A 46,826-nucleotide genomic window follows, 5' to 3' on the forward strand; every position below is an offset into this window, starting at 1 on the left:
GTAAGGTATCTGGGGGCTCCCGGTCAATGTCTCGGTTTGAACAAACTGCTGATTTGTTATCTGTGATTCAGACTTGTCGGTTTCAGGGTAAAAGCGCAATAGCTTTTTTCCGTGATGCTATATCTGCCCATTCTTGTGGCTTTTTCATGCCTTCTCTTGTTCCTCAATCAAAGACCTGAATCCTTACAAAACGACTAAATCGCATGGAATCTCGCAACCATTTTTCAACTTTACTGCTTCTGACGAAAAACCAGATAATTCTGCACGGTGGGGGGAGATTTTTCCTTCTGCAATAAACGGATAGTAATCCTTAGGCGCAAGCGCTGTGGCTGAACGTAAATCAGGCAATAGTTTGTGGTCTGGTTGTACAGCTTTGATGCGACCCTGGGCGGCTTGGCTTTTTCCAGAAACATTTCGCTGAACTTGAAAGCGGAAGATGGATGCAATCAAATCCCAAAAACCTGAAACAATGAAGCCAAGGCGATTGTGCAGGAAACGTTCAATGGCGGTTGGATGTGCCCAACTTGTCATCATCACTGTCCCAAAGCGGCTGAATAATGCGTAGGTAAAATGTACGCCCAAAATCCATTCCGGGATAAGCCAGCGCGGTGTACGAAATACATGATTTACTTGCGCGCCTTGTTTTGCTGCGAAAGTCGTCATGTCTAAGGCGCTTTTTCCGAAGCCAACGATTACAACTCGTTGATTATCGAATATATCCAGCGTGCGGACATCCCGTTCAGTGATGATTTTCCCGCCGAAATCTTCGATACCTGGAAATTCAGGTTGATACTTTCCTTCTGTATATTGCCCAACTGAGATAATGACGTATCCAAATAATTCTTCGTGAACGCCATCCTGGTTTTTATATCTTAATAGCCAGCCATCTTCTGTTTCTTTTAGTTCGATAACTTCGTGATTTAACCGCACATCAAGTTTTAGATGCTTGACCGCTTGCCCCCAATAATTCAGGATTTGTTCTCCGGTAGGATGTAAATCTGAGGTGAATGGCCAGGGAAAATCAGATAAATGATACTGTTCCCTGATATTTTGCAGGTGTACGTTTGGGTAGGCAAGTGCCCATACTCCGCCAAGCTTTTCGGATTTCTCGAAAACAACTGCTTGGAAGCCATTTTTCTTCAGAATTTGGGCTGTCGTAATTCCTGATATTCCCGCGCCAATAATGGCAATTGGCATACCGTTTTTGTATTGCATATATTTGAGTCTCCTGATTGGGTATGGTTATTAGAGTAATTTTGCTGAGGCAGTGACAAAAAACCGGAAAGCCTTGCACTCCGAAGAGTTTAAATCGATCGCTCTCAAAAAAGACAGAGGCGTTGTCACCCCGTCAGATTCGTGACCTTAACCCCAACTGCTGATAGTAGCTTAGTTGGTTATAAGCTGTTGTGCATTTAAATAGAATGTCAACAAACAATTCGGTGTCTTGTGGGGTGTCTCGCCCGCCCTGAATATGCAATTTAAATGCGTGACAGCTTAGACGCTTGGAGGAGATGAATCCTTGCAGTCTGGCTGCTACAACCTTAGTTTAGGCGATCGGCACAGTCCGATCGCGCCAAGGATGTAACTAATAACTAATAACTAATAACTGCTTAATTAACCAAGCGATCGCCCCTTCCACATCAGCAACCTGCTCAACATCGGGAATCTGCGGCCGCTGCACCATCACAACCGGAATTCCCAGTTCCCTAGCCGCAGCAATTTTCGCATAAGTAGCACCGCCCCCGCTGTTTTTGCTAACAATTGTATCAATCTGATATTCTAATAGAAGTTGGCGCTCGTCTTCCCAGGTAAAAGGCCCCCTTGCTAATAACAATTTACCGTTAGGAACAGGAGTATTTAGTGCCGGAGGATCGATCGCCCGCATCAAAAACCAAATAGCATCCAAACCCGCAAACTCCGCCAATTCCTGCCTGCCAATGGTGAGAAACACCCGCTGAGACTGCCCTAATAAAGCTGTTGCAGCCTCCGAGTGGCTGGCAACCTCAATCCAGCGATCGCCCTCCACCCTCTCCCAAGCTGGACGCACCAGCATCAAATAGGGCACATTACATTCAGCAGCAGCAACAGCAGCATTGGCAGAAATCTGAGCCGCAAACGGATGAGTAGCATCAATTAACAAATCGATCGGGCGATCGAGCAAAAACGCAGCCAGCCCAGCCGCCCCACCAAACCCCCCAATTCGCACTCCTCCCGTTTTTGGGGTCAAAGGCTGTTGAGTGCGTCCTGCTAGCGAAGATATCACCTCGATTTCAGCGATTTGAGACGCTCTTGCCGCCAATTCAGCAGCATCCCCCGTCCCCCCCAAAATTAGCAACCGTTTTTTCACCCAATTACACCTAACTTATGCCATTTTAGATTAAAGATTTTAGATGAAAGATTAAAGAATTGTAAATTACCGATGAAATAAGCGTTTAGAGGTTGCCTACCGTCACATCCTTTTTTGAAACTGGTACTATCCAAGCAACGCCCGCAAATTCGGTTAATAATATGTTTAGTAAAGTTTAAACTGCCAACAACGATGATTCGCTCATTTTTCACATTTTTTACAGTATTAATTGTAACCGGGTTAGTTTGGTTGGGAAATATCGCGCCCGCTACCGCACAAGTACAACCAACAGATATCGCCGATCCCCAACAGGAATTGGGAGAACTCGTTCAAAAAGCTTTTGAAGCTACAAATGAAGGCAAATTTCCCGCCGCTGAAACTTTTTGGACTCAAATCATTGACAAATTTCCCTCACAAGCCCCCGCTTGGAGCAACCGAGGCAATTCTAGAGTCAGCCAAAACAAGCTACAAGCAGCAATTTCCGACTACGAAAGAGCGATCGAACTAGCTCCCGACGCCCCCGATCCCTACCTAAACCGCGGCACCGCCTTAGAAGGTTTAGGACGCTGGGAAGAAGCGCTCGCCGATTACAATCACGTGCTAGAATTAGACCCCAAAGATCCAGCAGCCTACAACAACCGAGGCAACGCCGAAGCCGGTTTAGGAAAATGGGAACAAGCAATTGCCGACTACAGCAAAGCCTTTGAATTAGCCCCCGAATACGCCTTTGCCCGCGCCAACCACGCCCTCGCACTTTATCAAAACGGGCAAACCAAAGAAGCAATTCGCAACATGAAAAACATCGTCCGCAGATACCCCCAATTTGCCGACATGAGAGCCGCCCTCAGCGCCTGTCTTTGGGAAGCAGGAAAGCGCGGCGAAGCTGAGAGCAATTGGGTAGCAGCAGTCGGCCTAGATTCCCGCTACAAAGACCTCGATTGGGTTGCCCATACCCGCCGCTGGCCGCCAGTTGCAGTCAGTGCATTAGACAAATTCTTGCACTTGCAATAATCTCAAAATGCCAATGGAAAATTGCGAGCATCCCGATGATTGTAGGGTATTTTTACAAAAAGGGATGCTCCCAAGAATTGCCAAATGTCATCGGAAGTATAGCAGAAGGAAGAAGGCAGAAGGCAGAAGGCAGAAGGCAGAGGCCATAATAGCGGCGTTGCTTAATACAGGGATGAATTCAATAGTTCGGAATTGCCATAAGCCCGCTTGAGAGTGAGTTTTGCAACTTCAGAAAAAGTTGTTCATACTCACATCTTGCACCCTTCTCAAGAACAGGCAAGATGCCTGTTCCTAAAATTCACTCTTTGTGGAACAGGCATCTTGCCTGTTCATAAAAAGCTTATTGAGAAAGGTCCAACATCTCAGTTCATACCGTTAATCCGCAACGCCACTAAACTAAGAATCGCTCTAATCACCCAGCCATTAGAAATATTCTGCCACTATGGTGATACTTGGGCTGTTATCCAACACCTTTATTAAACTCATACGAATGGAATCGTTGTAAGACCACCCATTCTCCGAAGATGCCTTTAGATAATCACTCACTTGAACCTGTGGAACCTCTTGTCCTGCTATCTTGACACTCTTCAAGTAACCAGAAGGCCCTGCGGTTTCAGAGGGATCGTGCAATACCGCTACAAAGAAATAGGTTTCAAACTGCGGTGTGTATCCATCATGAACGCGCTCTACTTTAATCTCGCGAGTCTTTTCACCAGTGTAGGAGTGGGTGATCTTGGTCTTGCGATATTCGTCGTTAGCGTCGTCATCCCATCCGCATCCTTCTTCCATCTTAGGAGCAGAAGAACGGCTCACCCCATCATCAAGAAACATGGTGTATTCACCACTCTTGCCCGGATAGACATTCAGAGCGATCGGATTCGGCTTACCTTCCTTATTCAGTTGTCCCACATATTGTTCCAGTTCAATCGTAGGAATGATTGCGCCCGATCGCACATACATCGGAACAATGAAGTTAATGTGATGGCCTTCTAGATGAAGACTAGCATCAAAATCTCGGATAGTTGTACCACCCTCAACAGCATCACCAAGGGGCAGAGCATTGTCCATAAAACAGTACCAATCACTGCCCCATGGGAGATAAACATCCCGCAAGCCGGCGTTTTTCACAAGTGAGTGGGCGTCCTCGGGGTCTAAAATCGGAGCAATCAAGAGATCCTTACCCACAAAGAACTCATTGTCTAGGAAAGCTTCTTTGTCATTGTAGAGCGATTGGTCCTGGGGATCGTTAAGAAACAAGGGTCGAGATATCGGCATTCCATTGAGCGAGTTCTCAAACATCGCGTCATAGAACAATTGTAAGAGCCGATAGCGCAATTCAATGTAGTGCTTGCAAATCGGCAATACCATGCGGTACAACTCTTGAGGCTCTGGCAGATTGCCACCATGATATTCGTTAAACCATTCTACATACATGAATGGCTCTTGAAACTCTTTACGCCCTTTGCGGACATAATGATTCCGGAACCAGGGCAGGAAGGCACCTGCCGCTGTCCACCGAATCAGCAGTTCTGGACTAGCCCATTTGCCTTCATCCACCGCTGAAGCTTCAAAACCGCCAATATCCTGACCGTTGATTGCTAATCCGCACAAACCAAGGGATAGCACTTGCGAGACATTCATCTTCAGAAAATCCCAGTCCGAAGAGTTGTCACCATTCCACAATCCCGCAAATCGATGCACGCCGCTGAAGCTGCCGCGTCCGATAATGAAGTTCCGCTTGTTCTTTCTCTCAATTAAGTTAGGGTATTTGGGATCGTTGAGTTCGTGCAGACGGTTGAGTCCCTGATATGTGGCTTTGTGAAGATTGTAAGAGTACAAATTCCACACCTTAATCGCCGGGGTGAATTTAGGCTGCGCTGCAGATAGGGAATCATCCGTCACCAACAAACGAAATGGAAAGCCCTTCATATCTCCACGATTCTCGCGGATCGCAGGTGTCGTCATATCCTGCCAAACCATTTCTAGCCCCATAGAGTAGAGGTATTTATATTGGGTTCCCCACCACTCACGTACCTCTTGCCGACCCAGATCCGCGTAATGACCAGGAGTTCCTAGCTCATTATTGTAAGAATCGTTGCCGTAGTACACTCCACCAAGATAGGGTTCGCCACTATTGAAACCTTCAACCCACCCATTATTGGGAGAGTATTCATTACCGCTACCATAAAGCTGGTAAACCTTGCTAGCAGGATTCTCGGGATCGTGACGCTTGTCGAGTACGAAATAACCTTTTTCCTTGGCTTCGGCGTAAGTTGAATAGTTCGGATCTAAGGAACTAATAACTGGGGTAATGTTGGTGCTACATTTCACGCCCCGATCTTTTAAGCGCTGAAACATTCCAGAGGGGTCGGGGAATTTATCGAGATCGATTGTGAAGGTTTGGTAGTTTTTCTGGATATCTACATCAATGTGCATCCCATCAAGAGGAATTTGGTATTCCCGATGCTTGCGGACTGCCCATTCCACAATTTCCTGACGTTCGTACCCATAACAACCTTGCTGATATCCCAAGCAATAGCGGGGTTTCAAGCGCGGTCTGCCCACAATTTCTGTATAACTATCTAGAATGTTGGCAGGGTCATCTCCGATAAAGAAAAAGAAGTCAAGGTCGCCAAAGCGAGTCCCAAACTTATAGCGACTGGAGTTGGTATAACCGATGTCCACCAGGACTTGACCGGTATTTTCAATAAAAAGGCCATTGACGCTATTGTATTCCGGAACCCCATAAAATTCATAAAAGAAGGGTTCTGAGTGGTAAAGAGGTTCCCGTGGGTCTAACGGGCCACGATTGTAAACCTGCCGGTACCGCATATTATCAAAGTTGAAATAGTTGACTTGTGCGGTATTTTTGCTCAGAGACTGCCCGCCTTGTTCGCCAAAGCCAACATATTTGGCATTGGGTGGCTTCTTCACCGCCTGGATAATGGCGTAATCCTCATTTCCGTTAGGAGTAAAATAAATCGCAGTACCTGCAGTTTGCCAAACAATATATTCTTCATGTGGGGCAAACTTATAGACGGTAATTGAAAATGGCTTATAGTTGACAACCACTTTCATTTCACGGCGATCGTTCGTATCATCATCCTGAGGCTTCGTCACCAGTTGGATACTGTTGCTGGTATCTGTGACATCGATGTCAAAGGGTTCCCTCTGGTCGAGCAGTCTGGTCAAATCTGTAAAGGTCTTCAAAATTACTGAAGGACTATTTTCTTCTGGATAGTCCTCGGCAGTTTTTCCGGGATTGAAGCGCAACCGGAAGGTATCCTTCTGGGGGAACTGTATGAGCATACTGCATGGATTACCATCACTCTTGCTAAAATTAAGCGTCAAAGTTTTTGAGTCTGGATTGAACGCCTGACTTTTTACTTCTCCCAGCCTCTCCCACTCTTTATACCTGTCAAAATACTGTTCTACTGTGAGAAATTTGTAGGCATCGTTTTCCGAAAAAAATTGATTCGACATGACTCTCCTGGGGTAATAAAAAACACTATCCGTCGTTCAGTCAGTGATTAAATTCATTCGCCATCCGAGCGCTCTTATCTAATTGATCGGATGAAATTCATTAGCCATCCAAATGCAGTCAGTATCAGAATAATACTGATGCCACGGATAAACAAAGTGACCATCTTCTGCCACATTAGCAAAGGGAATATGAGTCTCACCTGGACTCATAATTACATCTTGGTAGATGGTATCGAAGTTATTGGCATGAAACTTTTGCATCCTTCCCGTACCGTAAATTTGAGTATGAACCTCTAGGAAATCCGGCACCATGTGTTTGTTGTGGATCGCGCAATTGCTCTTAGCTGGGGCAAACCACAAATTTACCTTAAGTTGGTATTCTTTGATGTTGCTGTCTTTAGGTTTATCGGATTGTCCCGTTACAAAGTAGGGATCGAATTTGACCCTTCCCAAGTCATATTGGGGAGATTTCCACAAGGGCACATCTTTGGGAAAATCGATTAGTTCTCCCAGTTGATTCCATAGAGAATCTAATACTATACCGCCGATATTGGTTTCATCCAAGATTTCGATGAGCAGCAAAGAGTCACCATCTTTAATGCTAACTTCTTTGAGAATTGTGGAAGTCCGAGGAAGCAAATATTTTTCTGGCGTAACTGAAATATGCGCCTTTTTATTGCCAAGATTCACGACGATTGTCCGGTTTTCAATATAATAGTTCCGAACATTCGTCAGCCATGTAGTTTTCAGATATTTTTCCGAAAACCCGATCGGTTTTTCAGTATTATCCGGCATTGAAATCACCTTGGGTTTTTTTTGTTGCTGAATTTAGGTAAGCATCAGAAAGGAATGGGGACATCCCAAAACTTAAGAGAATGAATTAATAGATGGATTGAGTGTCCTAACATTCACTTCGAGCTAGGGCAAGCCGCTAAACGCGGCCCAAACACCTAGCTCAACGATTTATGGGAAAATATCCTACATCGTTAATTCCAGAAGTGTTGAAAATGCTTACAAAACTTTACATTTAGTAGAAACATACTAATCCTGTAAGTGTTTTACTTCTGCCAAATAATTATATTGTATAAAGTTATACAAATAATTTTTCCGGTATTATTAGTTGTAAATATCTTAATTTATCTAGTAGTTTATTGATCAATATAAGATACATATAAGATAACTCGTCAAGCCTCTCAGGCTGCTCAAGCTTTGATTGATAATAAAATGAAACCAGGTTTCCACCCATAATCTTGTCTTTAAAACTGAACAATCATTTCTCGGCAAGTCTTTGACTAAATATTTGACAAATATTTGACAATTTTTCTCTGACTATTTATCATAATATTTGATAATTAACTTAATTTTGTGGCGGTCTTTATACCATAATATAGTTCAATTTTTGATTTTTTTAGCAACACGCAACACTTCTGCGTTAAGTCAGTAGGTTTACAGCGCTTAATTTCCACCATACCCCTAAGTCCCTCTTCTTTATTCCAAATCTTGCAGATAGCCATCCTGAGCTTCTTCGGCTTCCTTGGCAGTCAGAAAAAGTCTAAAGTAGTAGGTACATCGAGGACTCGCGGTGATGATTTCCACTCACGATGTCAATCTTCCAGCCTTATCGGCACGATTTCAACTTTTTTGCGCCCGGTTTTCTTGGCCAACACTGATAATTTGCGGTGCATGGGTTCGGACATAAGCTGTTCTGCATCTAAATTGGGCGTTGCTTAATATAGGGATGAATTGAATAGTTCGGAATTGCGATCGGCCCTCGGAGGGTGAGTTTTGTAACTTCCGAAAAAAGTTGCTTCATACTGATATCTTGCATTATTGTCAGCAACAGGCTTTCCGGCCTGTTCCACAAAAGATAAATTTTCTCGCTTCACAGGCCGGAAAGCGTGTTCATAAAAGGTTAATTGACAATGGTGCAACATATGAGTTCAGACTGTTAATGAGCAACGCCCAATTTATCTGTTGTGGAACAGGTATCTTGCCTGTTATTGAGAAGGGTGTAACATATGAGTTTTAACCGCCGACTTTCTTTGATTTAACTAATTCCCAAATCCGTGCAGCGGTCAACTCCTCTACATTCCTGAAAACTGCTGCTGCACCGGCATTTTTCAGCCCAGCAGCATAAACCTCACAGCGCACAGCATCATCCAAAACATGAGGCGGCAAAATTCCCATCCCCAACCAAACGCGCGACGGTTGCAATTGCGCCGCTTTGACAACCGTATAAATATCGGCAACCGTATCTCCAGCGTAAATCACGGGCAAATTTTTTTCTAAACCGTGCAGGTTTTCCAACTGTTCAATTGCGGAGAAAAGTCCAGCCGGAGCGGGTTTTCCCGGTGCATCTTCCATAGCGACCAACACAGGGGAATTTAAACTCAGTTTTCCTGACAAAACGTAAGCAGCCTCATCTCGCATCGCTCCGCTAAAAAAGCCCCAAACAACTCCCCCGAAAGTTAAACTTTCCAGGTAAGCGGGACTTAACAGCAGCGGTTCGCCGCAAATGTAACCAGTCCAATTTTTATCGTCAGGCCCGCGATAGCGACTTTGGAAGAAAGCTACTAATTCGTCATAGTTGAGAGCGAGTTCGCTGCGCTTGAGCCCAATCCCCTCAAAATAACGGCAAACTAACTCGAAAGATGCCTGCCAGTCATTATTCCACACTCCCTCAGACTTCAGAGAGTCGATATCGAGAGAATTTGGGCGAAAAGCACCCGCCGTGAAATGCTCCACCGCATCGGCGATCGCCCGCCGGTAGGAACCGGACACATCCCGCACCACACCGTCAATGTCGAAGACTACAATAACTCTGTTCACCACTTAACCATCCTTGTACCTAGGGCGCGTGAGAACCCAAATTTTATCGGTTTCAAGCCCCAGAGCGGCGCTAAAACCAGCCGCCCCACAAAACTTTTAATCACTGATGACCCATTATCGAACACAGTGTGCTACGCTTAGCGATTGTAGAAATTTTTAACAAGTTCGATCGGAACCCTGGAGGTTTGCTTGTCCAAGTTCATCTTAAAAGTTCTCTGGCTAGAAGAGAATGTTGCCCTCGCCGTTGACCAAGTGGTCGGCAAAGGAACTAGCCCGCTGACATCCTACTTTTTCTGGCCTCGCAAAGATGCGTGGGAAGACCTCAAAAACGAACTCGAAGCCAAACACTGGATTGCTGAGAACGATCGGGTCGAAATCCTCAACCAAGCCACAGAAGTAATCAACTACTGGCAAGAGGAAGGCAGACGGCGCCCGATGACTGAAGCTCAGTCAAAGTTCCCTCAAGTGACTTTTACCGGCAGCAACTAAGCGCAGCTTTAATTTGCTACCCATATAAATTGCCTGTTATGGCTGACGGGGGAAGGAGAGAGGGGAGAAGGCGAGAGGATTTGACGCTTTTTCCACCTCGCCGTAAAACATACAATTTAAATGCGCTACAGCTGATCTTGATACTAACTCCGATTTTGGGATCTACTCTGGTTTTGGGCTTGGTCGATTTGAGATTTGAGATTTGAGATTTATCTAAAATAAAGCTCTCAAATCGGATTTTCTACAATCTAAAAAGACTAAGCAACCAAACCAAATAAATCTAAAATCGGCTTTTTTCTACTCTTAAATTGTACAGTCAGCTCTCAAAAGACTTCCCTATGACTAATGACTAATAACTAATGACTAATGACTAATAGACATCTCCAGAAAAGCCAGTCTTGAACAGGCAAGATGCCTGTTCCACAATAATTATTGGAGAGGTCTAATGACTAATGACTAATGACTAATGACTAATGACTAATAACTAATAATTAATGACTTCTTCGCGGATTTTATGGGCGCCGAAAGTACAATCAACCAGACCGAACAGCTACCGCTGGTAGTAAATCCCGATATCCTCCAGCAAGCTATCCTCTACAAAATTAATACTCGCATAATCGCTCGCGGAGAATTAGTTTTCCCCTGCGTCCCGGGAATGCTAAGCCACTATCTCAAGTCGATCGAACAGCTATTTCGCACTCTCGACAGACCCCTGCCAGAAGACCGCAGAGAGGAACTCAGCAAGCTTTTAGTCAACAAGTTAGAACAAGGCTACCGCACTTCCACAGCATCGATGCTGATCCTGCAATACGAATCAGTACAGCCGCCGCAAACCGGTTTAGCCTGCAAAGTGATTGTTACTACCTCAACAGTTGGAGAACAGTACAAAAGCTGGGTAGACACCAGAGAACCTCCGCTTTTCGGCTCTCATCCAGATGCAAAATTGATGGCAACGGCTGCTAAATTGGGTACGCCCGATCGAGTGCGGATTTTGGATGTGGGGGCTGGTACCGGCCGCAATACCTTGCCGCTGGCGAGATTGGGCTATTCTGTGGATGCGATCGAACTAACTCCAGCTTTTGCAGAACAATTGAAAGCTGCAGTAACAGCCGAAAACCTTCCCGTGACTGTGACTGAAGGCGATGTGCTCGACCCCTTAATGCGGATGAAACCGGCCCGCTACCAGTTGGCAGTGGCCGCCGAAGTCATTTCACATTTTCGAGACAGCGATCAAGTACGGCTTTTCCTGGCTAAAATGTGCGATTCCCTGTGTCCCGGAGGTCTGTTGCTGTTCAGCACGTTTTTAACTGTCGGCGACTACCAGCCTGATGCCCTGGTGCGACAAGTTGCCCAACTCTCCTGGTCTACTTTATTTACGCCCCAAGAACTCGCCACCGCAATGGAAGGGTTGCCCTTAGTCCAAATATCCGACGAATTGGTGTTTGAGTACGAACGCCACCACCTGCCGGAAGGAGCCTGGCCGCCGACGCCCTGGTTTCCCAGTTGGGCCACCGGTCGAGATGTATTCCCGATGGCAAACGCACGCCCGCCCATGGAATTGCGCTGGATTTTGTGCCGCCGAAGTTAAAAAAAAATCGGTCAATCGATTTTAGATTTTAGATTTTAGATTAAAGAATTGAAGCTTTGGCCCCACGGATAAATTCGGGGGGCAAGTTTCATCGGATACAGGTTTTTTATTTCTGGACGGATGAATCCGGGGGCTTGTATCCTGGATGCTTTCGGTCATTTCTAGACGGACACAGCAATCAAAACCTTTTAGCGGCGGTAACTGTTTCCTCATATATTTTTCTTTCAACAGCTTAAAGCCTGCTCGCTGTTAATATTGTGCTGCCGGCACAGAAAAATTTACAAAAATATATATTAAAATGTAAAGACAGCGAAGTTCGATCGCGCCTGGGTGAGAAACCCAGTGCCTGATTAGATCCTTCGCTTGCCAACCTTTTATTTCTTGCGAAAAATTGGGTTGCTAAGGGCAATCGGGCTTAAATAAAAAAATTCGATCGCCATCTCAATCGGTGCAACTAGAGTTAAGATGAATTAAACAAACCTATTCCTTCTGATAGATGACATTTTAGGGAATAGAACAAACCAATAGATTAGCTCGCTAGTCAGCGATGCTCCTGAGAAACAAATATGCTTTTAACACGTCCACTACAAACGTTTGGAGCAATCTTCAGGCACCAACCTTCTACTAATAGATCGTCGATCGAACAAAAAAGCAGTAATATTTTTTTGGAGGCAAATATTCCTCCCGCTGTAAACGACCAAATTGACTGGTATATCCAAATGGAAAGGCTAATGAGTAACGTTAAATCTTCCTGCACCAATGAAGAGATTACTGCTTGGCTGCGCGGATTGCTGACTATTGCTTGGGCAGACGGCAACTTTGACGAATACGAGCAAAAAATGATTGCGAATCTAACTGAGGATGAACTACAGCCGGTATCTTTTGAGGGGAATTTTGAACCGATTACCGCAGAGGAACTAGCCGCTGCGTTTGGGCAAGACACCGCCAAAGGCGAGGATTTTTTGAGGACAGCAGTAATGGTAGCCTTGGCAGACGGTACATATTCGAGCAGCGAAGACGAGGTAATCTACAGTTTTTGCACAGCTTTGGGTCAGAACGTGGAGGCTATAGAAGCTCTGCGACAGACAATCGAAGACAGCAAGTGCGATCCGCAGGGGCCCACCAGCCAAATAGTCTTTGATGCGAATGTCCTCCCCGCCGTCGGAACACCGCTTTCATCTCGGCTACCTCAACCTCACCAAAAAAATGTCCTGCAACCGGTAAAAGACTGGCTCGACGGCTGGGAAATTCACGACCCCAGATTGGCACACTTTGTCTGTAAAGTTATTCCGCCGCAGTGTCCGTTTGAGCGAGATATCGTATTATTTGGTCGCAAAATCGTCCACATTCCGGCGATGTGCCAGATTAACCCGCTTTACGAACAGTTAGTGGGGATGCGCTTTCGAGCTCTCTGCTATTTGGCGGATGAATGTAAGGAAGATGTATCGTCATATTGTTAGTAGGAGAGGGTAATTGCGAGTTGCTATTTCATTCCTGGGCGCAGAACCTCTATTTGTAGAATGCGCCCACAAGCACGTTATAGAAGAAGGAAGAAGGAAGAAGGAAGAAGGAAGAAGGAAGAAGGAAGAAGGAAGAAGGAAGAAGGAAGAAGGAGTAATAGCAATGGTTTCAGCAATTAAGAATGTCCTAACCGTCTTGGCGGTTGCTGGTTGCTATAAATCAGTATTTGCAGAATTACTGTAATTAGCAATTGCTAATTTGCAGTAGAGGATTTGCGAGGATTTAAAAACCTAAGAGGATTTAAAATCCTAATTTTTCCATAAAAAAACATTTTTACAGCTATCCGCCTCATTATTATAAAAACCCGGCTTATTCAGTTTTTGTGCGTGAGTCCTGCTAATATCAATTCTGCTTTGATAATACTAATTAAACAAAACTCTTAGTACAATCTTCAATCTTATACAAATTATTAAAAGTCGCAGATTTAGGAGCCAGAAACGGCAGTGCGCTTTCCCTACAGATGCTCGCTTACAATCTCTCGCTATGCACTACTTTTCAGAATAGCTATAATTATATAGCAATCCTTGCAGGAGTCGTAAATTTTTTACCCCACCCCAACCCTCCCCGCGAGTTCGGGGAGGGAGTAAGAATTAACAAATGATTTAGGATTGCTATAGCAATCCTTGCAGGAGTCGTAAATTTTTTACCCCACCCCAACCCTCCCCACGAGTTCGGGGAGGGAGTAAGAATTAACAAATGATTTAGGATTGCTATATTTTTGTGGTAACTGTAAATCGCAAGTAAACTTGGCTGTCGTCCGCAGAGCCGGACTAAAGGAAGAAGGGAAGACGGTACTTGTATCTGGTATAATAATAACTAATGACTATTGACTGCTGACTATTGACTACTGACTAAATTATGCAATTTATCGATCGAGCAGATATTCAAGTCGCAGCCGGCAAAGGCGGCGACGGTATGGTAGCTTTTCGCAGAGAAAAGTATGTTCCGGCGGGCGGGCCCAGCGGCGGCACGGGCGGGCGGGGCGGTTCTGTGTTTATGGTGGCGGTGGAAAGCCTGCAAACGCTGCTAGATTTTCAGTACAACCGGATTTTTAAAGCGGAAGACGGGAAGCGCGGCGCGCCGAAGAATATGACGGGGGCTTCGGGGGACGATCGCACAATTGAAGTTCCCTGCGGTACAGTTGTTTACGACGCGGAAACTCAGGCAATCTTAGCAGATTTAGTAAGGCCGGGACAGACTTTTTGCGTTGCCCAAGGCGGCAAAGGCGGTTTGGGGAATAAGTGTTTTCTGACTAATTCTAACCGCGCTCCTGATTATGCGATGCCGGGAAAAGAAGGCGAACACAAATTTTTGCGTTTGGAATTGAAGCTATTAGCTGAAGTGGGTATTCTCGGGCTGCCGAATGCTGGCAAATCCACTTTAATTTCTGCTTTGTCTGCGGCTCGCCCCAAGATAGCAGATTATCCGTTTACTACTTTGGTCCCGAATTTGGGCGTAGTCAGAAAACCGACTGGCGACGGTACGGTGTTTGCAGATATTCCGGGATTGATTGAGGGGGCTCACGAAGGTGCGGGTTTGGGTTACGAGTTTTTGCGGCACATCGAACGAACTCGGTTGTTGCTGCATTTGATCGATATTACGGATGAAGATCCGATCGCCAATTACGTCACAATTCAGGAAGAGTTGAAAGCTTACGGGCGGGGTTTGGCCCAGAAACCGCATATTTTGGCTTTTAATAAGGTAGATGCGATCGACCTCGAAAGCGAAGAAATCGCTAATTTAACCAGCCGACTTAAAGAAATTAGCGGTGGTTCGATTTTGTTTATTTCGGCTGTGAGTCGAGTTGGGTTGGATGAATTGATGCAGCAAGTTTGGCAGAAACTCGACGAGATGAACGAGAAAGAGGCGGCGCAACTCGAAGTCGTGGCGAGTGTTTAATCGCTTTCTGGTTCGTGGAATTTCCGTGAATGGGTAGGTGTTTTTTTGAGAAGTTCAAATCTTTCGGCTGTATGGCTTGTGTGGCAAGGGTTTGAGCCTCTATGCTGAAAAAAACGATTCACGGAAACGCTGAAATTATTGCTGTGTATAGCTTTGATGGTTGTTGAAAATTTTGTCTCTTGACAGGGCGGTGGCTGAAATGATATTTTGTAGATGCTTCACGGAACTGTACCTTGAAAACTAAATACTGTAAGGCTTCTGGCACGGGCGGCCGGAATCAACCTAAATCCCTATCAGGGATTGAAACCCCCCATTACACTAAGTACCTGCCATCGCGCTAAAGGCCGGAATCAACCTAAATCCCTATCAGGGATTGAAACGTTTTGTGCTGCTGGAACTTTGTCCACCAATTCTGGCCGGAATCAACCTAAATCCCTATCAGGGATTGAAACAGCGGGGCAAGCAGATATTAACCCGGAGATAATTGCCGGAATCAACCTAAATCCCTATCAGGGATTGAAACTGGGCTAACCGAGTGATCCGACTGGTACTCGCCGACCAATGCCGGAATCAACCTAAATCCCTATCAGGGATTGAAACCCGTATCAGCAAGTTGCACCGGGTGTGAAAATCGCAAGCCGGAATCAACCTAAATCCCTATCAGGGATTGAAACAATTGCAGCTCGCTCACGAGTAGGCTCCAGGACTTGCAAATGCCGGAATCAACCTAAATCCCTATCAGGGATTGAAACATTTCTGATGTTCCTCATCAAGGATTTTGGATTATTTGCCGGAATCAACCTAAATCCCTATCAGGGATTGAAACAGTTAGAATTCTACATTAATGCAGCGGATGAGGTTGAATTAAAGCCGGAATCAACCTAAATCCCTATCAGGGATTGAAACGTTTTGTCGATTCCAGCGAAACCGAGTAGGTTCTCGATCGCCAGCCGGAATCAACCTAAATCCCTATCAGGGATTGAAACTTGACTTGACACCTACAGGTTTAGAGCCAGCCGCGCCGGAATCAACCTAAATCCCTATCAGGGATTGAAACATTTTATTCAAAAAGTTATTAGGAGACTTTTGAGCCGGAATCAACCTAAATCCCTATCAGGGATTGAAACATGTTTGACATAGCTATTACAACCCAAGCACCTACGCCGGAATCAACCTAAATCCCTATCAGGGATTGAAACCTGGGCGATCGCCTCAGCTACCACCAGCTCCGGCGCCGGAATCAACCTAAATCCCTATCAGGGATTGAAACCTAAAAATAATAACACAGAGCTTGAAGTGCTAGAGCCGGAATCAACCTAAATCCCTATCAGGGATTGAAACTAAAGAGAAAACTCTAACTGAATGTGCGTACTTTTGCCGGAATCAACCTAAATCCCTATCAGGGATTGAAACCTAACGCGATACAATGCGTACATCCATCTAAAACAAAAGCCGGAATCAACCTAAATCCCTATCAGGGATTGAAACGTGCCGACTTTACGGCAAATCATAGGGGCACTGACGCCGGAATCAACCTAAATCCCTATCAGGGATTGAAACTCTAGACCCAAATCTCTAAAGTGACAAAACTCAATTGCCGGAATCAACCTAAATCCCTATCAGGGATTGAAACTGCATCGTCCAGGGTCGATTATTGGATTTTTTGGACGCCGGAATCAACCTAAATCCCTATCAGGGATTGAAACTATATTGATCCAGTCAAAGAGCCGTTTATAGAAACGGTTGAGGCCGGAATCAACCTAAATCCCTATCAGGGATTGAAACTGGTCGCGGGCAGTACACAGATTACGAGTGGTATGCGCCGGAATCAACCTAAATCCCTATCAGGGATTGAAACCTGACAATCCTCTAATAATTTGAGCAAAACTATTGGCCGGAATCAACCTAAATCCCTATCAGGGATTGAAACAAAATTCCATATTCGCTGAGTAAAACCAACCCCCCGCCGGAATCAACCTAAATCCCTATCAGGGATTGAAACTGTTTGCTTCTGGCGAATAACCGACAAAAGTCCCAGCCGGAATCAACCTAAATCCCTATCAGGGATTGAAACCAGTTTTCCATCGACCATCGCGATACATCAATCGCCGGAATCAACCTAAATCCCTATCAGGGATTGAAACCTAACCAGCTCACTTGCCCTCTCTCGAGTGAGGGCCGGAATCAACCTAAATCCCTATCAGGGATTGAAACGTGCCGATAAACCTTAAGCAATTCTTCCATCAAGCCGGAATCAACCTAAATCCCTATCAGGGATTGAAACTTTAAAAACCGCTCGGATTTTTGCGCCAATCCGACTAGCCGGAATCAACCTAAATCCCTATCAGGGATTGAAACTGATTCATCAGACCGATCGCGCCAATATTCAATGCCGGAATCAACCTAAATCCCTATCAGGGATTGAAACGATCGTTACGGCAGAACAGTTGCTCAACTTTGGAATAATCACGCCGGAATCAACCTAAATCCCTATCAGGGATTGAAACCTGGTGCTTGCATGGGGTACCGTCTTTGGAGTAAGTGCTGGGCCGGAATCAACCTAAATCCCTATCAGGGATTGAAACTGATTTTGTTCGTTGAACAAACTCGCATAATTAAAATGCCGGAATCAACCTAAATCCCTATCAGGGATTGAAACACTTTTTGCTGAATAAAAAACTAAAACCTGAAAAACTAAGCCGGAATCAACCTAAATCCCTATCAGGGATTGAAACTTTACTGAGCTTAGCGGTAATGCAATCTCTAGGGCCGGAATCAACCTAAATCCGTATCAGGGATTGAAACCAATGAGCAAGATCCCTACACCCTCGCTTTTCCCGCCGGAATCAACTTAAATCCCTATCAGGGATTGAAACATTTTATGGAAGTTTCGCAAAAACCCTTGACGTGCGATTATGATTGCCGGAATCAACCTAAATCCCTATCAGGGATTGAAACGCTACATATTCAAAGTAGCTTTTTGGCTGTCCACTTGGTGAGCCGGAATCAACCTAAATCCCTATCAGGGATTGAAACTTCCAAGTGCGATCGCCAATTTCTGCTTTTAGCAAAGATTGGGCAAGCCGGAATCAACCTAAATCCCTATCAGGGATTGAAACAGTATAGGAGTCTCCCAAGGGTCATCTATTTTACCGCCGGAATCAACCTAAATCCCTATCAGGGATTGAAACAATGCCTCGCAGGCTTCCTCGGGTGTGGTTCTCCTGAAGCCGGAATCAACCTAAATCCCTATCAGGGATTGAAACGGATCTAAATAAATCTCCTGATTTTTGGAAAGACGAATTCCGCCGGAATCAACCTAAATCCCTATCAGGGATTGAAACGTCCAAATTCCCTCTACGATATCTTGCGATACTTCTCGTGCCGGAATCAACCTAAATCCCTATCAGGGATTGAAACAGCCAAGTCCCGCTTCCTTCTGCTTTGGGATTAGCCGGAATCAACCTAAATCCCTATCAGGGATTGAAACAAGATATCCCGCCCGGGGTTCGCCACTGCAAAGCAACAAAGCCGGAATCAACCTAAATCCCTATCAGGGATTGATATCATGTCCGATCGATTAACCATAATATCCCGGTCGGGGCGGGTTTTTGAGATGGTCAATTATTGGCAGGTATTGTTGGTGAACCCGCCCCTACAAAAATCGCCGTCGCTCGACCGGACATGATATGAAATTGCATTCAGTGCCAAAAAACTTGGGAAATTACACTCATCGCACAAAAAAATCACCAAATTTTATTGAGGCTTGGTATGCGTAGTTTGGCAATTCAAAGCGAGGACAGACTTAAGCAACTCCATTTTACCAAAGACAGAATTAGCCTCGATTGGATGGATGGGCCAACCATTACCCTACCTCTAGTTTCCTATCCCCGATCGCCGAATGCGACACCCGCACAGCCCCAGAAGTGGCAAGTACGCTTAATTAATGATTTCTCTAATATCATGTCCGGTCGATTACCCTGATTCCTGTAGGGGCGGGTTCACCAATAATATTTGCCCCTAACGGACAATCTCACAAACGGGCCCCGGCAATTGTATTATGGGTGATCGATCGGACATGATACTCCCTTCCCGGTAGAAGACTATCTACTTCTTCCTTCTTCCTTCTTCCTTCGTGTCCTTCGCGCCTTCGCGGTTCAATAATACTAATTCTTCCGGCCCGAAACGAGTATAATATCAATTCCGGTTGCATTGGAATGATTAAACCGCAGAGAACGCTCTTAACGCAGAGTCAGAGAACAGAGAGATGAATACAGGACGATGCTAACGGATTTGATATAATCGGGCGATCGCTATTTAACAACTTCAGTCCTCGACGCATCAACACCAAGAAACCGGGTTTTTTACCGTTTCTGGGGCTGTAACAAAGTATTTCGTGAAAAACCCGGTTTCTGAGTACCTGCGAGTAAGTCCGAAGTATTGTTAAATTCCGCTTGACTCGCGGATTCGCCCATTATAATCAACTCTGATTCGGGCATCTTGAAAAACAGTAACAACCGATTCTACAGTATAGACAGACGTACCGGGTTTGTAGCCCTTAAAAGTAAAAGTCCAACTTCCATCGCCATTGTCAACAAACGGCGATTCCTTAGAAGTACCGTGCATAGAAGCTTCAGCTCGATAGTTGCCTAAACCCCCATTCGCAGCTTCTGCTGCTTGACGGGCCAAGTTTTTTGCCCGATTCAGTTCGATATTGTTGTTAATCACTCTCACGCCGTCCGTCTGATATTCAGGAACAGGATTAGCATTACTCAAGGTGGGGAAGACTCCGACGGCTAAAGTAGAGAGCGCTACCAGACAAGCAACCCGGATGTTTAGTTTCATAATACAAACTGATTTATAGTTGGATAAAGTCTACAACACTTGCCGAAAAAACCCGGTAGAATTTTCAATCTTTAATTTTCACTTGTGAATCGGCTGGCATTTCCCCACCGTTCAAATAGCGGTAACTCATCCGAGAAATATCCCGAATTAATGTTTGAGCTGGCTTCTCAGTTTCCGGCGGATGCTTCACCATCACCGCCACCAAATAACGCTTACCGTTCGGCAAATCCACCATCCCCGCATCCGCAAGCATTGTATTAATATTTCCAGTTTTGTGAGCAATAACTGAACCCTCGCCCAAACCTTTCGGCAGCAAAGAATCGTTTTTAGTTTGGCGCATGATTTGCAAAATGCGATCGCGCGATTTCACCGATACCAAACTCCCCCGATCGATCTGGGCTATGATATTAATCAAATCCTGGGGACTGGTAGTATTAGTTCCCTCCAAATCCGGCAAGTTATTGCGGATAACCGTCGCCCTCAAACCCCAATTTGCAAACTGCTGATTCAACACCTCAGCACCTCCCAACAACTCAATCATCATATTTGTCGCCGTATTGTCGCTGACAACAATCATATTTTTAGCAACTTCCAAAGCCGAATACTTCTTACCCGGTGCGTCGTCTTGCATCTCCCCAGAACCGCCGACAATGTGTTCCGACTTCAGCGTCAGCATCTGATCTAACTGCACTTTGCCATCTTCTACTGCTTGGAAAAAAGCTACTAAAATTGGTACTTTAATCGTGCTAGCTGAAGCAAAAGCAGTATCGCCGTTAAAATTTAGGTAGCTTCCAGTATCTAAATCGACTAGAAATATTCCCGCTGTCAAAGTAGGATTTTCTGTTGCTAAAACCTGAACTTGCGTTTTCAAAGCCCCTAATTCTTGATTCAGTTGCAGCGCTTCTGGGGCGGCCGCTGCTGCAGATGCGCTATCGGCTGGGTTTTTCTGCCCTGCGGTGGTTTCTTCTTCTGCCGCTACAGTCGATGCTCGAGTCACACCATTCACCACAGACAGCACGGTCCCGCAAATCACCGCAATCCCAACTCCCAAAATCAGCAAGCGAGTAGCGTACACCAACGGCGGCACGGTGCGAGGTGCAGAGCGTTTGCCGGGTCTCTGGCTCGCTTGGGGACGCGGTTGCGACACAAGGGGTTTTTTGGTATTTGGGCGCGATCGCGTGTCTGGAATGCGCGCAGAAGGCTCCAGGGGAGTTGCAGTCGAAAGCTCGCTGTTGGGATTGCTGGCGATCGAACTCACATTTTCCCGATTCGGGTTGGGAAAATCGAACAAATCCACAGCAGCGAGGCTTTTTTTGCCTGGTTGGCGACTGTTTGACGGGGGAATTTTGCTGATTCTGGGTTTTCTGGGGTTAATGGCAGATCTAGGATCGGATAAAAAGTCTTGTGCAGTCAATTCTTCCGAAGGTTCCGGAGAATTGGCTCTAATTCTGCTGCTGCGGCCCTGTTGCGGTGCCAAAGTCGGAGGTTGTGGCGATCGAATTTCTGAATTGCCGTTTTGCGGCCGGGCCCGGCGGCGGCCCGAGTTGCCAGACTGACTTGCTTTGCCGGACTTAGGCTGCTTTGAGCCGGAGTTGGGAGAGGATATCGAGGATATCACCGATAATATCGATCCTTTGGGAAACCGCTCTGCCACGTCTTACTCCTTCATCACTACTGTAAAGTTCAAGTTTAAGATTTTTGTGCTTGCCAGCCAATCGATTTTAGATTTTAGATTTTAGATTTTAGATTTGCCGCAGACGCTGAATGGTATCAGCAACCGGGTTTATCGATTTTAGATTTTAGATTTTAGATTTTAGATTTGCCCCAGACGCTGCATGGTACGAGCAACCGGGTTTATCGATTTTAGATTTTAGATTTTAGATTTGCCCCAGACGCTGCATGGTATCAGCAACCGGGTTTATTGCTCACAAATTATCGCAAAGCTTAGGTTTTTAGTCAAGAAACCCGGTTATGAAGGTCACAAGTCGGTGCAAGACTTTTCTTTGTGAAAAAAATCCTCAATCTCACATCCCCAATTATCAGCATTTCTCCTAGCTATCCGTTGGATTTTCTGGCAACGCCCCATCCAGAGTATCAGAAACTGTCTCTCGCAGCTCAGTTTTCATTGCCCATTCTGTTTGGCGGAGGACGCCCCGCAGCATGGCGACTTCCTCAATTGTCGGATAGGCCCTATTGTACAAACGCCGAAATTTTTCCATCCGACTGGCTGCTGTGTGCGGCTGCAAATATCCTATTTTGAGTAGCAGCGTTTCTAGTTGCTGGTAATATCCCTCTAAATTTTCCAAGGGTGCACTGGTGACGGGAGGGGAGGGATTTTCTGTCTGGCTGGTTGCAAGTTGTTCTTGGTAACAAGTTGATAAATTATCTGTTGCATCTATTGAAGAGGCAGAGCCTCTGGATATGCGTTCCCTGGCTGAGCCTGGGAACGAGGCTTCTTCTTCTTCCTGCTTCTGTCTTCCTTCTTTCGTCTTCCCTCTTCCTTTTTCCGTTTTCCTGACATCCGTTACATCCGTTACAGAATCCGTTGCCGAACTTCCTTCTTCCCGATACAGTTCGTAGCAGCAGATAGCGACTGCTTGGGCGAGATTTAGGGAAGTGTAGGCATCGCTGCTGGGAATGCGGATCAGGCGCTGAGCGCGGTTTAATTGGGCATTGGTCAAGCCGCAGTCTTCTGGGCCGAAAATTAGGGCGCTGGGGGCTTCTAGGAGCCAAGGCAAGGCGTCTGCGGGATCTTCTAGTTTTGTTGGCAACGATCGACTATCGTCTCCTGTAGTCGCGATCGCTCTGACACACCCAATCAAAGCAGCCGGCAAACTCTCGACTACTTTGGCAGTTTCCAATATGTCGGCGGCCCGAACTGCCATCAGTCGGGCTTCTTCCCCTAAATGATCGCAGTGGGGATTTACCAAAACTAATTGGTGCAAACCCATATTTTTCATGACGCGGGCCACAGAACCGACATTCAATGGGCCTGCGGGTTCTACTAAGACTATTCGGATGTTGGCGTCGGCCGTTGAGAGCATTTTTATTTGGGGAGGTGTTACGCAGAAATTGGTTGTTTTGTTTGTTTTGATTAAAATTTAATCAGTAATATAATGTTCAAATTAGCATGGCCAAGCAGCGATCGAAATCAGATTTACCGATAAAAATGTGCCCGGTGTGCGATCGACCTTTTACTTGGCGCAAAAAATGGGCCGACTGCTGGGATGAGGTCAAATACTGCTCCGAACGGTGTCGTCGCCGCCGTTTGGCGGCTCAAGATTAAGAATGTAGGGTAAGTTGCTCGATCGAGGCTAAGATTGCAAAGGAAAAATTTTACTTACTTTCTTTATTAGGTTATAAATTATGGCATCGCAACAAGTGCAACCAAAGCTAGTTATTCACGGCGGTGCGGGCAGTTCTCTACACAGTAAAGGCGGCATTGAGGCGGTGCGGAAATCGCTTTACGATGTTTTGGACGAAGTTTATCCGCTGCTGAAAGACGGTGCAAGTGCCGTAGATGCAGTGGTGCGGGGCTGCCAATTGCTGGAAGATGACCCGCGATTCAATGCCGGTACTGGTTCTGTGGTGCAGTCGGACGGTCAAATTCGGATGAGTGCTTCGCTGATGGACGGTTTGATGCAGCGTTTCAGCGGGGCGATTAATGTTTCTCGCGTTCAAAATCCGATCGAACTTGCTAAATTTTTGCAGACTTCGGACGATCGCGTTCTCTCTGATTTGGGTTCGGCGGAATTGCTGCGAGAACTTCACTTGCCGATTTACGATCCGATGACGGATTTGCGTTTGCACGAGTGGATGGAGGAACGCCAAGGCAATTTTAGCAAAGCAATGGCTGACGTGGTGGCCGAACCGGCCGGTATGGGTACGATCGGAGTCGTAGCTTTGGATGTTCATGGACGCTTGGCTGCTGGGACTTCGACTGGCGGCAAGGGTTTTGAGCGGATTGGTCGGGTTAGCGACTCGGCGATGCCGGCGGGAAATTACGCCGCTGGAAGTGCCGCGGTAAGCTGTACGGGGATTGGCGAGCACATTATGGACGAGTGTTTGGCGGCGCGAATTGTGATTCGGGTAACGGACGGTTTGAGTTTGAAAGCTGCTTTTGAGCGTTCTTTTACTGAAGCTGACGAACGTCAACGGGATTTTGGCGCAATTGGAATTGATGCTAGCGGTGCTATCGCTTTCGGCAAAACTAGCGAGGTGATTTTGGGTGCTTTTCACAACGGTATGCAAATGGGCGATACTTTGGAAATGAGCCAGGGAACGTTGATTTTTGTTGCTTAAAAAGGATCTCGAGATTGTCAGTCTGCGATCGAGATACCCGACTTTTTGAACAAGTCGGGTATCTCGATCATTAGTCAACAGTCATTAGTCAACAGTCATTAGTCAACAGTCATTAGTCATCAGTCATTAGTCAACAGTCATTAGTCAACAGTCATTAGTTATTAGTCAACAGTCATTAGTTATTAATCATTAGTCATTAGTTATTAATCATTAGTCATTAGTCATTAGTCAACAGTCATTAGTCATTAGTCATCAGTCATTAGTCAACAGTCAACAAGCACGGACGGTGGAACCGGAATTGATATTCTTAAATCCGCAGTTGCCAAATTTTAACAGTACCATTCTCCGCGCCGCTGACGAGAGTTTCGCCCAAAAGCCCGATCGCCACCGCAGAAACCGGGCTAGAATGTGCATCTAAAGTATGCAGCAATTCGCCGCGAAGATTCCAAAGTCTAACAGTACCGTCAAAACAGCCTAGTGCAAAGTATTTCCCGTCGGGGCTAATTGCGGCGGCGGAAGTGATGCGAATTCCTGTTTGCAGGGAATGCAATAATTCCCCTGTTTGCAAATTCCACAGTGCGATCGTTTTGTTGCCGTGACTGACGATAATTTTGCTATCAGGAGTAATTGCCACATAATTTTCGCGGCCAAATGTTCCCCTCACTTCTCCCCCCGGCAGTTCCCACAAAGTGACTGTTGCGCGACAGAAACCGCTGACTGCGTTGAGTCCGCTGGCTACTAGCATTTTGCCGTTGGGACTCACGGCGATCGCACTTATGTCATCTCCTTGATAGCCTTCCAAAACTTGCAGCAGTTGGCCGCTGTTGAGGTGCTGAAGCTTGACAGTGCCGCGGGTGGTGCCGATCGCCAAAATTTGCCAGTCGGGGCTTACGGCGACGGATTCGTGGCGGTGTACCTCTGCCAAACGCTTCAGCAGTTGGCCGTTTTGCAGGTTCCAGAGTTTGACTGTACCCGCGCGCGATCGCGTCAGCAGCGTTTTGCTGGCGGGGCTGAAAGCAACTAGCAACACGGCTGTGGAATGTCCGAAAATCGTCTGCAGCAGTTGACCGCTGTGCAAACTCCAAATTTTCACTGTACAGTCCTCAGAACCCGTTGCGAGGAATTGTCCGTCGGGACTGATAGCTGCAGATAAAATCCTGTCTGAATGGTGGAGAGTGGCTTTTAAGATAGCGCCGGTTGAGGTTTTTGGCTGCGTTTTATACCCGGCTATTTCCAGCCAGTCGATCGCGTCTCTCCAGTTGTTGAGAGCGTTTCTGGGCCGGTTTGTCAATAATTCTATGTATCGGTACAAAGTTTTTGACAAATCAACTTCTACACCTTTGATTTGTTTGTTGAGAAAAACCGCTATTTCGGCGGGGCTGTAACCGCAAAGCAAGCCACACAAGTGCCGCTTTTGGACGGGTGTCAGCCCTCTTCTGGTGTGGGGGGCGAATTGTTGTTTGGCCTTTGACAAGTCGGCGTAAAGCTTTTGGATGTCCCAGCCGTTGCAGGCCCGTGCAAATGGTTCTTCTGGCGGATCGGGGGTAGAGGGTATCATTTGCGGCAGTCGCGATCGAGTTCCTAGTCCAATTCCTAACCAAAATCCTAACATTCGCTGTGCGCCATCGAACAGTTTTCACCGCTAATCTATTTTTAATACAGCAAACAGGGAAAAGAGTTTCAGGCTGAAAGTTCGCCTAAATCCTTACCTTTACAGTTTGCCAAACAACTATACATCAACCGGAGAAATACAAAATGTCTGGAATTGCGATGACCTTATTTTTCATTCTGGGTTTGGTTTTAAGTATTGTTGGTAATATTTGGGGATTAATTCAAGCTTTTCGAGAAGAATATCTTTGGGGAGTCCTTTACTTGCTGGTTCCATTTGCTGGCTTCTTTTTTTATATGAAGTATTGGAGCCATACAAGAATCAGAAAGACATTTTTTATGCAACTTGTTGTACTGCCAATATATTTATTTGCAGGCTTTCAGTTCGTCTCAACTATTGCAAGTTCTTTGGCGCCGTGGCTTAGTATGTTACAGCCTGGATCTAGCGAACAATCACCCTCTCCTTTTCCTTCTGATTCCAACGCTTCTCCATCAAGTGAAGAGCAATTTCCTGCTTCTGATCCATCTCCTCAAATTTCGGAAACACCAACAAGTGCAGAGCCTAATTTTGGTAGTGCAGAGCCTAATTTTGGTACTGTTGGCGGTCAACAATATGACTTCAATCAATCGATGGAGCTTGGAAAATTAGCCTACAACCAGGGAGATTTTCAAACAGCTTTAATCAATTTTAACAGAGCAGTACAAGCAAATCCCGGCGATGCTGAGGCCCTCAAGGGTGTTGAGGATACCAAAAAGGCGATCGCCCAAGCAAAGACAAAATAATCGACAGCTTAAACATTTACGGTTCTTTATCAGTCTAAGTCTGCCTGCGCAGACTTAAACCATTATCCTAGAACATTCACTTACAATTGATTAAACATAAAATCATGAAACAGACATCTGACAAGCTGGAATTCCAAGAGATGTCCGCATTTTGGATACAGCTATTAGTTGGGGGGAGTTTTTTAGTAAGCGGTTTGTTATTTGGTGGGTCTTCAGGCAATTTTTTCGTTTATTTATTTGCTGTCGTTGGTTTGTTTTTGGTGATATTTGTAGAAATTGACACCATTACATTTGATAAAAATTTCGGTCATATGACTATCAAACGGCATAAGCCACTCATTGCCAAAACGAAAGTTGTCAAACACCTGATTCAAGATATTTCTGGCGTGGAGATACAACAGATGACGAGTAGTGACAGTAGTAATACTTATCGTGTCTGTCTTGTGTTGAAATCAGGTAAGAGACGTGTTCCTCTAACTTCTTCTTTCAGCAGTGGTTTGGGAAACAAGCACAAAAAAGCTGAAATTATTGCGAATTTTTTGGATATCAGAAATTACAGTCTTGGCGGCTTTCCCAGCCAAGAATTTTCTAGCGAAGAACTTCAATGGAAGACTGTAGAAGAAGAAATTCTCCACTGGGAAACCGCACTCAAAAGTGACCCTAATGATGCTGATGCTCACATAAAATTGGCATTAGCTTTGATTAGTCAAGACAAAACAAAAAATAAAGAACAAGCAATGGGCTACCTAAAACAGGCGGAGGCTATTTTCAAAAGTCAAGGCTATGACGAGGAAGCTATGCGGGCGACCCAATTGTACGGCGTGGCTTATTGGGGAATGCTTGGAAAGTAAGGTTCAGATTATCAGGATTTACGCACTCCGACTCCTCGAAACCGGGTTTTTTACGCCCGTGTGCGGGCGGAAATAAAGTATTTTCGTCCCTCAAACCCGGTTTCTGGACTCCATCTAAGTCCTAATTATCCGACATCTAAACTTTACAGCCAAATTAGAAACAATATACGGCGAAAACGGTATGTTATACGAGGTTTGTTTGCTAATGGATGAGGGCGATCGCCTTTCTTTAGAAAATAGTTTAAATCAGAAACAGCAACAAAAAATCGCTGATTTGATTGGCAGCTATTTGAAGGCGCGATCGAACTAAAAAAATGTTCTCGACAATACTCTGTCCGTGATGATACAATTTACACAGCAGGTAAATTAGCAATTCCAGTTGTGTTATCAATAGGATAAACTTATGAAAAAGATCGAGGGTACACCATATGCTGAACTAAAGATTCAAAATTCTAACATCTGGGTAGACTTATTATCTAGCTTGCCTTTTATTCTTGTTGGATTATTTCTGGTTCTCATCTCAGCAAATACAACTCTAATTTGCCAGCGAATAGAAACCAAGCAAGGTAATTGCAAACTTACAGAATCAAAGTTATGGGGTTCACGCAGTCAAGAAATCTCTCTGGATGATTTACAGGGAGGCAAAGTTGTTCAAAAAAGGAAGGGTAGCAGCCAGGTTGTAGTTTTAACCAAAACAGGGGAAATTCCGCTGGCAAATGCTACTCGTTGGGGAGACAAAGATCGTATTGCCAATCAGATAAATTCTTTTGTTAAAAACACAGAGATTAAATCGTTAAATGTAGGTCAAGACGATCGTTGGTTTGGATGGATATTTGGAGGAATATTTGTGCTGAGTGGAGTGTTAAAATATGTTTGGCAACGCGAAAAATTATATCTTTAGAAGTTAAATTATAACGGGTGGTAGGGTTATTGACCTACCCAATTGCGACTCAAGGCGATGGAAGTTACAAAGATTGTTGATTTACCTCAATTAACAATCGTCCAAAATATCCTTTCTTAAAACTTCCTACGAATTCTAAATTGTAAAAAATCTCTAAAGCTAGGCTTTTGTAATTATTCAATTATCAAGAATTTATTAAGTCATGCTAGGGTGCTAAAAAACGGTATAGCTATCAATATTTGTGGGTATCTAAGCGAGCGCTCGCCCCAGTCAATTACCAGCGATAAATGAGGGAAAGCTATCTCAAAGCCAGCCGCACGTATACTCGGGACATTTGTTGTCCGCGAGACATTTTAGTGCTAATATATTAGCAAAATAAAAAGGCTCAGGCCATAGGAAAAATTTAAATAATATATAGCAATTCTAAATGAGTCGTAAATTTTTTACCCCACCCCAGCCCTCCCCTTACCAAAGGGAGTGAGTAAGAAATTCCCAAATGAGTTAGGATTGCTATATAAGTTAACAATTGGGCGGAGCGCAGCAAAGATAGGGGCCTGTAATATCCTTTTTTGAATCTAAGGGTAAAATAAATGAAAATAATCGAGCAAACAGCGACTGAATTAAAAATTCAGACTCGTAGCGTATTTGATTTTTGGGTGCCTAGCTGTTTGTTAATTGTATTTGGACTGAAATGCGTTGCGTTTGATTACCATTTGGTAAGCCTCTCTTGTCACCGAGTGCAAGGAAGACAAGGCAATTGTCAGTTGGTGCGATCGAGCTTGCTGGGGTCGAAGATTCAAGAAATTCAGCTTGCTTCTTTGCAGGGAGCTAAAGTTGTCAGAGCGGGCTACACCAGCAAAGTGGTACTTCTGACTGATGCTGGCTATGTTCGTTTCGCTGGAAACTATACCCACTGGGGGGATAAAGATGCTATTGTTTTGGAAATCAATTCCTTTGTTAAAAATGCGGCTCGCAGATTGCTGGAATTAAAGCAATACGACAGTTTGTTTCCCGGTCTAGCAGGCCTATTTGTGACAGCAGGAATAGCAGTAATAGCCTTCGGAAAAAAGGAAATTTATAGCTTTGATAGAAGTTTAGATACCCTGACTGTTAAACAGCAGGGTTTGTTGCGAACTAAGCTAATTCAACACTCTCTGTGCGAGATTTATGGCGTGGAAGTCGCTAGAACAAAAGATCGGGATAAAGACATTTGGTACGAAGTCAGACTGTTAGTTTGTGGAGGCTCTCGCATATCCCTGCCCAAAACTATGAACCGCTACGAGCCAGAAAAAATCGCTTTAGCGATTAAGAACTATCTGCACCAGCAAAAATAACAAAAAATACCCTAGTGCGAGAAACCCGATTTCTCAAGCTTGCCGACTGGCGCAGAAACCGGGTTTTTCACCAAAATCTCTGGTAGAGCGCCATCGCTCCCCTTATAAAAACCCGGTTTCTTTGGTATCGATGGCACAAGTCCCGATCGGGTGGAAACCGATCGTCAAAAAAGTGATCGATTGTTCACTTTTTAGGTTCTTTTAACTTCCAACCTGGTTTGACAGCTTGCCGGGAACGGGCAATTACTAAACAGTCATTTGGCACATCTTCCGTCACTACAGAACCCGCCGCTACAGTAACATCTTCCCCCAAAGTTATCGGTGCAACCAGCACGCTGTTAGAACCGATTTTGGTTCGATCGCCTATTTGAGTTTTGTGCTTGTTTTTTCCGTCGTAATTCGCCGTAATTGTCCCAGCACCGATGTTGACTTTTTCTCCCAAAGTCGCGTCGCCTAAATAAGACAAGTGAGCGGCATTACTTCGATCGCCTATTTGAGTATTTTTCACTTCTACAAAATTGCCGACGCGACAGTTCGCGCCAATTTCTGCGTGTCCCCGCAAGTGTGCGTAAGGGCCAATCCGCGAATTTTGGGCTACCATACTGTCAGAAACCACCGAATAAAGCACAGTCACGTTTTCTCCAATTTGACTGTTTTCGATCAAACTGCCGGGGCCGATGCGACTCCCCGAAGCGATCGAAGTTTGTCCCCGCAAGTGAGTTTGCGGTTCAATTACCACATCCGGCTGCAACTCTACGGTATCGTCGATCGTGATGCTGTTGGGATCGAGCAGCGTCACTCCCGCCGTCATCCACTTGTCTTTTACCCGGGTTTGCAAAATATCGCAAGCTGTGGCTAAATGTTTGCGATCGTTAATTCCCAATATTTCTTGATAATCTTCCACATCCACCGCCATCACCGGAGAGAGGAAATTTACCGTATCGGTTAGGTAATATTCTTTTTGGTCATTTTCTGCCTTCAATTCTGGCAAAATTTTCTCTAAATCCGGCCAGTGAAAGCAGTAAACACCTGCATTAATTCGGTGGCTTTGCTTTTGAGCTTGTGTGCAGTCGCGGTCTTCGACAATTTGCTGGACTAAGTTTTGACTGTCGGTAAATACTCGCCCGTATCCTTGAGGATTTGGCAAACTAGCTGTCAATAAAGTTGCAGAGTTTTGGTGCTGTTTGTGAATTGCCATCAATTGTTTGATAGTTTCTGCCCTCAGCAAAGGTACATCTCCATTTAATACCAGCAAATCTCCTTGAAATCCCTCTAAGTGAGGCAGCAATTGTTGGATAGCGTGGCCTGTTCCCAATTGTTCGGTTTGTTCGACAAATTCTAGGGGAGGAGATTGAGGATTGTCCGGTATTTCTTTACCACCTATCAAAGCTTCTTTGACGAGTTCGCCTCGATAACCGACGATGACAATGCGCCGGGAAATTTGAATTTCTTGACAACTTTGGAGGACTCGCTCAACTAGCGATCGACCGGCCAATTCGTGTAGAACTTTGGGCAAGTCAGATTTCATGCGCGTGCCGCGTCCAGCAGCTAAAATTGCTATTGCTACCATTGTGCGATCGAGTTTTTTGCTATAAAAACTTGAATATTGACTAACTGATGATATCACTCGCTGTCCGTCGATGGCACTGGGATCGCACAATTTTTTAATCTCAAATCTCGAATCCGCGCGATCGAGACTTTTTCCAGGCGGATGTCGGTTTTAGAGGCTATGCTTGCGATATCTGGACTGGCGCGCCCGGTATCAAAAACCCGGTGCAGCAGTATTTGGCGGCTTAGCAAGAGGACTTGCATTCCTCACTACAAACCTGAGTTCGGCTTAAAGCCAAGCAATGCAAGTCCTTCCCCAAGGGATGCGAGGGGGAGCGAGAGTGAGAATTTGCATCTTTGGGCTGGGATTTGCCGCGATATATTATACTATTCATTGAATTTCAGTTAGGGTGTTTTCAACTTAAAAAAACTATTTATGACTTTTTCATTCCTTCTGCATTATCAGGTGTCGAGCTATGACAGAGCTTAATTTTCAGGAACTTGCCAAGCAGGGAAATCCACAGGCGCTCGCATCTTGGGTTGAGGGCCAGTTGCAATCTGAAGGCATCACAGCCTCCGCGAATCTCGACGGCGACTGTTTGGATGTAATTCTTGAGGCCGAGCAGGTACCGATAGAAGATACGTTAGTTGATTTTGTCCGCACCGAGCTGACGAAATTGCAGCCGGATTCGATTCGCAAAGTGAAGGTTGAGGGCCGAGAAAGGGGTCAGATTGCTGCTGCTTGGAGTCAAGAGTTTAGTTTGGAGAACAGCAATTTTGAACCACAGAGCTTTGGGGGAGAATCTGCGCCCAATACTGCGGTTACTAATATGGACGATCGCACAGAGATGGAGAGCAATATTGAGGAGGAGAAACCGCCGGAACTGGCTGCATTTGAGAACCGGCTGCGATCGACTTTTATTGTAGTTGGGCTGGTGACGGGTATGTTGGCGATCGCCGTGGTGGCGTTTGTCGGTAAGATTGTGAACCAGCCAGCAGCAACAGCGGGGAAGAATTTAGATGAAACAGCAAATTTAGCAACTGCACCGGATACTGGACCAGATACTTTTCGAGAAGCCGTTAACAGCGCAGTCAAAGCAGCAGAATTGGGGCGATCGGCAAAAACCAAGGAAGATTGGGCGACAGTTACCGATCGCTGGCAAGAAGCGGTATCATTAATGAGAAGAGTACCGCAGTCTAGCCCCAACCATCAACTAGCTCAGACAAAAGTGCTCGAGTATCAGAAATATCTGCTTTACGCTCAAGAAGCAGCAGTAAATCCCCCTCTGCCAACTCCAACTCCCGCCACAGCCGAAAAAGCACCTTCGGATAAAGCAACTCCTAAAAAATCCAATTCGCCAAAAGAAACTTCGGAGAAAGCAACTGCTAAAAAATCCAATGCTGAAAAAAGAGCTTCGGAGAAACCAACTTCTAAGAAATCTCCTTCCGACCAAGCAGAACCCGAGAAAAAAGCTCCTTCCCGATAGATGTTAAAACATAGATTTGAAGATTTATGACTGACAACACTTTAATCGTTTCTCCTCAATGGTTAGCCACCAATACCGAAAATCCGGAAGTTGTAATTATTGACTGCCGATTTTCCCTTGCCGACCATGAATTAGGACAAAAACAATATCAAGAAAGTCACATTCCCGGAGCTTTCTATTTAGATTTAAACCGGGATCTCGCGAGTTCAGTTCGCAAACGCGGCGGCAGACATCCGCTGCCAAATATTGAAGAATTAGCTGATAAATTGAGTGCGCTCGGTATTAATTCAGCAGAAACTTTAGTCGTCGCCTATGACGATTCGCGAATGGCTTTTGCGGCTCGTTTGTGGTGGCTGCTGCGATATATGGGACACAGCAAAGTCGCTTTGTTAGACGGCGGTTTCAGCGGCTGGAAAGCGGCCGGATATCCGGTAACAAATATTTTGCCAGAACCCCGCGAGGGTAACTTTGTTGCCCGCTTGCAGCAGGATTTGGCGGTAGATATTGAGGCGGTGAAAGAGCGTAAAGACTTGCCGGGAACGGTTTTGGTTGATTCGCGAGAAAGCGAGAGATATGAAGGTTTGCGGGAGCCGATCGACCCCATTGCAGGTCACATTCCGGGTGCGGTTAACTATCCTTGGCAAGAGGTGACGGATAAAACTGGAAAAGTGCGATCGACCTCGGAACAAAAACACCGGTGGGCAGAATTAGAAAAAGCGGAAGAAATCATCGTTTATTGCGGTTCCGGGGTGACGGCTTGCGTTAATTTACTGTCTTTAGAAATTGCTGGAATTCCCGATGCTAAACTTTATGTCGGTAGCTGGAGCGACTGGTGCTCTTATCAGTTATAGGGTGCACTCATCGAGATGATTGTTGACTGTTGACTGTTGACTGTTGACTGTTGACTGTGATTTCTAGGGTGGGCACCGCGCACCAAAGCGGGGAATCACTTTGGCGCACCTTACGGGGAATAAAAGGAAAATCAAATATAGCAACCGCCAAGACGGCTAGGGCGTTGTTAATGGCTAAAACGATTGATTTTATTGCTTATTCCTTCTTCCTTCTTCCTTCTTCCTTCTTGCTTTATAGCAACCGCCAAGACGGCTAGGGCGTTGTTAATGGCTAAAACGATTGATTTTATTGCTTCTTTCTTCTTCCTTCTTCCTTCTTCCTTCTTCCTTCTGCTATAATACCCTAAAAATCAAAATAAATATAAGGCAAACCGCCTTCGGGAGCCAACACCCAAACCGCATACAAACAAAGCGGCACTAACACCAATTTCATCGGCCAATTTAACTCTAACTTCAAACCCCGACTCAACGCATAATTCCCCAGCATCGCCGCAGCCAAAGCCGCCAATATCCAAGTTAAATGCACTCTTTCCAAACCCAAAGCTTCCACATAAACTTTATCGGCAAACTGCACGTCAGCAGTGTGTCCCCACAAATGGGAAATCGCCCATCCAGAATCCTTTAAATCGGGAAGGCGGAAAAATATCCAACTACCAAAAACCATCGCCTGAGTCAACAGCCAACCGATCGCAATCCCGATCGGATTTTCCCACAAAAACTCCAGCCGCAACCGCTTAAACAGCACATCAGTCAGCCGGTGAACCGCCAAAGCCAAACCGTGCAAACCTCCCCACACAATAAATCCCCAAGCAGCCCCGTGCCAAATTCCCGCAATTAACATGACGAGGGACAAATTCAGACAAGTGCGCCACAAACCGACTCGGGAACCTCCCAAAGGAAAATACAAATAATTGCGCAACCAATCCCCTAAAGTCATGTGCCACCGCCGCCAAAAATCGGCTATGCTGGCACTAAAATAAGGGAAATCAAAATTTGGTGGCAAATACCAACCCAGCAGCAAAGCAGTACCGCGCGCCATGTCAACATAGCCACTAAAATCGAGATAAAGTTGCAGCCCGTAAGCAAAAATCGCCAGCCACAAATCCTCGCTACCCGCCCGCTGCAAGTTGGTAAAACTTAAATCGACATAAATTCCCAAGTTATCTGCGAAAAGACCTTTTTTTACTGCACCAAAGGCGATCGTCCAAAGTGCCTCAGAAAGGCGATCGGGCGTCGGAAATTTCTGGGTTTTCAGTTGATAGATCAAGTTGTGATACCGAGTAATCGGGCCGGAAATCAGTTTCGGAAAAAACAACTTGTAAGCAGCAAAGTGCAGCAGCGAAGTAGCAGCAGGTGCGCCTCGGTACACGTCAATCAAATAAGCAATGCACTCAAAGCAAAAGAAACTCAATCCCAGGGGTGCGATGACGTGACTTTTCACCCAGTCAGCACCGTCGAGAGCAAAAGGCCAATTTAACAAAGTGCCGATCGAACTCAATAAAAAAGGCACATACTTAAAGCCCAGAAGCAGCAACACATTCAGGCAAATTCCTATCCACAGCAGCCACAAACGGCGGCGGTTCCAAGATTCATTAGCAATCCGCCAATCCAGAGGTTCCCCAATCGCCATCGCCAAGCAGTAATTAAACAGCATACCGACTAACAGCAGAGGAATGTACCAAATTTGCAGCGAAGCGTAAAAAATCAGACTAGCGGCCAGCATGATGAACAGCCGCCACCACCGCGCCGGAACCAACCAGTAAGCCGCAAATAAAACTAGCAGAAACAGGGCATATTGAAGGGAGATGAAAGTCATACCATTTTAGATTTTAGATTTTAGATTTTAGATTTGGGAATGGCTTACTCTGTAGGGGTTTGGATATTGCTTAGAGTTGCATTATTTTTTTAAACAGGTGTCATTTTTCACTAATAAATAAGCTCGGATATTCGATCGAGACACAGCGCCGCACCCAAGGCTTGTCAACAATCCGGCTAAAACCCTCTGTCTCTCTCATTTTTCCCGCAGCCTCGATCCTCTTCGCATCCGCCTTAAAAAGGGGGATGCAAGAAAGTGCTTCCAGTTCCACCCTTTTTAAGGTAGGGGGGATCGAGACTCGCTCAACTAGCGAGATTTATTATGGATTTTAGCCGCTGACACGAAAAAAGGCACTGCCTAAGTCCCTACTATATTGTCGGCAACTGAGAACTGCTATATTTTACAGCACCAAGGTTAAATGCTGTTGCAATTTAAATAAATATTGCCTGCTATCAAACCATACCAATTTTAAAAAGTCTTGCTACAATCCTCCATCTTATACCAATTATTAATTGTCGCAGATACCCGTCACGACTTAGGCAAAGCCTCAGTCGCTACAGATGCTCGCGTACAATATATATATGTAGCACTACTTTTCAGAATTATTATAAATTAACTGCTGCCTTAATGAGAGCGGATTAAATTTGAGCGATCGCCTGCTGGCGGGAGGTATTCGTTTGAGAAAGCACCACAACTGTAGCGGTAGACAAATCCTCCTCTTCCCAAATTTCTCAATGTTGGGAAGTCATCGCCATAGCAGGTATTTGGCAAGTAGCCCGATCGCATTTCAACTCTTCCAAAACCTCAAATCCGGTCAGATCCGGCATCATAACGCCCTTTAAAAATTGCGATCGGTTGCTCAAAAAGCAGCCGGTCGCAATTTTTCAACTCTCTTGGCTGCCTCGATCGCAGTACAATAAATTTGTGAACACAAGTTTTTCAGCAAATACCGAAAAACTATCTTCATCCTCCCCAATCAAAACTTTTGCTGCTGAATCCGGCGCTGACCGAAAGCATCCAGGATACAAGCCCCCGGATGAATCCGGGGAGAAATAAAAAACCTGTATCCGATGAAACTTGCCCCCCGAATTTATCCGTGGGGTCAAGGCTTCAATTCTTTAATCTAAAATCTCAAATCTAAAATCGATTGACGAGGGATAATTTGCGCTCGCCAGCGGTATTTCATCTCCCTTAGCAGCGGATATTTCCCAAGAGTTTTCTTCATCGGGAGCATACACGATCGGCAGTTTGACAAAAAAAGTCGAACCCACTCCGGGCGAACTGGTAATGTCAATACTTCCCCCCAGAAATTCCGCCAGTTTTTTGCACAGAGACAATCCCAATCCGGTGCCTTTGACGCCCTTCTGCAATGGATTTTCTATTTGGACAAATTCTTCAAAAATCCGTCTTTTGTCGGCTGGGGAAATGCCAATACCCGTATCTGCCACTGAAAAAGTAACTGTTTCCCCGTCTCCTATTTCCGCAGCAACTCGAACTTCGCCTGCTTCGGTAAACTTGAGGGCATTAGAAATCAGATTGCGCAAAATCTGAGAAACTTTTCCCTCGTCAGTTGTGAGGGTGGGAAGTTCTAGAGGCGCTTCAAAAATCAGAGTAACGGCCGAGTTTTGGGGAAGCAGGGGGCGCATCATTCCTCGCAGGGCGCTGAACAAATCTTCGACTTCAAAATTACCCACGCGACTCGTTAGTTTTCCGGCTTCCACTTTGGCTAAATCTAACGAGTCGTTGACAAGTTCTGCGAGAGACTCAGCGGATTTGTGTATGTAATTTACTTGCTTTTCCTGTTCTGGTGAAAGTTCTCCGTCGAGGCGATTTAACAATATTTCCGAAAGCAGCAGAATTACCGTTAGCGGAGTGCGAAACTCGTGGCTCATATTGGAGAGAAAGCTGGTTTTGAGTTGGCCCTCTCGCCGGAGAGATTCGGCTTTGTCGTTCAATTCGGCGTAAAGTGCCACGACTCCGCGATTGGTATCTTCTAGTTGTTGATTTAATTGTACGAGTTCTTCTTGACGCTGGCGGAGTTCCTCTAAAGTCCGAAGTAATTCTTGATTTTGCTGCTGAATTTCGGCGTAGGGATCTTCGGGAATTTGGCGCGTTAGTTTGTCCACTAATTGATTTAGTTCGATCGCACTCAGCGTAGGCATATGTTTGGAAAAGTGCTTAATTAATTGTACAGCGGTGCCGCGATCGGGCGCCGAATCGATTTCCACCTCGTGCATCAACCGTTTTGCTGCTGCTAAACCGAGTCCCGCACCGGTTCCGGATCGAAAATTGGGGCTCAACACAACCGCTAAATCAGCAATTCCCGGCCCGGTGTCGGAAATCCGAGTCCGAAAAATTTGGGGCGATTCCCCTTCCACAATGAATTCTACTTTGCCGCCACCTGCATATTTGAAAGCATTGCGGGCAATTTCGGAAACTGCTGTGGCGATGCGGGTTTGTGCTTGGGAATCGAATCCCAGCCCTGCGGCAATTTGGCGAGCTTTTTGGCGTACTTGTACGATGTCTTGTTCAAAGCGGACTTGGGCCGTCAGGATTGGGTAACTCACGCTGCTTCTCTCATCTTGGCTACTATAACTGTTATGTCATGGCGAGTGCGTTTGAAGTCCCGGTAGAGCACGGCTGCAATTAAAGCAGGATGTCTGGCCCCTAAACCCGGGTAGTGGTTTAAATTCCACTGCGCCGCCAAACCGTCAGAGTGCAGGATGAGTAAGGACTGCTGCGACCAAGGACAGACAAATTCTGCTACTTTTGGCATCATATGTCCAACTGTGCCATTGTACGAAACCATACTGCGGGTTTGGCGATCTGTGACGACTACACCGCTGATGTTGCCAATTCCGGCAAAACAAACTGTTTGTTGAGTACGATCGATTTGGGCGATCGCCACTAATGGATTGCAGTTTGAAGCCATCCAAGACTTAGTTCGTTGGCTTAAACTACCAGAAAAAAGAACTGCAAAAATTGCTTAAACGCATCATGCAAGGTGATGTTGTCAGACTGATGCTGACACACAAAGATAAATTGCTAAGGTTCGGTGCTGAGCTGGTATTTGCTCTGTGTGAGGAATTTGAAACGCGGGCGTGGTCATCATTAACAAAACCAATGAAGAAGTGACCTTTGAGCAAGAGCTAGTTCAAGATATGCTTGAACTCCGAAGAGCGTGTTCAGCGCTCGTCTTTATGGCTCTAGAAGCAAAAAGAACAAAAAATTTTGATGGCATGACTCAAGTAGTTAAGGAGGTGGCTTGATGCTGCTAGGTTTTAAGACCGAACTCAAACTAAACGACCGACAACGGACACAGTTAGCTTGCGCATTGTGGAGTAGCACGTCACGCTTGGAATTGGGGATTGTGGCTAACCAAAAACATTCTCGACCATAACAAAGCTCATCCAGATGAAAAACTCAAGTTTCCCACAGCTATAGACAAGCACAAACTGTTAGTAGCCTTGGTGAAGTCAGAAAATCCTTGGTATTACGAGTGCAGTAAATCTACACCGCAACAGGCATTAATGGCTTTGCGCGAAGCAAGGAAGCGGTGCTTTAACAAGACTGCGGGAGTACCGAGATTTAAGAAAAAAGGGATCCGCGACTCTTTCACGTTAGAAGGAACAGTCAAAATTTTGGGTAACAACAAAATCCAAGTTCCCGTAATTGGCATTCTCAAGACTTACGAAAGGTTGCCACAAGTATTAACTTGCGTCTTGCACGATATCCCGGAGTGCGGACAGGTGGTTTATCAGTTTCAGATTTGATGTAGAACAGCAAGAGTCATGCCAAACAAGCGTCGTAGGAGTTGACCTCGGTATTAAAGCATTAGCTACTCTCTCAACAGGTGAAGTGATTCCCGGAGCAAAATCCTACAAAAAGTACGCAGCCAAGCTGTCAAGAATGCAGTGGCTCAATCGCCATAAAACTATCGGTTCAAACAACGGTCAAAAGGCACAACTCAAAATAGCTAGACTGCACGGGAAAATAGCTAACATCCGCAAGGATACGTTGCACTTCCTCACGACATTACTTGCTAAAAACCACGGCACAGTAGTGATTGAAGACCTCAACGTGTCAGGTATGATGGCTAATCACAATCTGGCAACATCTATTGCTGATATGGGCTTCTTTGAGTTCCGCCGCCAGTTAACCTACAAGTGTCAATTGTATGGCTCTAAGGTGGTAGTGGTTGACCGTTGGTTCCCATCCAGCAAAACTTGCTCTAACTGTGGAATCAAAAAAGAAACACTTTCCTTGGATGAGCGAGTGTTTGAATGCGACCATTGTGCATTCAAGATTGACCGCGATTTGAACGCAGCGATTATTCTGTCAAAAACCGTCAGTTAGACGGGGCTCGTGCCTGCGGACTGGTGAGTGCCGACACCGCCAGGATGAAGCAGGAAGTAAGCTTCTAACTACATAGGACGAGATTTGTCTAGTTTTGAGTAGTTGTGAGTAAGTCTTATGTAACGGTTAAGTACCTAATTGCAAAATGCGTTTGACGATCGCACTGGTAGAACTCGGAACTTCTATTTCGATTAAGGAAATCTTGCCACCTCCGGCGATAACAGCCGGTGCTTCCGGTAGAGTTTCGACTTGATAGTCTCCTCCTTTAACGTATATATTTGGCTTCAGGATATTTATGAGTTTAGTTGCTGTAATCTCGGAAAAAATTACTACGGCGTCTACTGGTTTGAGGGCGGCTAAAACTTCGGCTCGCTGATTTTCCGGTACGATCGGGCGAGGTGGCAATCCCGGCTGCTGCGGTTTGATAGCTTGCACGCTGGCATCGCTATTCAAGCCCACCACGAGCGATCGCCCCAAATTTTTTGCCGCCTGCAAATAGCGGACGTGGCCAGCGTGTAGGATATCGAAGCACCCGTTAGTAAACACGATCGGGCGCCAGTTGTCCGGATCGGATGCGATCGATCTTTCAAGTTCTTTCAACCTGTAAACACCAGAAATCATTGCAGTCATTACCAGCAAATTTGAACAGCGAGCAATTATCCTACCAAAAAATGTGATTTTTTGCACTTTGGCTATTGAACAATCCAGCACTCAAGCTGCCGATAATTAGTAGTTGGCGATTAGTAATTGGCAATTAGTAATTGGTGACTCTTAAGCCAGAAGGAAGAAGTAAGAATGCCCGGCGAACCCGATGTGGTAAACAGAAGGAAAAAGGAAAAAACAGCTACTCGTGTATCTGTGGCAGCCGTATCGTGCTGCTGGTAATTAGAGGTTAAAAAGGTTCGGGAACAATTATTTATTCCACCCCTCTGTTATATCAATTACTATAAGACAGGGGATGCGAGTTCCACGGCCTGAAGCAGGCGATCGGGGAGTGGGAACCATAGGGGGTGAAACCCAGCGAAACGCGCTCCTGCTGTGTCTACTATTTCTGACACCGTCGCGCGAGCGAAAGCTAGTTAAAAGCACCGAACCCAAGCGTGCAGATCTCATCTTTAAGCTGGATTCGTCAGACTATAGAAGAAGCCAGCAGTTGCTTGCTGCCGTTTCTGGGCGCTATCTTAACCAAGCTTTACAGCCACCCCAGAAGCGTGGCGCCTCTTCCAACTCTGCATACCTGTGCAGAAACTCGATCCTTTGGGGTCGCAACCGCAGCCTGTGAAAACCCAGAGGAAAGTCGAGGTGGGTCCCCCAAGCAGCTATTTTGGTGGAAAATAGCTTGGAACTCGTTCAACAAAATCCAGTCAACTACCCCCTTAAATCTAACGGTGTAGAATTATCTCACAGGAATTATGAAAGCAAGTAATAGCCGTCAATTTTCTTCAGTAGCTGCTCAAACTCTAAAAGTAGTCGGGATTATCTTGATTCTCTCTGCTTTGCTTGACTGCATTGTTCTGTCGCTGCCGGGAGAAACTTCGGACCTTCTCAATCGAGCCTGGCAGTTGGCCGCAGCAACTCAGATAGTTGACAGGGGCATTATTCCTTTGATGGGTATCGCCCTGCTGATGACTGGCTTTTGGGTGGACAGCAGCAGTGGAGTCTCTATTGAGCGACGCAAGGTTTGGCTGGACTTGCGATTCTGGGCCCTGTTGATTTCCAGCTTGTTAGGTCTAGTTTACCTATCCCTGGTTCCCGTTCACCTCAACAATACTCGTTTGGAACTCCAAGATGCTCTAGCTCAAGTCGATAGAGAAGCGGGACAAGCGGAAGGTCAACTTGAGGCGCAAATTACAAGCGATCAGTTTAAAGCTCAGATAGAACAGCTCAAAAACCAGCGGCGCGCCCAGATAGCCGCCCTGCTGCAAGACGACGGGAAGCTGCAACAAGCCCTCCAAAGCTCAGATGTTCCCCAGGAATTGAAAGCTGTGCTTCGGAATTCCAAAAATGACCCGAAAGCCCTCGACAACTTCCTGGAACAGCAAGCTCAAGAACTGCCCACTCAAGCTCGCAACGAGATTCGCACCCGCAAGCAACAAAAAGAGAAAGAGTTAAGAACTCGATCGAGAAATTCGAGTTTGCAGACGGGAATCAGCAGTTTGTTGTTAGCTATAGGCTATATTACCGTGGGTTGGACGGGATTGAGAAGTATGGGAATTCTGCGGTTTGGCCGCCGCAAAAATTGACCGGTGCTGGCAGGGATCGCGCTGGTCGAGACATCCCTGAGAAATAGTTTGTTTACCCAATAGTTTGCCATTACTGAAAGCTGGGAATGTTCTCAATTTATATTCTGACTTACAACGAAGAGATTGATATCGCCGCTTGCATTGAATCGGCACTGCTTTGTGACGATATCATTGTAGTTGATTCTTTCAGCACCGATCGCACCCTTGAAATTGTTCAGAACTATGCCGTGCAAACAGTGCAGCACCGCTTTGAAACTCACGGACGCCAGCGGACTTGGATGCTCCAAGAAGTCCCGTGCAAATACGAATGGGTTTACATCCTTGAAGCTGACGAGCGGATGACGCCTGCACTGTTTGCTGAATGCTTAAAGGCGATCGAAAGTCAAGAATATATCGGCTATTACGTAGCTGAAAAAGTAATATTTATGGAGCGCTGGATTCGCCGCAGCACTCAATATCCCCGCTATCAAATGCGCCTGTTTCGCAAAGACCGAGTGTGGTTTACTGACTACGGTCATACTGAACGGGAAGTCTGCAACGGGCCTACTCACTTTTTGAAGGAAACCTACCCTCACTATACTTGCAGCAAAGGTCTTTCCCGCTGGATTGAAAAGCACAACCGCTACTCTACTGACGAGGCGGCTGAAACTCTCCGCCAATTAGAAGCGGGTCAAGTAAATTGGTGGGATTTAGTGTTTGGTGCGTCGGAGGTGGAAAGGCGCCGCGCTTTGAAAGATTTTTCTTTGCGCTTGCCTTTGCGGCCTGTGGTGCGCTTTTTCTATATGTATATTTTACTCGGCGGATTTCTTGACGGTCAAGCGGGATTGGCTTGGTGCACGCTGCAAGCTTTTTATGAATATCTAATTTTGCTGAAAGTTTGGGAAATGAAGCATCTGCCACTGCCAAATTTAGAGGTAGTGGCAGAACAATCTCTTTCGGAAGTAGTAACAGTTGATTCGCCTAAAGTTTCTTATAATCTTGGCGCTTCCGATACTCGAAATTAAGAATTGATAATGGGTAATTGGGAATTGATATATAGCCATCCTTTCGTGAGTTATGAACGTGGTTCAGGCACTCGTAGCCAGTCCAGGCTACGAGTGCCTGAACCACAACTCCTGCAAGGATTGCTATAGCAACAGCCCATCAGGGTTATATAGCCTTTCTCAGGTAAATGACGTATATATTAAGGCTTGAAAATCCCGACCTACACAGAAATTTGTGTACCTCCTCTTGGTGAGAAAAGCTAGAGCATTTGAGATTTTAGACTTTGGGGTAAGCGCGAGCGTCGCAGGATTTTAGATTTTAAATTAAAGAATTGGCAATGACTGATTCCGTAAGGGCTTGGAACACGGGCCGAGAGTTGCATTGTTTTTTTTAAATAGTGTTAGGAATTTCTGGCTAAGGGCACAAACATGAGCGTTTGATTGCTTCTTCCTTCTTCCTTCTATCCGTTATAGCATTTTCGATGGCGATTAAAGAATTGGAAATAACCTACTGCATAAGGGTTGCCAGCTTGCCTAAGCTGTTGCGGCATTTAAATTATCTGTCAAAAAACAATCAAACAATGAGTGGGGTGGGCGTCCCGCCCGCCTCGAATATGCAATTTAAATGCGCGACAGCTTAAAGTTGCATTATTTTTTGAAATTGGTATTAAATCCGTTAAATCTTCTGAAAGCGAATCAGTTGCCGAACTTCCTTCTTTCGCCACAACAACAAAACAGAAAAAACCCGGTTTCTTGGAGAAACCGGGTTTCTGAATACCCTCAAGTTTTACGATTAATAAAGTTTTGATTGTTAACTCAAAACTCTCACCACTCAAAACTCAAAACTATTAAGCATTACGCATGGCTGTTTTTGCCCGATCGATCTTTAAAATCAACACACCCAAAGGCGGCAAACACAAGTCGATCGAATAAGGACTGTTGTGGAACCACCACTCATCAGTCCACTTGCCTCCCAAATTCCCCATATTGCTACCGCCGTACTCCCGCGCGTCGCTGTTAAACAACTCCGTATAGAAACCCTGTTCCGGCACTCCTACCCGATAGTGAGAGTGGGGCTGCGGTGTAAAATTGCACACCGTCACCACAAACTCGTCCCCATCCTTCTCTCGGCGCACAAAGGCCACGACACTGTGCCGGTTGTCGGTGCAATCAATCCACTCAAACCCATCCTCAGCAAAATCTTGACTGTAAAGTGCCCTTTCGCTGCGGTACAAATTGTTCAAATCCTTAAAAAACAGCTTCAACTTTTGGTGCGGATCGAATTGCAGCAACTGCCACTGCAAATCCCCCCAAACGTTCCACTCGTGCCACTGACCGAACTCCATCCCCATAAAGATCGTTTTCTTTCCGGGATGAGCAAACATAAAAGTAAACAAACACCGCACGTTTGCAAACTTTTGCCATTCGTCCCCTGGCATTTTCCCGATGATGTGAGCCTTGCCGTGCACTACCTCATCGTGGGACAAAGCCAGCATGAAATTCTCGCTGTGGTTGTACCACATACTGAAAGTTATGTTGTTCTGGTGGAACTGGCGGAACCACGGGTCCATGTGGAAATAGTCGAGCATATCGTGCATCCAACCCATGTTCCACTTCAGGTTGAAGCCCAAACCGCCTACATAGGTCGGCCAAGATACCATCGGCCAAGAGGTAGATTCTTCGGCGATCGACAGCGCCCCTGGGAAATAGCTAAAAATGACGTGATTCGCCTGCCGCAGAAAATCTGCAGCCTCGATATTTTCCCTGCCTCCGTACTGGTTGGTCAACCATTCTCCTGGTTCGCGGCAGTAATCCAAATAAAGCATTGAGGCCACCGCATCTACGCGAATCCCGTCGATGTGGTACTTGTCAAACCAGAACAGAGCGTTTGATACTAGGAAATTCCGCACTTCGTTGCGGCCGTAGTTAAATACTAGGGTTCCCCACTCTTTGTGCTCGCCCTTGCGGGGGTCGGCGTGTTCGTACAAGTGAGTTCCGTCAAAGAAAGCCAAACCGTGGCCGTCTTTGGGAAAATGTCCCGGCACCCAGTCCACCAGTACGCCAATGCCGTTGGCGTGGCACTGGTCAACAAAATACATGAAATCTTCAGGTTTGCCGTAGCGGGAAGTTGGGGCGAAATAACCGGTGACTTGATAGCCCCAAGAACCGTCAAAAGGATGTTCGGCGATCGGCAGCATTTCGATGTGGGTGAATCCCAAATCTTTGACGTAGGGAATCAGCCGATCGGCTAATTCCCGGTAAGTCAGAAAGCGCGCCCCGGGATTCAGTTCCGAAACCTGTACGGCGGGTTCTATTTCCCCATTTGGTAGCACGGCGGGTTCGTCAGTAGCGGCGTGCAGCCAAGAACCGATGTGGCATTCGTAAACCGAAACCGGCTGCGTCAGTTGGTCTGTGTGCCGCCGCTGTTCGATCCAAGCGCTGTCGTTCCAAGTGTAGGTATTTAAGTCAGTGACAATTGATGCGGTTTTCGGCCGCACTTCTTGCTGGAAACCGTAAGGATCCGACTTTTCGTAGGGATGTCCGTCTTGGTTTTTCACTTCGTATTTGTAGTGAGTTCCCACGAGTAGTCCCGGAATAAATAATTCCCAGATCCCGTTTTGCGATTTCCGCATTTGATGTTTGCGGCCGTCCCAATAGTTGAAATCGCCTAAAACAGACACGTTGCGGGCATTCGGGGCCCAAACGGCAAAATATACTCCTGTGATGCCGTCTACGGAGGTGAGGTGCGCCCCCAGTTTTTCGTAAATCCGGTGGTGGTTGCCTTCTGAGAATAAGTGAAGGTCAAATTCTGTGAGTTTGGGCGATCGAAAGGCGTAGGGGTCGTAAATAAAGCGATCGTGTTCTCCTTCTTTGACCCGCAGTTGATAGTTTGCTAGTTCTGGGGTTTCGATCGTACATTCAAAAAAATGAGGGTGATGCTCTGATTTCATCGGGTATTCGGCCCTGGTCTCCGGCACAACCACCGATACCGCATCCGCATTCGGCAGATAAGCTCGGACGACCCAGAGTTTTTTGCCATTTTCTTCTAGCGCGTGGGGGCCTAGCACTTCAAATGGATCGTGGTGCTGATTCCAAACAATCCGGTCAATCTGTTCAAAGGGGACGGTCGCGGGCATAAAACTACTTACCTCAATCTTTTGACTAAATGGCTTTCAAGACCGTTGGCGGCGCTGCACTTTACCTTTCGATACATTTTTGATCGCTAATCCTACCACTGATTAGCATGATTTTGCCTTTCTCGGCTCCAGCGCGCGCCCGAGGCGCACACAGCAGGCAATCTTATTACCTTGCCGACGGCCGAGCTGGGGTTTTACTGCTAACATCTAAGTATAGAAATATTAAAACAAATTGAAAAATTTATATTTTCTCCCAAATACCCTTGACTTTTAATCAAATATGTGGTAACCATTTGTTAAAATTATTGTCGGTTTGTGGCTGCCGGAGGGTCAAGGAGAGTAAGTGTTGGGGAGCAGCTAATTCTAAAACCTGGTGGGATGCGGGAAATGAGCGTGGCTTTAGCCCGATCGTGCCAAGCCGCTCAAGCGGTTTTAACCGCAGTCAGTTTAGGGTAAAATTAGGTTGTGAGTAGAAATATTTATCAGGAAAATGGGTTGAAAACCCCGTCCTTTTAGGACGGCTTTTCTTGATTCTTGATGTACTGCTTCAATACTTCAATTGGTGCGCCTCCAACCGAGCTAACAAAATAGCTAGGACTCCAAAGAGCATCTTT

Annotated in this window: 40 protein-coding genes, 2 pseudogenes and 1 CRISPR repeat array; of the genes and pseudogenes, 22 read left to right on the forward strand and 20 right to left on the reverse strand. The window is 45.8% G+C overall.

Annotated features, from left to right (window positions below; genetic code table 11):
• Positions 1 to 179, forward strand: a pseudogene (locus tag QUB61_RS17965) (IS66 family transposase); the annotation flags it as partial.
• Positions 180 to 183: 4 nt separating this feature from the next.
• On the opposite strand, the gene QUB61_RS17970 reads toward QUB61_RS17965, so the two are convergent.
• Both QUB61_RS17970 and QUB61_RS17975 read right to left on the reverse strand, forming a co-directional pair.
• Positions 184 to 1,215, reverse strand: a complete 1,032-nt coding sequence (locus QUB61_RS17970; RefSeq protein WP_333130978.1) for an NAD(P)/FAD-dependent oxidoreductase — start codon at positions 1,213 to 1,215, stop codon at positions 184 to 186.
• A 370-nt stretch (positions 1,216 to 1,585) separates the two neighbouring features.
• Positions 1,586 to 2,347, reverse strand: a complete 762-nt coding sequence (locus tag QUB61_RS17975) for a cobalt-precorrin-6A reductase (protein ID WP_333130980.1) — start codon at positions 2,345 to 2,347, stop codon at positions 1,586 to 1,588.
• Between the two features lie 192 nt (positions 2,348 to 2,539).
• Between QUB61_RS17975 and QUB61_RS17980 the strand changes: the two genes are divergently transcribed.
• The gene (locus QUB61_RS17980) at positions 2,540 to 3,358 is read left to right on the forward strand and encodes a tetratricopeptide repeat protein (RefSeq protein ID WP_333130982.1); all 819 of its coding nucleotides are present in this window, start codon (positions 2,540 to 2,542) and stop codon (positions 3,356 to 3,358) included.
• A 423-nt stretch (positions 3,359 to 3,781) separates the two neighbouring features.
• Here the strand turns inward: QUB61_RS17980 and QUB61_RS17985 are convergent, their stop codons facing one another.
• The 4 genes from QUB61_RS17985 to QUB61_RS18000 all read right to left on the reverse strand — a co-directional run bounded on the left by QUB61_RS17985 (position 3,782) and on the right by QUB61_RS18000 (position 9,670).
• On the reverse strand, positions 3,782 to 6,841 hold the full coding sequence (locus QUB61_RS17985) for a TIM-barrel domain-containing protein (RefSeq protein ID WP_333130984.1): 3,060 nt from the start codon (positions 6,839 to 6,841) through the stop codon (positions 3,782 to 3,784).
• A gap of 78 nt (positions 6,842 to 6,919) precedes the next feature.
• Positions 6,920 to 7,636 (reverse strand): hypothetical protein, encoded by a 717-nt coding sequence (locus tag QUB61_RS17990; RefSeq protein ID WP_333130986.1) that lies wholly within the window; start codon positions 7,634 to 7,636, stop codon positions 6,920 to 6,922.
• 693 nt (positions 7,637 to 8,329) lie between these two features.
• On the reverse strand, positions 8,330 to 8,437 hold the full coding sequence (locus QUB61_RS17995; RefSeq protein ID WP_333130988.1) for a DUF1816 domain-containing protein: 108 nt from the start codon (positions 8,435 to 8,437) through the stop codon (positions 8,330 to 8,332).
• A 429-nt stretch (positions 8,438 to 8,866) separates the two neighbouring features.
• Positions 8,867 to 9,670, reverse strand: a complete 804-nt coding sequence (locus tag QUB61_RS18000) for a TIGR01548 family HAD-type hydrolase (RefSeq protein ID WP_333131049.1) — start codon at positions 9,668 to 9,670, stop codon at positions 8,867 to 8,869.
• Between the two features lie 177 nt (positions 9,671 to 9,847).
• On the opposite strand from QUB61_RS18000, the gene QUB61_RS18005 reads away from it, so the two are divergent.
• The 6 genes from QUB61_RS18005 to QUB61_RS18030 all read left to right on the forward strand — a co-directional run bounded on the left by QUB61_RS18005 (position 9,848) and on the right by QUB61_RS18030 (position 19,151).
• Complete coding sequence (locus tag QUB61_RS18005; RefSeq protein ID WP_333131051.1) at positions 9,848 to 10,159, forward strand: 30S ribosomal protein PSRP-3; 312 nt, start codon at positions 9,848 to 9,850, stop codon at positions 10,157 to 10,159.
• A gap of 514 nt (positions 10,160 to 10,673) precedes the next feature.
• Positions 10,674 to 11,747, forward strand: coding sequence for a class I SAM-dependent methyltransferase (locus tag QUB61_RS18010; RefSeq protein WP_333130990.1), 1,074 nt, complete (start codon positions 10,674 to 10,676; stop codon positions 11,745 to 11,747).
• 566 nt (positions 11,748 to 12,313) lie between these two features.
• Positions 12,314 to 13,207 carry a Mo-dependent nitrogenase C-terminal domain-containing protein gene (locus QUB61_RS18015; protein WP_333130992.1) on the forward strand — a complete coding sequence of 298 codons (894 nt, stop codon included), beginning with the start codon at positions 12,314 to 12,316 and terminating at the stop codon, positions 13,205 to 13,207.
• 13 nt (positions 13,208 to 13,220) lie between these two features.
• Positions 13,221 to 13,451: a hypothetical protein gene (locus tag QUB61_RS18020; protein ID WP_333130994.1), complete on the forward strand. Its 231-nt coding sequence runs from the start codon at positions 13,221 to 13,223 to the stop codon at positions 13,449 to 13,451.
• Positions 13,452 to 14,126: 675 nt separating this feature from the next.
• Complete coding sequence (obgE, locus tag QUB61_RS18025; RefSeq protein WP_333130996.1) at positions 14,127 to 15,167, forward strand: GTPase ObgE; 1,041 nt, start codon at positions 14,127 to 14,129, stop codon at positions 15,165 to 15,167.
• Positions 15,168 to 15,437: 270 nt separating this feature from the next.
• Positions 15,438 to 18,734: direct repeats of the CRISPR family, unit length 37 nt; unit sequence GCCGGAATCAACCTAAATCCCTATCAGGGATTGAAAC.
• Between the two features lie 204 nt (positions 18,735 to 18,938).
• Entirely contained in the window at positions 18,939 to 19,151 is a 213-nt protein-coding gene (locus QUB61_RS18030; protein WP_333130998.1) for a DUF2442 domain-containing protein, read from the forward strand.
• Between the two features lie 49 nt (positions 19,152 to 19,200).
• On the opposite strand, the gene QUB61_RS18035 is transcribed toward QUB61_RS18030, so the two are convergent.
• The 4 genes from QUB61_RS18035 to QUB61_RS18050 all read right to left on the reverse strand — a co-directional run bounded on the left by QUB61_RS18035 (position 19,201) and on the right by QUB61_RS18050 (position 23,056).
• Entirely contained in the window at positions 19,201 to 19,380 is a 180-nt protein-coding gene (locus QUB61_RS18035) for a hypothetical protein (RefSeq protein ID WP_333131000.1), read from the reverse strand.
• Positions 19,381 to 19,610: 230 nt separating this feature from the next.
• Entirely contained in the window at positions 19,611 to 20,012 is a 402-nt protein-coding gene (locus QUB61_RS18040) for a hypothetical protein (protein ID WP_333131002.1), read from the reverse strand.
• A gap of 64 nt (positions 20,013 to 20,076) precedes the next feature.
• Positions 20,077 to 21,666: a serine hydrolase gene (locus QUB61_RS18045; RefSeq protein WP_333131005.1), complete on the reverse strand. Its 1,590-nt coding sequence runs from the start codon at positions 21,664 to 21,666 to the stop codon at positions 20,077 to 20,079.
• A gap of 397 nt (positions 21,667 to 22,063) precedes the next feature.
• On the reverse strand, positions 22,064 to 23,056 hold the full coding sequence (locus tag QUB61_RS18050; RefSeq protein ID WP_333131007.1) for an RNA methyltransferase: 993 nt from the start codon (positions 23,054 to 23,056) through the stop codon (positions 22,064 to 22,066).
• Between the two features lie 86 nt (positions 23,057 to 23,142).
• Between QUB61_RS18050 and QUB61_RS18055 the strand changes: the two genes are divergently transcribed.
• Positions 23,143 to 23,298 (forward strand): DUF2256 domain-containing protein, encoded by a 156-nt coding sequence (locus QUB61_RS18055; protein WP_333131009.1) that lies wholly within the window; start codon positions 23,143 to 23,145, stop codon positions 23,296 to 23,298.
• An 80-nt stretch (positions 23,299 to 23,378) separates the two neighbouring features.
• Positions 23,379 to 24,314: an isoaspartyl peptidase/L-asparaginase gene (locus tag QUB61_RS18060; protein WP_333131011.1), complete on the forward strand. Its 936-nt coding sequence runs from the start codon at positions 23,379 to 23,381 to the stop codon at positions 24,312 to 24,314.
• 307 nt (positions 24,315 to 24,621) lie between these two features.
• Here QUB61_RS18060 and QUB61_RS18065 read toward each other — a convergent pair whose 3' ends face one another.
• A complete protein-coding gene (locus QUB61_RS18065; RefSeq protein ID WP_333131013.1) occupies positions 24,622 to 25,926 on the reverse strand; it encodes a WD40 repeat domain-containing protein in 1,305 nt (434 codons plus the stop codon).
• Between the two features lie 143 nt (positions 25,927 to 26,069).
• On the opposite strand from QUB61_RS18065, the gene QUB61_RS18070 reads away from it, so the two are divergent.
• The 5 genes from QUB61_RS18070 (at position 26,070) to QUB61_RS18090 (ending at position 29,791) form a co-directional block, all read left to right on the forward strand.
• Complete coding sequence (locus QUB61_RS18070) at positions 26,070 to 26,705, forward strand: hypothetical protein (protein ID WP_333131015.1); 636 nt, start codon at positions 26,070 to 26,072, stop codon at positions 26,703 to 26,705.
• A 104-nt stretch (positions 26,706 to 26,809) separates the two neighbouring features.
• A complete protein-coding gene (locus QUB61_RS18075) occupies positions 26,810 to 27,556 on the forward strand; it encodes a hypothetical protein (protein WP_333131017.1) in 747 nt (248 codons plus the stop codon).
• A 181-nt stretch (positions 27,557 to 27,737) separates the two neighbouring features.
• A complete protein-coding gene (locus QUB61_RS18080) occupies positions 27,738 to 27,866 on the forward strand; it encodes a hypothetical protein (protein ID WP_333131019.1) in 129 nt (42 codons plus the stop codon).
• Positions 27,867 to 27,959: 93 nt separating this feature from the next.
• Entirely contained in the window at positions 27,960 to 28,457 is a 498-nt protein-coding gene (locus tag QUB61_RS18085) for a hypothetical protein (protein ID WP_333131022.1), read from the forward strand.
• A gap of 590 nt (positions 28,458 to 29,047) precedes the next feature.
• Positions 29,048 to 29,791, forward strand: coding sequence for a hypothetical protein (locus tag QUB61_RS18090; protein WP_333131024.1), 744 nt, complete (start codon positions 29,048 to 29,050; stop codon positions 29,789 to 29,791).
• Between the two features lie 184 nt (positions 29,792 to 29,975).
• On the opposite strand, the gene glmU is transcribed toward QUB61_RS18090, so the two are convergent.
• Both glmU and QUB61_RS18100 read right to left on the reverse strand, forming a co-directional pair.
• On the reverse strand, positions 29,976 to 31,361 hold the full coding sequence (gene glmU, locus QUB61_RS18095; protein WP_333131053.1) for a bifunctional UDP-N-acetylglucosamine diphosphorylase/glucosamine-1-phosphate N-acetyltransferase GlmU: 1,386 nt from the start codon (positions 31,359 to 31,361) through the stop codon (positions 29,976 to 29,978).
• Between the two features lie 53 nt (positions 31,362 to 31,414).
• On the reverse strand, positions 31,415 to 31,603 hold the full coding sequence (locus tag QUB61_RS18100; protein WP_333131026.1) for a hypothetical protein: 189 nt from the start codon (positions 31,601 to 31,603) through the stop codon (positions 31,415 to 31,417).
• A gap of 212 nt (positions 31,604 to 31,815) precedes the next feature.
• On the opposite strand from QUB61_RS18100, the gene QUB61_RS18105 reads away from it, so the two are divergent.
• Together QUB61_RS18105 and QUB61_RS18110 are read left to right on the forward strand one after the other, a co-directional pair.
• Positions 31,816 to 32,826: a hypothetical protein gene (locus tag QUB61_RS18105; RefSeq protein ID WP_333131029.1), complete on the forward strand. Its 1,011-nt coding sequence runs from the start codon at positions 31,816 to 31,818 to the stop codon at positions 32,824 to 32,826.
• A 26-nt stretch (positions 32,827 to 32,852) separates the two neighbouring features.
• Positions 32,853 to 33,677 carry a sulfurtransferase gene (locus tag QUB61_RS18110; protein WP_333131031.1) on the forward strand — a complete coding sequence of 275 codons (825 nt, stop codon included), beginning with the start codon at positions 32,853 to 32,855 and terminating at the stop codon, positions 33,675 to 33,677.
• Between the two features lie 343 nt (positions 33,678 to 34,020).
• Here QUB61_RS18110 and QUB61_RS18115 read toward each other — a convergent pair whose 3' ends face one another.
• The 4 genes from QUB61_RS18115 to QUB61_RS18130 all read right to left on the reverse strand — a co-directional run bounded on the left by QUB61_RS18115 (position 34,021) and on the right by QUB61_RS18130 (position 38,425).
• Positions 34,021 to 35,493 carry an MBOAT family protein gene (locus QUB61_RS18115; RefSeq protein WP_333131033.1) on the reverse strand — a complete coding sequence of 491 codons (1,473 nt, stop codon included), beginning with the start codon at positions 35,491 to 35,493 and terminating at the stop codon, positions 34,021 to 34,023.
• Between the two features lie 624 nt (positions 35,494 to 36,117).
• The gene (locus QUB61_RS18120) at positions 36,118 to 36,279 is read right to left on the reverse strand and encodes a hypothetical protein (RefSeq protein WP_333131035.1); all 162 of its coding nucleotides are present in this window, start codon (positions 36,277 to 36,279) and stop codon (positions 36,118 to 36,120) included.
• Between the two features lie 332 nt (positions 36,280 to 36,611).
• Positions 36,612 to 38,060: an ATP-binding protein gene (locus QUB61_RS18125; RefSeq protein ID WP_333131037.1), complete on the reverse strand. Its 1,449-nt coding sequence runs from the start codon at positions 38,058 to 38,060 to the stop codon at positions 36,612 to 36,614.
• A complete protein-coding gene (locus QUB61_RS18130; RefSeq protein ID WP_333131039.1) occupies positions 38,057 to 38,425 on the reverse strand; it encodes a hypothetical protein in 369 nt (122 codons plus the stop codon). The genes QUB61_RS18125 and QUB61_RS18130 overlap by 4 nt, the downstream gene beginning before the upstream one ends.
• On the opposite strand from QUB61_RS18130, the pseudogene QUB61_RS18135 reads away from it, so the two are divergent.
• The 3 genes and pseudogenes from QUB61_RS18135 to QUB61_RS18145 all read left to right on the forward strand — a co-directional run.
• Positions 38,406 to 38,728: pseudogene (locus QUB61_RS18135) on the forward strand (recombinase family protein); the annotation flags it as partial. The gene QUB61_RS18130 and the pseudogene QUB61_RS18135 overlap by 20 nt on opposite strands.
• A 133-nt stretch (positions 38,729 to 38,861) precedes the next feature.
• The gene (locus QUB61_RS18140) at positions 38,862 to 39,266 is read left to right on the forward strand and encodes a hypothetical protein (protein WP_333131041.1); all 405 of its coding nucleotides are present in this window, start codon (positions 38,862 to 38,864) and stop codon (positions 39,264 to 39,266) included.
• Positions 39,250 to 39,849 (forward strand): RNA-guided endonuclease TnpB family protein, encoded by a 600-nt coding sequence (locus QUB61_RS18145; RefSeq protein ID WP_333131055.1) that lies wholly within the window; start codon positions 39,250 to 39,252, stop codon positions 39,847 to 39,849. Before QUB61_RS18140 ends, QUB61_RS18145 begins: the two co-directional genes overlap by 17 nt.
• Positions 39,850 to 39,975: 126 nt before the next feature.
• On the opposite strand, the gene rfaE2 is transcribed toward QUB61_RS18145, so the two are convergent.
• The gene (rfaE2, locus tag QUB61_RS18150) at positions 39,976 to 40,470 is read right to left on the reverse strand and encodes a D-glycero-beta-D-manno-heptose 1-phosphate adenylyltransferase (RefSeq protein ID WP_333131057.1); all 495 of its coding nucleotides are present in this window, start codon (positions 40,468 to 40,470) and stop codon (positions 39,976 to 39,978) included.
• 791 nt (positions 40,471 to 41,261) lie between these two features.
• Between rfaE2 and hpsJ-B the strand changes: the two genes are divergently transcribed.
• Positions 41,262 to 42,092 carry a hormogonium polysaccharide biosynthesis protein HpsJ gene (gene hpsJ-B, locus QUB61_RS18155; protein ID WP_333131043.1) on the forward strand — a complete coding sequence of 277 codons (831 nt, stop codon included), beginning with the start codon at positions 41,262 to 41,264 and terminating at the stop codon, positions 42,090 to 42,092.
• Between the two features lie 86 nt (positions 42,093 to 42,178).
• Positions 42,179 to 43,096: a glycosyltransferase family 2 protein gene (locus QUB61_RS18160; RefSeq protein WP_333131045.1), complete on the forward strand. Its 918-nt coding sequence runs from the start codon at positions 42,179 to 42,181 to the stop codon at positions 43,094 to 43,096.
• 827 nt (positions 43,097 to 43,923) lie between these two features.
• On the opposite strand, the gene glgB is transcribed toward QUB61_RS18160, so the two are convergent.
• Positions 43,924 to 46,212 (reverse strand): 1,4-alpha-glucan branching enzyme, encoded by a 2,289-nt coding sequence (gene glgB, locus QUB61_RS18165; protein WP_333131047.1) that lies wholly within the window; start codon positions 46,210 to 46,212, stop codon positions 43,924 to 43,926.
• Positions 46,213 to 46,724: 512 nt separating this feature from the next.
• The coding region (locus QUB61_RS18170; RefSeq protein WP_333131059.1) for a transposase at positions 46,725 to 46,826 on the reverse strand (102 nt) is incomplete at its 5' end.

Origin of the sequence: Microcoleus sp. C2D2 (assembly GCF_036702495.1) — a bacterium.
Taxonomy (GTDB): domain Bacteria; phylum Cyanobacteriota; class Cyanobacteriia; order Cyanobacteriales; family Microcoleaceae; genus Microcoleus.

Excerpts from the sequence above, each read along its gene's own strand:
- QUB61_RS18100 (WP_333131026.1), bottom strand. The coding sequence starts at position 31,603 with ATGCAAGTCCTCTTGCTAAGCCGCCAAATACTGCTGCACCGGGTTTTT.
- QUB61_RS18070 (WP_333131015.1), top strand. The coding sequence starts at position 26,070 with ATGTCTGGAATTGCGATGACCTTATTTTTCATTCTGGGTTTGGTTTTA.
- QUB61_RS17970 (WP_333130978.1), bottom strand. The coding sequence starts at position 1,215 with ATGCAATACAAAAACGGTATGCCAATTGCCATTATTGGCGCGGGAATA.
- QUB61_RS18160 (WP_333131045.1), top strand. The coding sequence starts at position 42,179 with ATGTTCTCAATTTATATTCTGACTTACAACGAAGAGATTGATATCGCC.
- QUB61_RS18015 (WP_333130992.1), top strand. The coding sequence starts at position 12,314 with ATGCTTTTAACACGTCCACTACAAACGTTTGGAGCAATCTTCAGGCAC.
- QUB61_RS18115 (WP_333131033.1), bottom strand. The coding sequence starts at position 35,493 with ATGACTTTCATCTCCCTTCAATATGCCCTGTTTCTGCTAGTTTTATTT.
- QUB61_RS18030 (WP_333130998.1), top strand. The coding sequence starts at position 18,939 with ATGCGTAGTTTGGCAATTCAAAGCGAGGACAGACTTAAGCAACTCCAT.
- QUB61_RS18085 (WP_333131022.1), top strand. The coding sequence starts at position 27,960 with ATGAAAAAGATCGAGGGTACACCATATGCTGAACTAAAGATTCAAAAT.
- QUB61_RS18050 (WP_333131007.1), bottom strand. The coding sequence starts at position 23,056 with ATGCTCTCAACGGCCGACGCCAACATCCGAATAGTCTTAGTAGAACCC.
- QUB61_RS17980 (WP_333130982.1), top strand. The coding sequence starts at position 2,540 with ATGATTCGCTCATTTTTCACATTTTTTACAGTATTAATTGTAACCGGG.
- QUB61_RS18130 (WP_333131039.1), bottom strand. The coding sequence starts at position 38,425 with ATGGCTTCAAACTGCAATCCATTAGTGGCGATCGCCCAAATCGATCGT.
- glgB (WP_333131047.1), bottom strand. The coding sequence starts at position 46,212 with ATGCCCGCGACCGTCCCCTTTGAACAGATTGACCGGATTGTTTGGAAT.
- rfaE2 (WP_333131057.1), bottom strand. The coding sequence starts at position 40,470 with ATGATTTCTGGTGTTTACAGGTTGAAAGAACTTGAAAGATCGATCGCA.
- obgE (WP_333130996.1), top strand. The coding sequence starts at position 14,127 with ATGCAATTTATCGATCGAGCAGATATTCAAGTCGCAGCCGGCAAAGGC.
- QUB61_RS18040 (WP_333131002.1), bottom strand. The coding sequence starts at position 20,012 with ATGAAACTAAACATCCGGGTTGCTTGTCTGGTAGCGCTCTCTACTTTA.
- QUB61_RS18075 (WP_333131017.1), top strand. The coding sequence starts at position 26,810 with ATGAAACAGACATCTGACAAGCTGGAATTCCAAGAGATGTCCGCATTT.
- QUB61_RS18035 (WP_333131000.1), bottom strand. The coding sequence starts at position 19,380 with ATGCAACCGGAATTGATATTATACTCGTTTCGGGCCGGAAGAATTAGT.
- glmU (WP_333131053.1), bottom strand. The coding sequence starts at position 31,361 with ATGGTAGCAATAGCAATTTTAGCTGCTGGACGCGGCACGCGCATGAAA.
- QUB61_RS18110 (WP_333131031.1), top strand. The coding sequence starts at position 32,853 with ATGACTGACAACACTTTAATCGTTTCTCCTCAATGGTTAGCCACCAAT.
- QUB61_RS18060 (WP_333131011.1), top strand. The coding sequence starts at position 23,379 with ATGGCATCGCAACAAGTGCAACCAAAGCTAGTTATTCACGGCGGTGCG.
- QUB61_RS17990 (WP_333130986.1), bottom strand. The coding sequence starts at position 7,636 with ATGCCGGATAATACTGAAAAACCGATCGGGTTTTCGGAAAAATATCTG.
- QUB61_RS18080 (WP_333131019.1), top strand. The coding sequence starts at position 27,738 with ATGTTATACGAGGTTTGTTTGCTAATGGATGAGGGCGATCGCCTTTCT.
- QUB61_RS18010 (WP_333130990.1), top strand. The coding sequence starts at position 10,674 with ATGGGCGCCGAAAGTACAATCAACCAGACCGAACAGCTACCGCTGGTA.
- hpsJ-B (WP_333131043.1), top strand. The coding sequence starts at position 41,262 with ATGAAAGCAAGTAATAGCCGTCAATTTTCTTCAGTAGCTGCTCAAACT.
- QUB61_RS18055 (WP_333131009.1), top strand. The coding sequence starts at position 23,143 with ATGGCCAAGCAGCGATCGAAATCAGATTTACCGATAAAAATGTGCCCG.
- QUB61_RS18105 (WP_333131029.1), top strand. The coding sequence starts at position 31,816 with ATGACAGAGCTTAATTTTCAGGAACTTGCCAAGCAGGGAAATCCACAG.
- QUB61_RS18120 (WP_333131035.1), bottom strand. The coding sequence starts at position 36,279 with ATGCGATCGGGCTACTTGCCAAATACCTGCTATGGCGATGACTTCCCA.
- QUB61_RS17985 (WP_333130984.1), bottom strand. The coding sequence starts at position 6,841 with ATGTCGAATCAATTTTTTTCGGAAAACGATGCCTACAAATTTCTCACA.
- QUB61_RS18090 (WP_333131024.1), top strand. The coding sequence starts at position 29,048 with ATGAAAATAATCGAGCAAACAGCGACTGAATTAAAAATTCAGACTCGT.
- QUB61_RS18065 (WP_333131013.1), bottom strand. The coding sequence starts at position 25,926 with ATGTTAGGATTTTGGTTAGGAATTGGACTAGGAACTCGATCGCGACTG.